The organism is uncultured Phycicoccus sp. (assembly GCF_947495705.1).
GTDB lineage: Bacteria > Actinomycetota > Actinomycetes > Actinomycetales > Dermatophilaceae > Phycicoccus.
The window spans coordinates 338,617-393,397 of record NZ_CANLZR010000003.1; the positions used below are offsets into that span (position 1 = coordinate 338,617).

The 54,781-nt window shown below is 73.2% G+C and carries 61 protein-coding genes and 1 tRNA gene (2 of these 62 running past the window's edge); 38 read left to right on the forward strand and 24 right to left on the reverse strand.

Annotated elements, in window-relative coordinates; genetic code table 11:
- On the forward strand, positions 1-1,847 hold the 3' portion of the coding sequence (locus Q0963_RS06735; RefSeq protein WP_299444495.1) for a fibronectin type III domain-containing protein. Its footprint begins 1,363 nt before the window's first position; only the last 1,847 of its 3,210 coding nucleotides appear in the window; its start codon lies off the left edge, out of view; it ends in the stop codon at positions 1,845-1,847.
- A 39-nt stretch (positions 1,848-1,886) separates the two neighbouring features.
- Here Q0963_RS06735 and Q0963_RS06740 read toward each other — a convergent pair whose 3' ends face one another.
- From Q0963_RS06740 to Q0963_RS06750, 3 genes are read right to left on the reverse strand one after another with little or no spacing between them, the layout of a single operon-like run.
- On the reverse strand, positions 1,887-2,714 hold the full coding sequence (locus Q0963_RS06740; protein ID WP_299444497.1) for a transglutaminase family protein: 828 nt from the start codon (positions 2,712-2,714) through the stop codon (positions 1,887-1,889).
- Entirely contained in the window at positions 2,711-4,207 is a 1,497-nt protein-coding gene (locus Q0963_RS06745; RefSeq protein WP_299444499.1) for a S10 family peptidase, read from the reverse strand. Before Q0963_RS06745 ends, Q0963_RS06740 begins: the two co-directional genes overlap by 4 nt.
- 9 nt (positions 4,208-4,216) lie before the next feature.
- A complete protein-coding gene (locus tag Q0963_RS06750; protein WP_299444501.1) occupies positions 4,217-4,804 on the reverse strand; it encodes a TMEM165/GDT1 family protein in 588 nt (195 codons plus the stop codon).
- Positions 4,805-5,012: 208 nt separating this feature from the next.
- Between Q0963_RS06750 and Q0963_RS06755 the strand changes: the two genes are divergently transcribed.
- From Q0963_RS06755 to Q0963_RS06795, 9 genes are all read left to right on the forward strand, one after another.
- Positions 5,013-6,038 (forward strand): NADP-dependent oxidoreductase, encoded by a 1,026-nt coding sequence (locus Q0963_RS06755; RefSeq protein ID WP_299444503.1) that lies wholly within the window; start codon positions 5,013-5,015, stop codon positions 6,036-6,038.
- 24 nt (positions 6,039-6,062) lie between these two features.
- The gene (locus Q0963_RS06760) at positions 6,063-6,869 is read left to right on the forward strand and encodes a hypothetical protein (RefSeq protein ID WP_299444505.1); all 807 of its coding nucleotides are present in this window, start codon (positions 6,063-6,065) and stop codon (positions 6,867-6,869) included.
- Between the two features lie 225 nt (positions 6,870-7,094).
- Positions 7,095-7,625 carry a hypothetical protein gene (locus tag Q0963_RS06765; RefSeq protein WP_299444507.1) on the forward strand — a complete coding sequence of 177 codons (531 nt, stop codon included), beginning with the start codon at positions 7,095-7,097 and terminating at the stop codon, positions 7,623-7,625.
- A gap of 57 nt (positions 7,626-7,682) precedes the next feature.
- Positions 7,683-8,882, forward strand: a complete 1,200-nt coding sequence (locus Q0963_RS06770) for a phosphotransferase family protein (RefSeq protein ID WP_299444509.1) — start codon at positions 7,683-7,685, stop codon at positions 8,880-8,882.
- 305 nt (positions 8,883-9,187) lie between these two features.
- A complete protein-coding gene (locus Q0963_RS06775) occupies positions 9,188-10,474 on the forward strand; it encodes a hypothetical protein (protein ID WP_299444511.1) in 1,287 nt (428 codons plus the stop codon).
- Positions 10,467-10,889 carry a hypothetical protein gene (locus tag Q0963_RS06780; RefSeq protein WP_299444513.1) on the forward strand — a complete coding sequence of 141 codons (423 nt, stop codon included), beginning with the start codon at positions 10,467-10,469 and terminating at the stop codon, positions 10,887-10,889. The genes Q0963_RS06775 and Q0963_RS06780 overlap by 8 nt, the downstream gene beginning before the upstream one ends.
- 6 nt (positions 10,890-10,895) lie before the next feature.
- The gene (locus Q0963_RS06785) at positions 10,896-11,549 is read left to right on the forward strand and encodes a hypothetical protein (protein WP_299444515.1); all 654 of its coding nucleotides are present in this window, start codon (positions 10,896-10,898) and stop codon (positions 11,547-11,549) included.
- The gene (locus tag Q0963_RS06790) at positions 11,546-12,229 is read left to right on the forward strand and encodes a hypothetical protein (RefSeq protein WP_299444517.1); all 684 of its coding nucleotides are present in this window, start codon (positions 11,546-11,548) and stop codon (positions 12,227-12,229) included. Before Q0963_RS06785 ends, Q0963_RS06790 begins: the two co-directional genes overlap by 4 nt.
- Before the next feature lie 49 nt (positions 12,230-12,278).
- Complete coding sequence (locus tag Q0963_RS06795; RefSeq protein WP_299444519.1) at positions 12,279-13,037, forward strand: hypothetical protein; 759 nt, start codon at positions 12,279-12,281, stop codon at positions 13,035-13,037.
- On the opposite strand, the gene Q0963_RS06800 is transcribed toward Q0963_RS06795, so the two are convergent.
- The 6 genes from Q0963_RS06800 to Q0963_RS06825 form a co-directional block, all read right to left on the reverse strand.
- Positions 12,988-14,169 carry an NAD-dependent epimerase/dehydratase family protein gene (locus Q0963_RS06800; protein WP_299444521.1) on the reverse strand — a complete coding sequence of 394 codons (1,182 nt, stop codon included), beginning with the start codon at positions 14,167-14,169 and terminating at the stop codon, positions 12,988-12,990. The genes Q0963_RS06795 and Q0963_RS06800 overlap by 50 nt on opposite strands.
- On the reverse strand, positions 14,166-16,157 hold the full coding sequence (locus Q0963_RS06805) for a hypothetical protein (RefSeq protein WP_299444523.1): 1,992 nt from the start codon (positions 16,155-16,157) through the stop codon (positions 14,166-14,168). Before Q0963_RS06805 ends, Q0963_RS06800 begins: the two co-directional genes overlap by 4 nt.
- A gap of 230 nt (positions 16,158-16,387) precedes the next feature.
- Positions 16,388-16,463 (reverse strand) — tRNA-Lys (locus tag Q0963_RS06810).
- 147 nt (positions 16,464-16,610) lie between these two features.
- Positions 16,611-16,904, reverse strand: coding sequence for a DUF4193 family protein (locus tag Q0963_RS06815; RefSeq protein WP_299444525.1), 294 nt, complete (start codon positions 16,902-16,904; stop codon positions 16,611-16,613).
- A 244-nt stretch (positions 16,905-17,148) separates the two neighbouring features.
- On the reverse strand, positions 17,149-18,273 hold the full coding sequence (locus tag Q0963_RS06820) for a serine/threonine-protein kinase (protein WP_299444527.1): 1,125 nt from the start codon (positions 18,271-18,273) through the stop codon (positions 17,149-17,151).
- Between the two features lie 58 nt (positions 18,274-18,331).
- Positions 18,332-19,513, reverse strand: a complete 1,182-nt coding sequence (locus Q0963_RS06825; protein ID WP_299444529.1) for a YihY/virulence factor BrkB family protein — start codon at positions 19,511-19,513, stop codon at positions 18,332-18,334.
- 121 nt (positions 19,514-19,634) lie between these two features.
- Between Q0963_RS06825 and Q0963_RS06830 the strand changes: the two genes are divergently transcribed.
- The 4 genes from Q0963_RS06830 to Q0963_RS06845 all read left to right on the forward strand — a co-directional run bounded on the left by Q0963_RS06830 (position 19,635) and on the right by Q0963_RS06845 (position 22,447).
- Positions 19,635-20,279, forward strand: coding sequence for a hypothetical protein (locus tag Q0963_RS06830; protein ID WP_299444531.1), 645 nt, complete (start codon positions 19,635-19,637; stop codon positions 20,277-20,279).
- A gap of 258 nt (positions 20,280-20,537) precedes the next feature.
- A complete protein-coding gene (locus Q0963_RS06835) occupies positions 20,538-20,717 on the forward strand; it encodes a hypothetical protein (RefSeq protein ID WP_299444533.1) in 180 nt (59 codons plus the stop codon).
- 107 nt (positions 20,718-20,824) lie between these two features.
- Positions 20,825-21,448 (forward strand): DUF47 domain-containing protein, encoded by a 624-nt coding sequence (locus Q0963_RS06840; protein WP_299444535.1) that lies wholly within the window; start codon positions 20,825-20,827, stop codon positions 21,446-21,448.
- A 6-nt stretch (positions 21,449-21,454) separates the two neighbouring features.
- Positions 21,455-22,447, forward strand: coding sequence for an inorganic phosphate transporter (locus Q0963_RS06845; protein ID WP_299444537.1), 993 nt, complete (start codon positions 21,455-21,457; stop codon positions 22,445-22,447).
- Between the two features lie 21 nt (positions 22,448-22,468).
- Here Q0963_RS06845 and pstB read toward each other — a convergent pair whose 3' ends face one another.
- The 8 genes from pstB to Q0963_RS06885 form a co-directional block, all read right to left on the reverse strand.
- Entirely contained in the window at positions 22,469-23,245 is a 777-nt protein-coding gene (gene pstB, locus Q0963_RS06850; protein ID WP_299444539.1) for a phosphate ABC transporter ATP-binding protein PstB, read from the reverse strand.
- A 51-nt stretch (positions 23,246-23,296) separates the two neighbouring features.
- Positions 23,297-24,223 carry a phosphate ABC transporter permease PstA gene (gene pstA / locus Q0963_RS06855; RefSeq protein ID WP_299444541.1) on the reverse strand — a complete coding sequence of 309 codons (927 nt, stop codon included), beginning with the start codon at positions 24,221-24,223 and terminating at the stop codon, positions 23,297-23,299.
- A complete protein-coding gene (pstC, locus tag Q0963_RS06860) occupies positions 24,220-25,209 on the reverse strand; it encodes a phosphate ABC transporter permease subunit PstC (RefSeq protein ID WP_299444637.1) in 990 nt (329 codons plus the stop codon). The genes pstA and pstC overlap by 4 nt, the downstream gene beginning before the upstream one ends.
- Before the next feature lie 140 nt (positions 25,210-25,349).
- Positions 25,350-26,459 carry a phosphate ABC transporter substrate-binding protein PstS gene (pstS, locus tag Q0963_RS06865; RefSeq protein ID WP_299444543.1) on the reverse strand — a complete coding sequence of 370 codons (1,110 nt, stop codon included), beginning with the start codon at positions 26,457-26,459 and terminating at the stop codon, positions 25,350-25,352.
- Between the two features lie 145 nt (positions 26,460-26,604).
- On the reverse strand, positions 26,605-27,549 hold the full coding sequence (locus Q0963_RS06870; RefSeq protein ID WP_299444545.1) for an NUDIX hydrolase: 945 nt from the start codon (positions 27,547-27,549) through the stop codon (positions 26,605-26,607).
- An 11-nt stretch (positions 27,550-27,560) separates the two neighbouring features.
- A complete protein-coding gene (locus Q0963_RS06875; RefSeq protein ID WP_299444547.1) occupies positions 27,561-29,882 on the reverse strand; it encodes an RNA degradosome polyphosphate kinase in 2,322 nt (773 codons plus the stop codon).
- Between the two features lie 49 nt (positions 29,883-29,931).
- On the reverse strand, positions 29,932-30,834 hold the full coding sequence (gene mshD, locus Q0963_RS06880; RefSeq protein WP_299444549.1) for a mycothiol synthase: 903 nt from the start codon (positions 30,832-30,834) through the stop codon (positions 29,932-29,934).
- A gap of 1 nt (position 30,835) precedes the next feature.
- Positions 30,836-31,534, reverse strand: a complete 699-nt coding sequence (locus Q0963_RS06885; RefSeq protein ID WP_299444551.1) for a response regulator transcription factor — start codon at positions 31,532-31,534, stop codon at positions 30,836-30,838.
- 21 nt (positions 31,535-31,555) lie between these two features.
- Between Q0963_RS06885 and Q0963_RS06890 the strand changes: the two genes are divergently transcribed.
- On the forward strand, positions 31,556-31,849 hold the full coding sequence (locus tag Q0963_RS06890) for a MoaD/ThiS family protein (protein ID WP_299444553.1): 294 nt from the start codon (positions 31,556-31,558) through the stop codon (positions 31,847-31,849).
- Between the two features lie 16 nt (positions 31,850-31,865).
- On the forward strand, positions 31,866-32,702 hold the full coding sequence (locus tag Q0963_RS06895; RefSeq protein WP_299444555.1) for a hypothetical protein: 837 nt from the start codon (positions 31,866-31,868) through the stop codon (positions 32,700-32,702).
- Between the two features lie 21 nt (positions 32,703-32,723).
- Here Q0963_RS06895 and Q0963_RS06900 read toward each other — a convergent pair whose 3' ends face one another.
- A complete protein-coding gene (locus Q0963_RS06900) occupies positions 32,724-33,095 on the reverse strand; it encodes a DsrE family protein (protein WP_299444557.1) in 372 nt (123 codons plus the stop codon).
- Positions 33,096-33,107: 12 nt separating this feature from the next.
- On the opposite strand from Q0963_RS06900, the gene Q0963_RS06905 reads away from it, so the two are divergent.
- Positions 33,108-33,617: an FABP family protein gene (locus Q0963_RS06905; protein WP_299444559.1), complete on the forward strand. Its 510-nt coding sequence runs from the start codon at positions 33,108-33,110 to the stop codon at positions 33,615-33,617.
- 18 nt (positions 33,618-33,635) lie between these two features.
- On the opposite strand, the gene Q0963_RS06910 is transcribed toward Q0963_RS06905, so the two are convergent.
- Positions 33,636-34,700, reverse strand: a complete 1,065-nt coding sequence (locus Q0963_RS06910) for an LCP family protein (protein ID WP_299444561.1) — start codon at positions 34,698-34,700, stop codon at positions 33,636-33,638.
- A gap of 58 nt (positions 34,701-34,758) precedes the next feature.
- Between Q0963_RS06910 and Q0963_RS06915 the strand changes: the two genes are divergently transcribed.
- The 9 genes from Q0963_RS06915 (at position 34,759) to Q0963_RS06955 (ending at position 41,088) form a co-directional block, all read left to right on the forward strand.
- Positions 34,759-35,178 (forward strand): Fur family transcriptional regulator, encoded by a 420-nt coding sequence (locus Q0963_RS06915; protein ID WP_299444562.1) that lies wholly within the window; start codon positions 34,759-34,761, stop codon positions 35,176-35,178.
- On the forward strand, positions 35,175-36,203 hold the full coding sequence (locus Q0963_RS06920) for a folate-binding protein YgfZ (protein ID WP_299444564.1): 1,029 nt from the start codon (positions 35,175-35,177) through the stop codon (positions 36,201-36,203). Before Q0963_RS06915 ends, Q0963_RS06920 begins: the two co-directional genes overlap by 4 nt.
- 52 nt (positions 36,204-36,255) lie before the next feature.
- Positions 36,256-37,113, forward strand: coding sequence for a 3-keto-5-aminohexanoate cleavage protein (locus tag Q0963_RS06925; RefSeq protein WP_299444566.1), 858 nt, complete (start codon positions 36,256-36,258; stop codon positions 37,111-37,113).
- Between the two features lie 354 nt (positions 37,114-37,467).
- Positions 37,468-37,962, forward strand: a complete 495-nt coding sequence (locus Q0963_RS06930; protein WP_299444568.1) for a DUF4395 domain-containing protein — start codon at positions 37,468-37,470, stop codon at positions 37,960-37,962.
- Between the two features lie 92 nt (positions 37,963-38,054).
- Positions 38,055-38,429 carry a helix-turn-helix domain-containing protein gene (locus tag Q0963_RS06935; protein ID WP_299444570.1) on the forward strand — a complete coding sequence of 125 codons (375 nt, stop codon included), beginning with the start codon at positions 38,055-38,057 and terminating at the stop codon, positions 38,427-38,429.
- Between the two features lie 67 nt (positions 38,430-38,496).
- Positions 38,497-39,201: a hypothetical protein gene (locus Q0963_RS06940; protein ID WP_299444572.1), complete on the forward strand. Its 705-nt coding sequence runs from the start codon at positions 38,497-38,499 to the stop codon at positions 39,199-39,201.
- 140 nt (positions 39,202-39,341) lie between these two features.
- Complete coding sequence (locus tag Q0963_RS06945) at positions 39,342-40,328, forward strand: asparaginase (RefSeq protein ID WP_299444574.1); 987 nt, start codon at positions 39,342-39,344, stop codon at positions 40,326-40,328.
- Complete coding sequence (dtd, locus tag Q0963_RS06950) at positions 40,325-40,750, forward strand: D-aminoacyl-tRNA deacylase (protein ID WP_299444576.1); 426 nt, start codon at positions 40,325-40,327, stop codon at positions 40,748-40,750. The genes Q0963_RS06945 and dtd overlap by 4 nt, the downstream gene beginning before the upstream one ends.
- Positions 40,751-40,767: 17 nt before the next feature.
- Positions 40,768-41,088, forward strand: a complete 321-nt coding sequence (locus tag Q0963_RS06955; protein WP_299444577.1) for a DUF2516 family protein — start codon at positions 40,768-40,770, stop codon at positions 41,086-41,088.
- Between the two features lie 15 nt (positions 41,089-41,103).
- Here Q0963_RS06955 and Q0963_RS06960 read toward each other — a convergent pair whose 3' ends face one another.
- The gene (locus Q0963_RS06960; protein WP_299444578.1) at positions 41,104-41,904 is read right to left on the reverse strand and encodes a class I SAM-dependent methyltransferase; all 801 of its coding nucleotides are present in this window, start codon (positions 41,902-41,904) and stop codon (positions 41,104-41,106) included.
- Positions 41,905-41,990: 86 nt separating this feature from the next.
- On the opposite strand from Q0963_RS06960, the gene Q0963_RS06965 reads away from it, so the two are divergent.
- The 4 genes from Q0963_RS06965 (at position 41,991) to Q0963_RS06980 (ending at position 45,483) form a co-directional block, all read left to right on the forward strand.
- On the forward strand, positions 41,991-42,785 hold the full coding sequence (locus tag Q0963_RS06965) for a hypothetical protein (protein ID WP_299444579.1): 795 nt from the start codon (positions 41,991-41,993) through the stop codon (positions 42,783-42,785).
- Between the two features lie 4 nt (positions 42,786-42,789).
- Positions 42,790-44,106: a D-inositol-3-phosphate glycosyltransferase gene (gene mshA / locus Q0963_RS06970; RefSeq protein ID WP_299444581.1), complete on the forward strand. Its 1,317-nt coding sequence runs from the start codon at positions 42,790-42,792 to the stop codon at positions 44,104-44,106.
- The gene (locus Q0963_RS06975) at positions 44,103-44,624 is read left to right on the forward strand and encodes a YbjN domain-containing protein (protein WP_299444583.1); all 522 of its coding nucleotides are present in this window, start codon (positions 44,103-44,105) and stop codon (positions 44,622-44,624) included. The genes mshA and Q0963_RS06975 overlap by 4 nt, the downstream gene beginning before the upstream one ends.
- A gap of 121 nt (positions 44,625-44,745) precedes the next feature.
- The gene (locus Q0963_RS06980) at positions 44,746-45,483 is read left to right on the forward strand and encodes a phosphoglyceromutase (RefSeq protein WP_299444585.1); all 738 of its coding nucleotides are present in this window, start codon (positions 44,746-44,748) and stop codon (positions 45,481-45,483) included.
- 19 nt (positions 45,484-45,502) lie between these two features.
- On the opposite strand, the gene ppk2 is transcribed toward Q0963_RS06980, so the two are convergent.
- Both ppk2 and phoU read right to left on the reverse strand, forming a co-directional pair.
- Complete coding sequence (gene ppk2, locus Q0963_RS06985; protein WP_299444587.1) at positions 45,503-46,420, reverse strand: polyphosphate kinase 2; 918 nt, start codon at positions 46,418-46,420, stop codon at positions 45,503-45,505.
- A gap of 71 nt (positions 46,421-46,491) precedes the next feature.
- Positions 46,492-47,187: a phosphate signaling complex protein PhoU gene (gene phoU, locus Q0963_RS06990; RefSeq protein ID WP_299444639.1), complete on the reverse strand. Its 696-nt coding sequence runs from the start codon at positions 47,185-47,187 to the stop codon at positions 46,492-46,494.
- Positions 47,188-47,376: 189 nt separating this feature from the next.
- Here phoU and Q0963_RS06995 point away from each other — a divergent pair, with 189 nt between their 5' ends.
- Positions 47,377-48,573: a cell wall metabolism sensor histidine kinase WalK gene (locus Q0963_RS06995; RefSeq protein ID WP_299444589.1), complete on the forward strand. Its 1,197-nt coding sequence runs from the start codon at positions 47,377-47,379 to the stop codon at positions 48,571-48,573.
- A complete protein-coding gene (locus Q0963_RS07000) occupies positions 48,570-49,250 on the forward strand; it encodes a response regulator transcription factor (protein WP_299444591.1) in 681 nt (226 codons plus the stop codon). Before Q0963_RS06995 ends, Q0963_RS07000 begins: the two co-directional genes overlap by 4 nt.
- A gap of 38 nt (positions 49,251-49,288) precedes the next feature.
- Here the strand turns inward: Q0963_RS07000 and Q0963_RS07005 are convergent, their stop codons facing one another.
- Entirely contained in the window at positions 49,289-49,798 is a 510-nt protein-coding gene (locus tag Q0963_RS07005) for a hypothetical protein (RefSeq protein ID WP_299444593.1), read from the reverse strand.
- 266 nt (positions 49,799-50,064) lie between these two features.
- On the opposite strand from Q0963_RS07005, the gene Q0963_RS07010 reads away from it, so the two are divergent.
- The 3 genes from Q0963_RS07010 to ispF are packed head-to-tail and all read left to right on the forward strand — an operon-like array spanning position 50,065 to position 51,785.
- A complete protein-coding gene (locus Q0963_RS07010; protein WP_299444595.1) occupies positions 50,065-50,547 on the forward strand; it encodes a CarD family transcriptional regulator in 483 nt (160 codons plus the stop codon).
- Positions 50,548-50,578: 31 nt separating this feature from the next.
- Positions 50,579-51,274 (forward strand): 2-C-methyl-D-erythritol 4-phosphate cytidylyltransferase, encoded by a 696-nt coding sequence (gene ispD, locus Q0963_RS07015; RefSeq protein ID WP_299444597.1) that lies wholly within the window; start codon positions 50,579-50,581, stop codon positions 51,272-51,274.
- Between the two features lie 10 nt (positions 51,275-51,284).
- On the forward strand, positions 51,285-51,785 hold the full coding sequence (gene ispF, locus Q0963_RS07020; RefSeq protein ID WP_299444599.1) for a 2-C-methyl-D-erythritol 2,4-cyclodiphosphate synthase: 501 nt from the start codon (positions 51,285-51,287) through the stop codon (positions 51,783-51,785).
- Positions 51,786-51,981: 196 nt separating this feature from the next.
- Here the strand turns inward: ispF and Q0963_RS07025 are convergent, their stop codons facing one another.
- Positions 51,982-52,305, reverse strand: a complete 324-nt coding sequence (locus tag Q0963_RS07025) for a transcriptional regulator (RefSeq protein ID WP_299444601.1) — start codon at positions 52,303-52,305, stop codon at positions 51,982-51,984.
- A gap of 155 nt (positions 52,306-52,460) precedes the next feature.
- Here Q0963_RS07025 and Q0963_RS07030 point away from each other — a divergent pair, with 155 nt between their 5' ends.
- The 3 genes from Q0963_RS07030 to cysS all read left to right on the forward strand — a co-directional run.
- A complete protein-coding gene (locus Q0963_RS07030) occupies positions 52,461-53,555 on the forward strand; it encodes an S-(hydroxymethyl)mycothiol dehydrogenase (RefSeq protein ID WP_299444603.1) in 1,095 nt (364 codons plus the stop codon).
- Positions 53,552-54,220: an MBL fold metallo-hydrolase gene (locus tag Q0963_RS07035; RefSeq protein ID WP_299444605.1), complete on the forward strand. Its 669-nt coding sequence runs from the start codon at positions 53,552-53,554 to the stop codon at positions 54,218-54,220. Before Q0963_RS07030 ends, Q0963_RS07035 begins: the two co-directional genes overlap by 4 nt.
- A gap of 330 nt (positions 54,221-54,550) precedes the next feature.
- Positions 54,551-54,781 carry the start of a cysteine--tRNA ligase gene (gene cysS / locus Q0963_RS07040; protein ID WP_299444607.1) on the forward strand. Its footprint extends 1,203 nt past the window's final position, so the window shows 231 of its 1,434 coding nt (coding positions 1-231); its start codon is at positions 54,551-54,553; its stop codon lies beyond the right edge, outside the window.

The window sequence follows — 54,781 nt, forward strand, 5'->3', positions numbered from 1 at the left end:
TCCGCGCGGTCGACACCTCGGGCAACAGGGGCCCCGCGAGCTCGGCGGTCACCGTCACCTCCGAGTCGGCACGGGCGCTGCTCATCGGGTCCTCGACCCCGGTCCGCTTCTGGTCCACCGGCAACCTGCCGTCCGGGGCCTGGACCACCGTCGGGTACAACGACGGCGGCTGGTCTGTCGGGGCCGGCGAACACGGGTACGGCGACGGCGACGAGGACACCTTCATCAGCCCCCTCGGCGTCGCGCACTACTTCCGGACGGCCTTCACCATTCCCGACCTGTCGGCGGTCTCGAACCCGCGGCTTCGGCTGCTCCTCGATGACGGCGCCGTTGCCTACCTCAACGGCAGCGAGCTGGCCCGCGAGAACATGCCCTCGGGGACGATCAGCAACTCCACGCTGGCGTCGAACGGCATCGGCGGGTCCGGCGAGATGGACTGGTCCACCTACACGATCCCGGCGGGCCGGCTCGTGCAGGGCGCCAACGTCCTCGCGGTCGAGGTACACAACTCCTCGTCGTCGTCGTCCGACATCAGCTACGCCGCCCGGATCGAGTACACCGCGCAGGCCGCGCCGGCCACGCCGACGGGGCTCGCGGCCACGGCACAGTCCTCGTCGTCGGTCGGGCTGTCGTGGAACCCGTCGGCAGGGGCCACCAGCTACCTCGTGCAGCGCGGAACCACGACGATCGCCACGGTGGCATCGACGTCCCACGTCGACACCGGGCTCAACGCGGACACGACGTACAGCTACCGCGTCATCGCCACGAACAGCAACGGCTCCAGCGCCCCGAGCTCGTCGGTGTCGGTCACGACGCCGGCCGCTCCGGCGCCACCGCCCGCACCCGGCGCGCCGCAGCTGTCGGCCGTCAGCTCCACGAGTGTCCAGCTGGGCTGGACCGCTGTCACCGGCGCCACCGAGTACGAGGTCCGCCGCGACGGCCAGGCCGTCACGACGACGTCGAGCACGTCCTACCTCGACACCGGCCTCACGCCCGAGACGTCGTACAGCTACCGCCTCGTCGCCAAGAACGGGTCCGGCTCCAGCCAGCCCGGACCCTCGGCCTCGGTCACGACCCCGGCGGCACCGGCCGCCCCGCCGCCGGTCCCCACGGGCCTGGCCTCCTCGGGCGTGACGTCCACGGCCGCCACGATCTCGTGGCAGGCCGCCGCCGGTGCCGACTCGTACACGGTGCGTCGTGACGGCACGGCCGTCGCGAACGTCGCGGGCACGACGTACACCGACACCGGGCTCTCTGCCGACGTGGCGTATGCCTACACGGTGGTCGCGACCAACGGCAACGGCTCGAGCGCGCCGAGCAGCGCGCTGTCGGTGCGGACCCGGACCCTGCTCCTCAGCGGGGACGAGTGGCGGATGAACGGCAGCGGCGCCGACCTCGGCACCGCGTGGCGAGCGCCGTCGTACAACGACTCGAGCTGGCAGCGCGGCCCGAGCCAGTGGGGCTTCGGCGACGGCGACGAGCGCACCGTCCTGACCTGGGCGAGCAACCCGCGGCCGATCACCGCGTACGGCCGCACAACCGTCGACGTCGGGCCCAGCACGGCCGGGATCACCGGGCTGCAGATGCGGATCCTCGTCGACGACTCGGCCGTCGTCTACGTCAACGGCACCGAGGTCTACCGGTTCAACCTGCCCGACGGGCCGATCGCGTACGACACCCGGGCGCTGCGGTACGTCGCCGGCGGCGAAGAGGACTACTGGCGCACCATCGACCTCCCCGCCGACGCCCTGGTCCCGGGCCAGAACGTCATCGCCGTGGAGGTCCACCAGGACAAGCCCAGCTCGAGCGACATCTCGCTCGACATGGAGCTGAGTCCGGTCCGTTGACCCGGCGGGCCCGGGCGTGGCGAGACCCCGGGCCCGTCGTCAACGCAGTGTCACGAGCGCGGAGGTGTCCTCGTCCGGCAGGTCGGGGTCAGCGGTCGCGGTGACGCTCAGCGTCGGTGCCCCGGTGACGGCGCCGAGCGTCGTCATCAGGGCCACATCGGTCGCGTCGCGGCCGGTGCCGCTGCGCACCATCGACAGCCGCGGCGCCAGATGGGTCGCGTCGACGACGTACCAGCGGTCCTCGAGCGCGACCTCGACGACGGCGTGGGCGTCCATCGGGGACAGTCCCGGGGCGTAGACCGAGACGTACCGGGCCGGGATCTCGAGGGCCCGGCACGCCGTGACGACGAGGTGGGCGTAGTCACGGCACACGCCCTGGCCGGTGAGCAGCGGGGCCAGCGCGTCGTCGGTCGGGCCGGTCGAGCCCGGTGTGTAGACGGTGCGTTCGGACACCCAGTCGACGACCCGCTGCACCCGGGTCGCGGCGTCGGTGATTGCCCCGAACTGGCCCGCGGCCCAGCCGCCGAGACGGTCGCTCGGGCAGTAGCGGCTCGGGAGGACATAGGTGAGCCGGTCGACGTCGGTCACCGGGGCGGCCTCGGACGGCCCGCTCGTCGGGACCGTGGCGGTGTAGCGGATCGTCAGGGTCCCGGTCGGCGCGTCGACGACATGCACCCGGGTGCCGTGCGGCAGGTGCAGCACCCGGGCATCCAGAGGGCCGTCCGGCCCGGTGGCCACGAGCCGGTCGTCCGCCCCGAGGTGGTCGGCGACCGCGAGACACAGGGCGAGGCCACCGGCGGTCTCGACGTCGGCGGACAGCGCGACGTCGACGACGACGCGGTCCGGGCCCTCGGCGTGCCCGGTCATGAGCCGCTCGCCCGTCGGACGAAGGCCGCGAGGTCCTCGCTCTGCTGGCGTCGGCTGTCGTCGTGGAGATACATCATGTGTCCCGCCGGGTAGTAGGTGTGCTCGATGTTGCGGGTGAGCTCGGGCGGGAGCCCGAGGCGCGAGAACGTCTCGCGGGCCGCGAAGTACGGGGTCGCGCCGTCGTGCCAGCCGTACGCGACGTGCACCTGGAGGTGCGGGTTGGCTCGCATCGCCCGGGTCAGGCGCCTGGTCACGTCGACGGGCTTGCCCTCGAACTCCTTGTACGACCACTCCTCGTGCGCGCTCGTCGACAGCTGCTCGTACGGCAGGTCGCTCTCGTACCCCAGCTCGGCGCGCACGTAGTGGTGCCAGGCAGCGACGTACGGCCCGGTGATCGCGTCCATGCTCGGGTCGGCCTCCATCGTCTCCGCGAGCGCGTTGCCGGCGGGCCCGGTGAAGCGGCCGTCGATGCGGCCGACGACCTTGCGCTCGCGGCGGAGCAGCTCGGCGAAGAAGTGCAGGTGCTCGATGCGCAGGTCGGCGAGGTCGACGTACTCCACGCTGAGCCCGGTGAGCCCGGCCAGGGTACGCACGGCCTGCTCGCGCTCGGGGCCGGTGAGGCGGTCGCCGCGGGAGAGCACCCACGGGTAGGTGTGCTCGGCGTACTCCTCGGCCTCCTCGAGCACCGAGGCGAGCGACCGCGTGCCGTGCTTGCCGTGGTAGTGCGCGATGGCCGCGTACGTCGGCAGGAACCCGACGTGGCCGCGGTCCTCCGGCTCGTGCAGCCCGATGGAGCCGAGGTCGAGGACGCTCGAGATGAGGGCGACGCCGTTGAGGTACATGCCGCGCCGGGTCTGCAGGTGCTCTGCGAGGGCGGCCGCGCGGACCGTGCCGTAGGACTCGCCCGCGAGGAACTTCGGTGAGAGCCAACGGTTGTTACGCGTCGTCCACAGCCGGATGACCTCGGCGACGCTCTCGATGTCGCCGGTGAAGCCGTGGTACGGCGCTGCCTTGCCGCCCTCGACCGCCCGCGAGTACCCGGTGGAGACCGGGTCGATGAAGACGAGGTCGGTGACCGGCAGCAGGCTCTCGAGGTTGTCGGTGAGGCCGTACGGCGGGGTCTCCAGCGACCCGACGTCCCCGGAGACGACCCGCCGCGGGCCGAGCAGGCCCAGGTGCAGCCAGATCGAGCTGGACCCCGGGCCGCCGTTGAAGGCGAAGAGGACCGGCCGGGGGCGGTCGCCGGTCGGCTCGGCGACGTAGGAGGTGAGGAAGACCTCGGCCTTGGGCTGGAGCCCGCTGAACGTGCCGTCCTCGGAGACCTCCTCGCGCAGGACGATCCGGCCGGTCGTGGCCGTGTACGCCAGCGCCTTGCGGCCCCGCCCGAAGGTGTGCTCGGTGGTGACGAGGTCGTCGGTCGGGGGAGCGGGCGCCGGCGTCGACGGCTGGGCCTTCTCGGGGGTCGCCGGGGCGTCCGGGGTCGTCTCGGCCATGGGCCGACCCTACTGGCCGCCGAACCAGCCGAGTCCCTCGGCGACGAGCAGGAGGCCGAAGACGGCGAAGAGCGCGGCCGCCCCGTACCGGACGGCCTTCTCCGGCAGCGTGCGGCCGAGCACCGCGCCGACCCCGATGGCGAGGGCGTCGGCCGCGACCATGCCGACGGTGCTGCCGACCCAGGTGCCGAACCAGTCCTCCCGGGTCGCGAGGGTGACGGTGGCGAGCATCGTCTTGTCGCCGAGCTCGGCGAGGAAGAAGGCCGTGCCGACCGCCAGGACCGCCGCGCCGGTGCTGCGCCGGGCTTTGGCGGCTTCGTCCTCGGTCAGCTCGTCGCCGCGCAGGGTCCACACGGCGAAGCCGAGGAACGCAAGGCCGGCGACGACGGCCACGGCTCCCTGGTACGGGGCGAGGGCCGTGCCGACGGCGGCGCCCAGGGCCACCGAGGCCAGGTGCACGATCGCGGTGGCGACGGTGATGCCGACGAGCACGTCGCGGACCCGGTAGCGGGTGGCGAACGTCATCGCCATGAGCTGGCTCTTGTCGCCGAGCTCGGCGACGAAGATGACTGCGGTGCTCAGCAGGAAGGCGTTCATGCGCGGGCGGTCTCCATCGGGCCCCACGCTAGTCGGCGGCGTCGGCGTGAGGCTCGGCGGGGACGAGCGACGAGAACATGCCGCCTGCCCCCCCGCGCTCACGGCATGTCCTCGTCGTTCGACGAGTGGTATGGCTCACGGCATACCCCGGGCGGACCCGTCGTTGGACCTGCTCGTGACCATCTCCCCGCTTGCCGAAGAGGTACCGATGACCGACAGCACCGCCGCCCGCCCCGACGCCCCCCGTGAGGTGCGGCTCGTCAGCCGGCCGGTCGGCTGGCCGACGCCGCTGGACTTCGAGCTCGTCGCGAGCGAGGTGCCCGACGTCGACGAGGGTCAGATCCGGGTCCGCAACGTCGTGATGTCGGTGGACCCGTACATGCGGGGCCGGATGAGTGCTGCGAAGTCGTACGCCGCGCCGTTCGAGCTGGGGGAGGCGATGAGCGGCGGCGCCGTCGGGGTCGTCGAGGAGTCCCGCGCCGAGGGGTTCGCCCCGGGCGACCACGTGCTGCACGGGTTCGGCTGGCGCGAGGTGGCCGTGCTCGACGCGTCCGGTGCTCGGGTCATCGACGGCGAGGCCGCCCCCGCGTCGGCGTACCTCGGGGTGCTCGGGATGACCGGGCTCACCGCGTACGCCGGGCTCACCCGCATCGCCGACATCCGGGAGGGTGACGTCGTGTTCGTCTCCGGTGCCGCGGGTGCCGTCGGCGGCGCCGTGGGGCAGATCGCCAAGGCGCTCGGCGCCTCGCGGGTCATCGGCAGTGCCGGTTCGCCCGAGAAGGTGCGCCACCTCGTCGAGGACCTCGGCTTCGACGCCGCGTTCGACTACAAGGCGGGTCGAGTGTCCGCGCAGCTGCGCGAGGCGGCTCCCGACGGCATCGACGTGTACTTCGACAACGTCGGTGGTGGCCACCTCGAGGCGGCCATCGGCTCGCTGCGGCTCAACGGCCGGGTCGCCGTCTGCGGGATGATCTCGGTCTACAACGACACCGAGCCCGCCCCGGGCCCGCGCAACCTCGCCCGCCTCATCCAGACCCGTGGCCGGATCCAGGGCTTCCTCGTCGGCGACCACTACGACCTCGCGGGCGAGTACTTCGGTCAGGCGGCGGGCTGGCTGGCCGACGGCACGCTCACCTCGCGGGAGACCTTCGTCGACGGCATCGAGAACGCCGTCGACGGGTTCCTCGGGGTGCTCAAGGGGGAGAACACCGGGAAGATGGTCGTCCGCCTCTGATCGGCGGGGACCCGGGGAGGCGCCGTGCTCGTCGAGCAGCTGGACCAGTGGTGGGACATGTCCGACCCGGCCGGGTCGCGTGAGCGCTTCGAGGCGGCGCTCGCCGGGTCCGAGGGTGACGCGGCCTTGGTGCTGCGCACCCAGGTGGCCCGGACGTTCGGCCTGAGCGGGGACTTCGACCGGGCCCGCGAGACGCTGTCGGCGATGCGTGACGAGGTCGATGCGGCCGACCCCGAGGTCCGGGCGCGGTTCTGGCTCGAGTGGGGGCGCTGCGCGGCCTCCGCCGCGCACGATCCGGCCGCGATCACCGATGCGGCTCGGGCCGAGGCCGATTGTTCGTACACCCGCGCCGCCGAGGCCGCGCACGAGGGCGGGCTCGACGGGCTCGAGGTCGACGCCCTGCACATGCTCGCGTTCATTCCCACCGAGGCGGGCGAGCGGATCCGGCGCGGCCGCGTGGCGCTCGCGCTCGCCCTGTCGTCGGACCAGCCGGAGGCGCGCCGCTGGGAGGCCGGGCTCCGCAACAACCTGGGGTACGAGCTCGCCACCGCCGGTGTGCACGACGCCGCGGCCGTCGAGCTCGGGCAGGCGCTTGCCCTGACCCGTGACGGTGGGGACGACGAGGCGGTGCGCATCGCCGAGTGGATGGTCGCCTGGAACGCCCGGCTGGCCGGGGACCTGGACACCGCTCTCGGCATCCAGCGACGGCTCGAGGCCGAGTGGGAGGCGGCCGGCTCGTCGGACCCGTACGTCTGGTCCGAGCTCGCCGCCATCCACGACGCGCGCGGTGACGCCGAGACGGCCGAGCGCTACCGCCGCCTCACCTCGTAGGTCCAGGCTGCGGGCTGCTACTGGAGAGCGTGCTGGACACTCCCTGGGCGATTCCTGAGACGTTGCTGAATGCCCGTCGCCTCGGCGACGGCATCATCTTCCGATTCCCCGTCGGGCTGGGCCCGGTGGGGCTACGCTCGCCGCTTATCACGACCGCACGTGAACCGCAGGGGCTGTGGTCTCACCGCGGCGGCCACCGGCCGCTTCGACTCGAGGAGAACCTGCATGAACTCCCTGCCCCGCAAAGCCTGGGTCGTCACCGGAGCGCTCGGCGCCATCGCCCTGACCGGGTCGGTCGCGGCCTCCGCGACCGCTGCCGAGACGGCGTCCCGGACCAGCGCGACGAGCAAGGTCGCCACGGCCTCGGCCGCCGTCGAGAGGGCCACCGCGGCCCAGGAGAAGGCCGCGGCCAAGGCTCGGGCCGCCAAGGCGAAGGCTGCCGAGACCCGCGCCGCGGCGGCGAAGGCCGCCGCCGCCAAGGCCGCCGCGAAGGCCAAGAAGGCCAAGGCCGCCGCCAAGAAGGCCAAGGCCGCCGAAGCCAAGGCACGGGCCGCCGCCGCGAAGGCAGCGGCAGCGGCGGAGTCGCAGGACGCGACCGTGTCCGCGGCCTCCCCGGCCTCGGCCGTCACGCCTGCCAGCCCGGCATCGGCGCAGAGCGCGGCTTCCCCGGCGAGCGCCCCGAGCGCCGCCAGTGGCGCCAGTGCCGCATCGCCGGCCAGCGCGTCCAGCCCCGCTTCCGCGCCCAGCGCCGACTGACCCGATCGCCCGTGCGCGCACGCCGGAGGCCCCTGAATGCGCCGAGGGGACCACGGCGTGCGCGTCGGTGAGGCGGACGTCCTCGCGCTGCTCACCGGCCCCGACGCCCGCGACGTGCTCGACCTCGCGCTGAACACCGCCGGTGTCGCGGTGACAGACCACCGCGTCCACGCCGTCCAGCACCGGCCCGGCGACGGTGTCACCGTGGGCTACCGCGTGTGGGTCAGCGCAGGAGACGCCGACGCCGATGACCGCGTGGCCGAGGAGTACATGCTGGTCAGCTCGACAGCCGGCCGCGACGTGCCCGACGACAGCCCGGGCGTCGTGCGCCTCGATGGGCCCGACGGTCGCCTCCTCGTCTGGCGGCACCCCCAGGACCCCGCCCTGCCGGCACTCGGGACGGCCTGCGTTCCCGCGACGGTCGAGCCGCTGGTTCCGGGGGAGGGCCCCGTCACCGATCTCGTCCTCGTCGGCTACCGCCCGCTGCGCCGCGCGGTGCTCCGCGTCGAGCGGGGCGACACGACGGCCTACGTCAAGGTGCTGCGACCTGCCGGACGCGGTGGCGCCCCGGACGTCCTGCACCGCCACTGCCTGCTGGCGGCGGCCGGCGCGCCGGTCCCGCGGGTGCTCGCCTCGAGCGCGGACGGGCTCGTGGTCCTGGAGCGCGCACCGGGCATCCCGTTGGTCGACGCGGTCGGTGCCGACGACGCCGAGGGGCTCGAGCTCGCCGACCTCCTCGCTGTCCTGGACGCCCTGCCTGACGCCGTCGTCGACCTGCCACCCCGGCCGGCGTGGTCGCAGCGCGCGAAGGACTATGCGTCCGCCGTCGCGGCTTCCGGTCGATGGGGTGACCGGGCGACCGCCTTGGGGGCGGCCGTGCGCGAGCGGTCCGCTGTCGTCGACCTCGGGCCGGTCGTGGCGACCCACGGCGACTTCCACGAGGGCCAGCTCACCGTGCGTCGGGTCGCGGGGCGGTGGCGGGTCGCCGGTCTGCTCGACGTCGACACCGTCGGTCCGGGGCACCGGGTCGACGACCTGGCCTGCCTCGTGGCGCACGCGCTCGCCCTCGGTCCGGCCGGTGCCGTGGTGGCCGAGCGATGGGAGAACCAGGCCCGCGAGGTCGTCGATCCCGCCGCGCTGGGGGTGCGGACGGCCGGCGTGCTGCTCTCGCTCGTGGCAGGCGCGGTACATGCGACCGGCAGTGCGGTGTCGGTGGAGGGCCTGCTCGACGCGGCCGAGGCGCGGCTCGACCCCTGACGCCTGCGGCTCGCGAACCGGGGTGCAGGCGCCCGCGCGTAGCCACAGCGGTGCGACGAATGGGGGTGGGGACGCCGGTTTCCCGCGCCGCTGAGTGCAGCCCTGCGGAGGGCCCCGCCACGTCGACGATGCGGGACGGGCGGCGACGACCCGCTGGCGAGGGAGCTCGCGGCGCGCTTCCCGGCACCGGCGTCCCGGGCGGCAGGCGCGCTTCCTCGACCTGTCGTGACCCGGGCCCAGCCGATAGCCTGTGTGGATGGTCCCCCGGGACCAGGACGCACGTCATTTCGGACGTCGGGACGCCTATGCGCGAATATCCGTACTCCTTCCACGTGGCCCTCGACGGGAACGGGCTCAACGGCCTCGAGGGACGGGCCGGCGTGTGCCTCTTCCGGTACGACCCGGCCAGCGGCGACCACGCCTACAAGGCGAGGTACTTCGGCGGCGCCTCCGGGGGCCACGCCCCGAGTGTCGACCCGAGTCGGCGCGTGGGCTTCCTCGGCAACACCGGCCAGCACCTGCTGTTCTACGACCTCGCCACCCTCGACGAGGCCGACCGCATCTCCACGCTGCGCTTCGAGGTACCGGACACGACGGCCAAGAGCAGCACCCACCTGGTGTGGCTCGACGAGACCGAGTTCGTCACCAGCATCGGCGAGCACCTGTGGAAGTTCGACGTCAACCGACTGGCCAAGGCGGACCTCATCGCGCCTCACCAGGTCAAGGTGCCGCACGCGATGAAGCGCACGGCATCCGGCCGCTACATCGTCTACGGGGGGATGGACCACCCCGAGCGAGGTGAGGCCCGCGAGGTCGGGATCCTCGACACCCACAGCGGGGAGGTCCGGCACGTCACGCTGCCCACGACCTGCTGGCACCTCGTCTGCCACCCCGTGCTCGACGTCTTCTATGCCATCAGCTTCCGCGTGCACCCTGCCGATCGCAGCGACTACGGCCACTGGGGGACGGCGTGGCTGCGCCAGTACGCCTTCGAGGTCGACGCGGAGCACGGCCAGGTGCTGCGCCACTGGGCGGCAGACCGGGATGTGCCGGCGCACATCAACTCCGACGTGACGATCTCGGACTCCGAGCTGATCTTCTGCACGGGGGGCAGCCAGACGGTCGTCCTCGTGGACCTCGCGACGATGACGCAGCACCGGCTCATCGACGAGAACCCCGGGCCGCTCGGCTCGTGGGAGTTCCCGCGGCAGTCGCTCAACACGGTCGGCGAGAGCTTCGTCCGCGGCAACTTCTTCACCAACTCCCACCTCTACGGCGAGGCCCTGCGAGTCAGCCGCGGCTCGCTCATCGACGGCATCTATGCCTGCCAGCTCTCCGCGGACCAGACCCTGCTCTTCACCGCCAACCGTGGGCAGAACCACATCACCGTCTACGACTACCCGTCCCTGCGCTTGCGCGACCGGATCGTCATGCCTGACCTGCACGAGCTGGACGACGGCCTGGCCGAATGGGCGGACCCCCGGCTGGGGTTCCACCACTCCTACCTCGTCAGCCCCGAGCCGGCCGTCCGCGCCGAGCCCGCTGCCCGCCCCGACCCCGACCCCTCACGCCCAGGAGGCCGCCATGGCTGACTTCTCCGTCGACACCTCGGTCATCGGCCCCGTCGTCAGCGACGTCACCGCCGACGTCACGAGCACCCTGGCCGGCCTCGACGACATGAGCCTCACCCTGGCTGGAGGTACGACGACGACACTGGCCGGTGGGACGACGACGACGCTCGCCGGCGAGAACACCGTGCACTCGGACGCGACGATCACCCTTACGCCGGTGACGACGACCTCGAGCGTGGACCTCAAGCCGGTGGCGCTCGACTCGTGCGTCCGGCTCGAGCTCGCGCCGGCACCGCCCACCGAGGTGCACTCGCCCTACGAGCAGCGCTGGGCCTGGTCGGTCATGGGGTTCGAGCTCTTCGCCCTCACCGTCCAGGGCTCGATGTCGACGCACGTCCGCCCGGAGCCGCACGGCGCCACGGTGATCGAGCTCTGACCGGCCATGGCCACCGCGCGACGCTCGAAGCGATCAGCCCCACCGACCGACGCCATCGTCCTCAGTGGCCCACCGACGAGCCTGCACGCGACGGTCACCGTCGAGAACACCTCCGAGGGACGTCTCGCGGTCCGCGGCGCCACGCTCCACCTCGACGACGGGACGCCGGTACCCGGGGTCGCGGGGGCGGTCATCAGCGCCGGCTCCACCGCGAGCCTTCCGGTCCGGGTATCGCTCGACCCGACGACGGCACCGGGCACGTATGCCGCGGAACTCGAGGTCAGCGGGGCACGCCGGTCCGCCGTCATCCGGGTCCAGACCCGGCTGGCCCTGTCGGTGAGCCCCGACGAGGTGCTGGCTGTCGCCGGGCGGCATCCGATCGATCTCGACGTCGCCAACGACGGCAACGTCGCCATCCCCCTCGCCCGCCGGGTGGTCGCCCCCACCGACGACGGGCGAGGGGAGCCCGGCCCCGAGGTCACCCTCGAGGTCGACAACCCGACGACGCTCGAGCCCGGCGACCAGGTGACCCTCTCGGGCCGGCTGGACGTCCCCCACGGCCTCGACCCGGCCCGCCGGCACGCCGCCCGGGTTCCGGTCGGCGTCGCCGACCTCGTCGTCCTCGTGCTCCCTCACACAGAAACGGAGACCCCGTCATGACCACCAGTGCCCCCGATCTCATCACGACCTTGACCACCGGCTGGGCCGACGCGGTCCAGCAGTGGTCCGACCAGTCCCAGGCCATGTGGGAGCAATGGGGAGTGGCCCCGTGGGCGCCCCCGGCCGGCCCCCGGCCCTCCGGCCGTCGAGCAGGAGGGTCGCGTCCGCGGCACCGGCCCGGCCATGAGCACCACCCGGGGCACGAGCGGCACGACCACGGCTGCGAGTGCGAGACCGACGTGTGTGCGTGCTGCGTCCCCGACGCCGACATCGTCCTGCACGCCCGGGCGGGGGAGCGGCGCGTCATCCCGTTCGTCCTGCACAACCGGTGGCGCCGGGACCGAGAGGTCGGCGTCGAGGTCGGGCCCTGGCACCGCTGCAGTGGTGCGGAGCTGAACATCCAGGCCGAGGTCGACGGCGAGGGGTTCACCCTGGGGCCGTGCGAGGACCGGGTCGTGCGGCTCCTCCTGACCGTTGCCAGTGCGGACGAGGCGGACGAGGCGGCCGAGGCGGAGGAGAAGGGCGAGCCGCCGGTCCGGTTCGCCGACGTCGGTCAGTGCTCGAGCGCGTACGCCGATGTGCGGTTCGAGGGGTGCGCGCGCCCCCAGCGGGTCGCCGTCGTCGTCGAGCCCGCCGCGTGCAACGCGGTCGAGGTGGGGTGCGACTGCGGGTGCTGCTGACGAGGACGGTGGAGATGCTTCCTGCACGGACGAGCGGAGAGGACCAGCGATGAATTCACGCACGACGGATCCCGAGGAGAGCCTCGCCCGGCTGGGCGAACTGGCGCGTCGAGCGCTCCAGGCGCAGGCCGACGCCGCCAAGCAGTCCATCGAGCTCGGCCGGGCGGTCCTCTCGCCCGGCGCGGACCCGGGTGCCACCGGCCGCGCCTGGGCGGAAGCGGTGGGTCGGGAGGGAGCGCGCTACTGGCGTGAGGTCGGGACCCTGGGAATGGACGTGGCCGGGCAGGTCGTCACCATCGGCAGCCGCAGCGTCGCCCGCGTGCTCGGCGAGACCCAGGCAGCGGTCGACCGCACCCGCCGGCAGCGCTCGTCGGGTGGCTCGGCCGGCTCCGCGGGCGCGGCCGCTCACGACGACGCTGCCGAGCCGGCCACTGGCCGCCCGGTCGCCGAGCGCCGGTCAGCGGCCGCGAACGCGGCCGCGAGCCCGGCGCCGCACGTCGCCGTCGGCCTCCGTGCGGCACCCGGAGGGACCGCCACGGGGACGGTCGTGCTGGCCAACCAGCACGCCCGGGCGCGACGGGTCGTCCTGACGCCGGGCGAGGTCCTGCGGGAGCCGGCCCGCGACGTCGCGCTCCCGGTGCGGGTCGACCCGGCCGGGGTGACGATCCCCGCGCACGGCGAGCAGACCGTGACCGTCGAGGTCGCCGTTCCCGAGGACGTGGTCCGCTCCGGTGAGCGGTACGTCGGGGAGATCCAGGTCACCGGGGGCGTCGAGGCGGTCGTCGACGTGGTGATCGACCTGGACTGAGTGCGGACCCCGGGGCGCGGGCGGGTACTCCACCGGTTCCGGCAGCCTGCTCGTCCACGCAGTCGACCGGCCTCGGGATGAGCGGCCGGGCGGACCGCACCTCCGGCGACATCCGCAGTCCCTCGCGGACCCAGCGGGGCAGTGACTCGTCCAGCGCGAGCCACGCCAGGGACGCCGCCACGGCGGTCCGCGCCGGTCGAGGCGCGTAGCCCAGGGCCTCGGCACGCGCCGAGGTGTACCAGTAGTAGCGACCCACGGTTCGCGCCTCGTCGGTCGTCGACAAGGGGGCGGTACCGGTCACGCGGCCCCAGGCCTCGGCCGCGGCCGAGGCGAGCCACGCGGAGGACGAGGGCGCCTCCAGGAAGGGGCCCGGGAGGCCGGCGAGGTCGGCGACGAGGGAGTGCAGCTCTCGCCAGGTGAGGTCCTCGCCGCCGAGGAGGTACCGCTGCCCCGGCTCGCCGCGCTCGAGGAGAGCAAGATGTCCGGCGCCGACGTCCCGCGCATCGACGACGTTGCAGCCGCCCGGGTAGGTGCTGCGCGTCGGGTCGAGGAGGTAGCGCAGGACGATGGCGTTGCTCGGGCCGAGACGCGAGAACGGCCCCCCGAGGACGATGGTCGGCAGGGCCAGGACGAGGTGGAGGCCTTGGCGGTCGGCCTCGGCCAGCGCGACCTGCTCCTGTCGGACCTTGCTCGCGTAGTAGGCCGGCGCCGGTTCGTCGCCCAGCCGGTCCGCCTCCGTCCGGGTCGCGGGCTCGGCGCTGGACCCTCGGGTGACGGCTGAGCTGGTGACGACGACCCGTCCCAGGCCCGCGGCCGCTGCGGCCTCGACGACGGTGCGGGTGCCGTCGACGTTGACCCGGACCACCTCGTCGGCCTTGTCCTTCCCGTAGCTGTAGACAGCGGCGCAGTGGACCAGCGCGTCGGCGCCGTCGAGGGCGCGGGCGAGCCCGTGCGGGTCGCCCAGGTCGGTTCCGCACGTGGAGAGGGGGCCGGTCGAACCGAGCGCACGGATTCGCTCGGGCAGGGCGCGACCGGGCCGGCACACGGCGACGACGTCGTGCCCGGCGTCGAGGGCCTCGCGCGCGACGTGGTAGCCCACCAGGCCGGTCACCCCGGTGACAGCGACCCTCATCGCCGGTCCCGCCCGCCCCGCACGTGCCGGAAGCCGTGGACGTCGACCTCGTCGGCCTCGGGGGTCCTGCTGCTGCGCTCCCCGGTGCTTCCCACCGGGTCGGGGTCGAGGCCCGACCGCTCGCTCACCCAGTCCTGGGCGGCGGTGAGCAGGAGCTCGACGGACCGGGTGAGCAGGGGCTCGTCGGGGTCCGGAGGCGGGCGCCCGATCCGGAACCCGCGGCCCTCGAAGCGCGCCTCGAGGTTGTCGAAGGTCGTCGTGAAGAACCGCCGGTAGGCCTCCTCGAGGAGGGGGTTGCGCACCTCCGGCACGAGGGTCAGGTCGAGCCCCTGCCACGATGGTGGGAGGGTGAACAGCTGCCGTCCCCGGACGGTGGCCAGGGTGCCGGTCCCGGTGCGGGTGAACGTCAGCGACCCGTCGTCGTGAGCCGCCGAGCTGTTGGGGCTGCGGACGGTCCGCCAGAGCAGCCGGTGCTCGTCCGGGCGGCGCTCGACGAGCTCGATCTTGCACACGTCGATCGGCTCGCCGCCCCACGCCGCGAGGTAGTTCGGTTGCGGCAGGTACAGGTTGCGCTCGGCCTGCCGGACGCGGGTGGTCCACTCTCCGGCCGGGGCGGGCCCGAGCTCGACCCGTCGTCCGCCGAGGTAGTCGGCCATCAGGGCGATGCCCTCAGCCACGTCGACCCGGGCGACGAACTCGTCGAAGTCGGCGGCGATCTCGCGTCCGACCTCGAAGACCGTGGCGCCGTCGACGAGCGTCCACCGCATTTCGCCGTCCGCAGGCGCGGGGAGCCCGGCGAGGGCGTCGTCGATGACGGCGAGGAACGTCGGCAGGTCGTCGTAGTCCTCGTTCGGGTGGGCCGCGGGCTCGAAGCCCAGCGGGACGACGCGGTGGGGGACGCGGTCCTTGTCGAGGTTGACCGACCAGGCGCGGTCGGCCACCGAGGCGGTGGCCACCCCGGCGAGGAGCCCGACGAGCGCGCCCTGCCCGACAGGGTCCGCGGCCGCGGCGACGGCCGGGGTCAGCACCGCCCGGACCGCCGCCATGACCGGGTCGTCAGCCGTCGCCCCGTCGTCCGGGCCGCCGATGCTCGCCGCGAGCACTCGCTCCAGGCGCCGGTCGACGGTGGCCAGCCGGGCGGCCTCGACGGCGAGCGGGTGGGGGCGGGTTACGTCGGCGAACCGGGTGACGTCACCCCGGATCCGCCCACGTGGCGGCCCGATCTCGGAGAGGGCGCGTTCGACGAGCCGGGAGGCCCCCCAGTCCACGCCGAGCAGCGACGCCAAGGCCGTGTCGGCGAGCAGCGCGTCGCTCGTGACCACCACGGTGGCCGTGTCACTCGGATGGGCCAGCCGCGCCCCGTCGGCGCCGCCGCTCGTGGCAGTGGCGTCGAGGACGCACAGCGACGGGGCGAGGTGGCGAACGACATCGACCACGACGTCCGCGGGCTCGGCGCCGCCCACCTCGGGTGCCACGCCGGTCAGCGCGTCGAGGCATCCGGCATAGGTCTCGAGCAGGTCGGTGACGGCACGACCGACGACGACCCGGGTGCTAGCGCCGGCCCACCGCCGCGAGACGGGTCGTCCGTCGAGGACGCTCGACGGCGGTCCCGGGGCGGGGATCGTGTCGTCACCGAGGTCGGCGACCTCGTAGGCGCGCCCGGAGGCGGTGCGCCCCGTCAGGCCGGCCAGGTGGGCGAGGCCGCTCACCGAGCGATGGCCGCGGTCTCGGTCCTGGGCCGACAGCGAGGACCCGAGGGTCACGTCGGTGCAGCCCGCGTCGATGAGCGCATCGACCACGTGCTCGAGAACCTCGCGCGAAACGGGCGTCGGTTGGTGCAGCCGGGCACAGACGACGGCGCGGCCGGTGCGCGCGCCGAGCAGGTCATTGAGAGCTGGACGCAGGGTCGTGTCGAGTGACCCGCCATCCAGGCCGCGCAGCACGACGCCGCGGCCGGTCCGGTCGAGTCGCTCGTCCGTGCGCCTCATCGGACCATGAAACCACTCTGCCCGCTCCGGGGTGCGCCCTGCGCTGTCGCCGGGGCGGGCTCCCAACGCCCTGCAGAGGTCACGGGCCACCCCCTGCTGGCGGTGGTCGGGCCGCTCGGGACGACGCGATCGGTGCTGCGAGATGACGGACCCCGTGGGTACCCATCGACGTCCTCCACTCGATGAGCGGCGACCGTGACGGGCCGAAAAGGCCTGCCGTACAGCGGAGATGGTGGGCCCCGTGGGGCTCGAACCCACAACCTACGGATTAAAAGTCCGCAGCTCTACCGATTGAGCTAGAGGCCCGCGCGGCCCCGTGGTGAGGCGGGTCCGCGACGGCCGTCAGTATGTCGCACCGGCGCCAGCGTGGGCGCCACGGGGATGTGGGTGAAAACCGTCGGATAGGCGATGGTCTTCACCCACATCTCGATGCGAGCAGGTGTGGTTGCGGGGTCAGGCGGCGCAGTCGCGGCAGAGGTTGGTGCCGGGCTTGGACTCCTGCGACCGGTGGACGAGCAGGAAGCAGCCCATGCACGAGAACTCGTCGGCCTGGCGCGGCACGACGTGCACCTCGAGGGAGAGGTCGGACAGGTCGGCGCCGGGCAGCGTGTGCCCGTCGGTGGCCTCGCTGTCCTCCTCGAGGAGGTCGATCGGCGTGCGTGAGCGGGCGGCGTCGAGCTCGACGAGGGAGTCGCTCTTGTCCTCTTCGCCCTCACGGACCCGGGGAGCGTCGTAGTCAGTTGCCATGGTCGGCACCTTCCGTCGTGGTGTGCGGGTCGTTGCCGACCCCGGGGCCCCTGAGTATGTCGCGGTCGAGGGGATTCGTCAAAGGTTTGTCTAACTTGCGGCCCAGGAGCGACCGGTGCTGCGTGATGCGTGCTTCTGGGCGTACCGGTCCGCGACGCTCATGCCCGGTCAACGCCGGGAGGTGCGGGGTTGTGCCCGGTCGAGGCTGGGAGAACCCTGTGAGGCCGCCGGGGCGGCTCGCGGGTCAGCGGAGCAGGGTGACGGCGACGGCCACGGCGACGATCGCGAGAATCCCCGAGGCCGGGATCCACGCCCAGTGCACCCGGCGCGGGTTGGGCCCGCGCAGGGTCAGCGACACCGGGGTGGGGTTCGGGTCGTCCGTCGCCTCGTCGACCTCGAGGTCACGATCCGCGACCAGGACGGGCCCCTGGTCGGCGGCCTCCGGCGCGGCCGCGGCCCCGGACTCGGACTCGGCGGCGCTGCCCCGCACCGTCCGTGCCGCCCGGCCCTCCGTGTCGTGGATGGCGGCCGGGTCGCGCGGAACCCCGAGCAGCTCCGCCAGCTCGCGCGCACTGCGCGGCCGGTCGTCCGGCGACTTCGCGAGACACCGCTCGATGAGGCCGCGCAGCTCCGCGGGCACCTCGTCGGGCAGCGGCGGCGGCGGGTCGTTGACCTGCGCCAGCGCGGTCGCGACCGGCGTCACCTTGTCGAACGGCCGCCGGCCGGTGAGCAGCTCGTGGGCGACGATGCCGAGGGCGTAGAGGTCGGACGCCCCGGTGGCGGCCTCCCCGAGCGCCTGCTCGGGCGAGAGGTAGTGCGGGGTGCCGACGATCTCGCCGGTGAGGGTCTGACCGGAGCCGTCGAGAGCGCGGGCGATACCGAAGTCGGTGAGCTTCACCGTGCCCTCGGGCGTGATGAGGATGTTCGCGGGCTTGACGTCGCGGTGGACGACGCCGGCGTCGTGCGCCGCGTCGAGCGCCAGCGCGGCCTGGGCCATGATCGAGCGGACCCGTGCCGGCTCGAGGGCCCCCTCGCGCTGGACGAGGTGCGACAGCGGCTCGCCGGGGACGAGCTCCATGACGAGGAACGCGAGGTCGTGGTCCTCGCCGTAGTCGTAGACCGTCGCGATGTTCGGGTGGCTGAGGTTGGCCGTGTAGAGAGCCTCGTCGCGGAAGCGCCGGGCGAACACGGGGTCACCGGCGGTGGTCGGCCGGAGGACCTTGACGGCGACGGTGCGCTCGAGGACGTCGTCGGTGGCCTCCCACACGTCCCCCATGCCTCCGGAGGCGACTCGTCGGACCAGCGAGTAACGCTCTCCGATGCGTACATCGGGCTGGAGCCCGGTCATCGGGCGCGTCTCGGTGGTCACGAGGGAAAACCCTAACCGCTGGGGCCGCCGATCCGACCCGGGCTGACCTGCGGGTTTGTCAACCCCCGGAGGGCCGGTCGCCCCGCCGCCGCGCGACCTCGGACGGCAGCGCCTCCAGGGTCACGGATTGCCCTGTGCCGGTGCGCTGCCCGCGCTTGGAGTCCGCAGCGCGCCCACCCGCGGGTGCGTCCACGGCCGCGTCCCGACGGATCGCTCGCCCCTGCGCGATCCGCTCGTCGAGCTTCTCGCGGGCCTTCTCGGACTGCGTGGTGTCCCGCGGCGGCAGCTGGATGGACCGCTCGGCCGCGATGCCCGCCTCGAGCTGGCGGGCCCGCTCGAGCTCGGCGTCCAGCTCGGCCCCGAGCAGCAGCGCGATGTTGGTGAGCCACAGCCACAGGAGGAAGACGATGACGCCACCGAGCGAGCCGTACGTGGCGTTGTAGTTGCCGAAGTTGCTGACGTAGAAGCCGAACGCGATCGACGCGACGACCCACACGAGGATCGCGAGCACCGCGCCGGGGGAGATCCACCGGAACTTGGGCTGTCGGACGTTCGGGGTGAAGTAGTAGAGCATCGCCACCATCCCCATGACGACGACGAGGATGACCGGCCACTTCGCGAGGTCCCACACGTCGACCGCCTGCTGCCCCACCCCGATGAGCCCGCCGACGGCGCGGGTGACCGGGCCGGTGACGACCAAGCCGACGAGCACGAGGGCGCCGAGGACGACGAGCGCCACAGTCACCGCGAAGTTGGCCGGCCGCAGCTTCCACACCGGCCGGCCCTCGTCGACCCCGTAGACCCGGTTCATCGCGCGGCCGAACGCGCCGACGTACCCGGAGGCGGAGAACAGGGCGGCGAGGATACCGATGACGAACGTGAACCCCGCGGCCTGCGAGGCGACCATCTCCTCGAGCGGCCCGCGCAGCTGCTCGACGACCTGCCCCTGCCCGAGCCGCACGAGCAGGCTCAGCAGCTGGTCGACCGTCTGCGCGCCGTTGCCGAACAGGCCGAGGAGCGAGACGAGCGCCAACAGCGCGGGGGCGACCGAGAGCACCGAGTAGTAGGTGAGGGCGGCGGCCAGGTCGGTGGACTGGTCCCGCTGGAACTCCGCGACGGCGCTCTTGAACGTGTACTTCCACCCGCGCCCGGACAGCTCCGTCGGGGAGTCGGGCTTCGCGTCGGTGTCGGGCGGGGGCGCGGTGGCGGCCTTGGCCGCGGCGGATCCCTCGGTGGGCATGTCGTCTCCTCGGAGCGTGCAGGCACAGGTCGGGGTCGGACCCAACCTAGCCGGAAGCCGGGTGACCGGGCAGGTCGCGGGTCCGCAGGACGCACGTCGAGCCACCTGACACACTGGCGCGGTGACGACTGACGGAGGCCGACCCGTCCCGCGCCGGCCCATCCGCTTCGGGCCGGCGGACCTCGAGGCGCACGGCGGCACGCGCCCGGGGCCGGCCGAGACCACCGAGGTGGCCCACCAGACCGCGGCCATCCTCGTCGGTACCGGCCGGGCCGCCCACGACCCCGAGGTCACCTCCCGGCTCGTCGGCCTCGTCGACGACCTCGGGCTGCCGACGATCGCCGACCTGTGGTCCTCCCGCCCCGCCCGCTCGCTCCCCGGGGCCCTGTGGCGGCTCTACGCGCTGCGTGAGTGGGTGCGCCGCAACCCGGAGGGGGCCAGCCGCGAGTACGCCGCCGGCATGCGGTTCACCGATGTCGCGCACGTCGTCGCGGGCATCGCCGAGCCGCCCCGCCCCGAGGAGCTGCAGCGCGTCGCCGACCAGATCCTCGCGGGCATCTTCGACGGGGACCTCGCGGTCGCGCTCGAGCGGGCATCGGCGTTCTGCGCGGTCATCGCGGCCGGGCGCGCCGAGCTCGCCCACGACTCGGACGGCGTCGACCCCGACGCCGCCACCGGCCTGACCCGCAGCGGCGCGGCCCTGCTCGCGACCGGCGAGGACCTGCGCGCCTGCGCCAACCTGTGGCGCTCGCGGGACCTGGACTGAGCCTCCCGGCACGCGGACTTCCGCGGGAGGGAACACACTGGCGACCCCGACGCGTTAGGGTCTATCGGTAGGTGCCGGACCGCGGCAGCCCCGGGTCCCAACATCAGCCGCTACGAGCGGCCACGCGCCGTGAGGCGCTCCCGGTCCGGCACCCACCACCTCCCGTCCCGCCGGCGCGCCGACACCGCCGCCGACGGCCCCGGCACTTTCCCTGTGGATGACCTACCGCCCCCTGCTCGGGCGCCGTACCGTTGACCCATGGCCGACGATCCCTCGCTCACCGACGACGATCTCCAGGGTGAGATCGACCTCGTCGGGACCCTGGTGCTCGCGGCCGCCGAGACCGACGGGCCGCTGAGCGAGGAGGCCATCGACCAGCTGCTCGGCATCGGCGGTGCGGGCTCCGCCGACGCGGCCCCGGCCCCCACCGAGCGCTGACGCCGTGCGGCTACCGCCGGGAGCCCCCGGCCGCGGCCTCCCGCCCGATCGCCACCCCCTACGCTGAGCCCACGATCGCTGCACCACCGGACCCGGAGACCGCCACCGTGGGCTTTCGCCTCACCCCCCAGGACACCTCGTTCCCCGAGCTGTACGCCGCCTCGGCGCAGCAGCTGGTCGAGGGTGCCCGCGAGCTGACGGCGCTGCTCGGCGCGGACCACGACGAGCGCCAGGAGATCCTCCGCCGGGCCCACGACATCGAGGCCGCTGCCGCCGACGCCACCCGCGACATCGTCCGCAAGGTGCACGGGTCCTTCGTCACCCCGTTCGACCGCTCCGACATGCACGGCCTCGCCGTGGCCCTCGACGAGTGCGTCGACCTCGTCGTCGCCGCGGTCGACCTCATCGTGCTGTACCGCGTCGACGACCTCCCGCCCCGCGCCGCCAAGCAGGTCGAGATCATCGCGCGGATGGCCGAGGTCACTGCCGACGCGATGCCGCGGCTGCGGTCGATGAAGGAGCTCAACGGCTACTGGGTCGAGATCACCCGGCTCGAGAACCGGGCGAACAAGCAGTACCGGCGCATGCTGGGCGACCTGTTCGCGGCGAAGAAGCCCGACCCCGTCGCCCTGATGAAGCACAAGGACGTCATCGACGCCCTCGAGGCCGCGGCGAACGGGTTCGAGCAGGTGGCGCTGAAGGTCGAGGCGATCACCGTCCGGGAGTCCTGACCGGCCGTGGACTGGTGGCCCGTCGCCCTCGTCGTCGTCCTCGCGATGGGGTTCACGTACACGAACGGCTTCCACGACGCCGCGAACGCCATCGCCACCTCGGTCTCGACCCGGGCGCTGACCCCCCGGATCGCGCTGCTGCTGGCCGCAGTGATGAACCTCGTGGGGGCCTTCGCCGGGATGCGGGTGGCCCAGACGATCAACGACATCGTCGTCGTCCCCGACGGCGCCACCGGGCTCGCCCTGTGCGCCGGCGCCTTCGTCGGCGCGACCGTCTGGAACCTGCTGACGTGGTGGCGGGGGCTGCCGTCCTCGTCGTCGCACGCCCTGATCGGGGGGCTCGGCGGGGCCGCGCTCGCCGCCGGCGCCACCGTGCGCTGGGGCGCGGTGCGCGACAACGTCGCCATCCCGATGATCGTGTCCCCGCTCCTCGGGCTCGCCGGCGGCTTCCTCGTCATGACCGCCATCCTGTGGCTGTTCCGGCGCTCCGCTCCCGGGCCGACCGCGCGCGGGTTCCGCTACGCCCAGACGGTGTCGGCGGCCGCGATGGCGTTCGGGCACGGGATGCAGGACGCGTCGAAGACGGCCGGGGTGGTCGTGCTCGCCCTCGTCGCCTCCGGGCACCAGGACCCCGCGGACCTGGCGGTGCCGCTCTGGGTGCTCGCCCTGGCCGCGGTCATGCTGAGCCTCGGCACGTACGCGGGCGGCTGGCGGATCATCCGCACGCTCGGGCGCGGCATCATCCACATCGACCCGCCGCAGGGGTTCGCCGCCGAGGCGACGGCCGCGACCGTGCTCTACGCCGCGACGGCCACCGGAGCCCCGATCTCGACGACGCACGCCATCACCTCGGCCATCGCCGGGGTCGGGGCGACCCGCTCGGCCAAGGCGGTGCGCTGGGACGTCGCGCGGTCCATCGCGTTCGCGTGGGTGCTGACGTTCCCGGGCGCCGGCCTCGCGGCCGCGCTCGTGTACGGCGCCGTCGCGCTCGTCGTCTAGGGCCCAGCGGGCCCGGGCCGGTCAGCCGAAGCGGCCCGAGATGTAGTCCTCGGTGGCCTTCTCGGTGGGGTTGCTGAAGATGCGCTGGGTCTCGCCGATCTCGACGAGCCGGCCGGGCTCGCCGGTCGCTTTGAGGTTGAAGAACGCCGTCTGGTCCGAGACGCGGGCCGCCTGCTGCATGTTGTGCGTGACGATGACGATCGTGTACTCGGACTTCAGGTCGTTGATGAGGTCCTCGATGGCCAGCGTCGAGATCGGGTCGAGGGCCGAACAGGGCTCGTCCATGAGCAGCACCTGCGGGTTGACCGCGATGGCGCGGGCGATGCACAGCCGCTGCTGCTGGCCGCCCGACAGGCCGGCCCCGGGCTTGTCGAGCCGGTCCTTGACCTCGGTCCACAGGTTGGCGCCGCGCAGCGACTGCTCGACGACCTCGTCGAGGACGGACTTCTTCTTGACCCCGTTGAGGCGCAGCCCGGCCGCCACGTTGTCGCGGATCGACATCGTCGGGAACGGGTTGGGCCGCTGGAAGACCATGCCGACGGTGCGGCGCACGGCCACCGGGTCCATCGACGACGCGTAGAGGTCCTGGTCGTCGAGCATGACCGAGCCCTCGACCCGCCCGCCCGGGATGACCTCGTGCATCCGGTTCAGGGTGCGGAGCACCGTCGACTTGCCGCAGCCGGACGGGCCGATGAACGCCGTGACGGAGCGGGGCTCCACGGTCATCGTCACGCCCTCGACGGCCTTGAAGTCGCCGTAGTAGATGTCGAGGTCCTTGACGTCGATGCGCTTGGCCATGGGTTCAGTGTCTCTTTTCGTCCCGGGGTGGTCGGGGTGGTCGGGAGTGGGTCAGCCCTTGACCTTGCTGAAGCGGCCGACGAAGCGGCCCAGCAGGTTGAGCATGAACACGAGGAGGATCAGGGTGAGCGAGGCGCCCCAGACCCGGTCGAGGGCCGGCTGCAGGGCCTCGGTGCGGTCCTGGTTGATCATCGTGGGCAGCGTCGCCATGAGCCCGTCGAACAGGTCGGTGGCGATGACCTTCGTGTACGGCCCGAGGATGATCAGCGGTGCCGTCTCACCCATGACGCGGGCGAGGCCGAGCAGGACGCCGGTGACGATGCCCGAGAACGCGGTGGGCACGACGATCTTCATGATCGTCTTCCACTTCGGCACCCCGAGCGCGTACGACGCCTCGCGCAGCTCGTTCGGCACGAGCTTGAGCATCTCCTCCGTGGACCGCACGATCGTCGGGATCATGAGCATCGCGAGGGCCAGGGTCACGGCGAACGCGACGCGCTGGAAGCCGAGCGTCGTCACCCACAGGGCGTAGATGAACAGGCCCGCGACGATCGACGGGATGCCGGTGAGGATGTCGACCATGAAGGACACGGTCCGCGCCAGCCGGCCGCGGCCGTACTCGACGAGGTAGACGGCGGTGAGGACGCCGACCGGCACCGACATCGCCGCCGTGACCGCGGCCTGGATGAGCGTGCCCTGGATGGCGTGCACCGCGCCCCCGCCGACCCGCCGCGAGGTGATGCCGGACTGGCTGTTGGTCCACCACACCGAGTCGACGAGCATGTGGCCGCCCTTGACCAGGGTGGAGCCGAGGATCCAGACGAGCGGCACGACGGCGATCCCGAAGGCGAGCCACATGACGACGCGGGCGGTGACGTCCTTGACGGCGCGCCCCCCGGACTTCTCGCCGAACGCACTGGGGGTCGGGACGCCGGCCGCGGGCGGTGCTGCGGCGTGGTCGACCTGGGCGCTGCTCATTCGGTGAAGGCCTTCCTGCGATCGATGACGATGCGGGCGGTCGCGTTGACGACGAAGGTCACGACGAACAGGACGAGGCCGGCCGCGATGTAGGCGCCGGTCTTCTGCGGGGTGTCGAACTCGCCGGCGCCCTGGGCGATCCGCGAGGCGAAGGTCGAGCCGCCGTTGAAGATCGAGAAGCTCCAGTCCGCGTTCGCGCTCAGCGTCGACAGGAGGATGAGGACCGCGAGGGTCTCGCCGAGCGCACGGCCGAGGCCGAGCATCGCGGCGCTGATGACCCCGGGCTTGCCGTAGGGCAGGACCGCGACCCGGATCATCTCCCACCGCGTCGCCCCGAGCGCGAGCGCGCCCTCCTTGTGCGTCGTCGGCACCTGCGCGAAGACCTCGCGGGAGATGGCCGTGACGATCGGCAGGATCATGATCGCGAGGATCATGCCGGCGAAGGCGAGAGTGCTCTTGGCGCTGGTGCCCTGGTCCTCGAAGACCGGCAGCCACCCGAGCGCGCCGTCGATCCCGGAGAGCACCGGCTGGAAGTACTGGCCCGCGATGTTCAGACCCCAGAACCCGTAGACGATCGAGGGGACCGCAGCGAGGAGGTCGATGGTCGAGGCCGCGGGCTTGGAGAGCCACGGCGGCGCGTACTGGGTGATGAAGAGGGCGACCGCGACCCCGAGCGGGACCGCGATGATCATCGCGATGACCGAGGTGATGAGGGTGCCCCAGGCGAGCTCGAGGATGCCGAAGCGGGGGTTGGCTCCGCTGGGGCTCCACTCCCGCGACAGGAGGAAGTTCGCCTCGTTCTTCAGCAGCGACGGCACGGCCTGCCACAGGAGGAACACCCCGACGAGGGTGACGAGGACGACGATGAGGATGCCCGAGGTGGTGGCGAGGCCGCCGAAGATCCGGTCGCCGAGGCGGCCGGTGGAGGCCCGGTCGCCGCCGAGGGGGTGCCTCGGGTCCTCGTCGACCGTCGAGCGGCCGGTCATGGAGGTGCTCACGTCGTCCTCGGGGGTGTCGGGGATCTTGGTCGTACCGACGGGGCGGGCCGGTTCGCGGCCCGCCCCGATGCGGTGTCCGTGGGCGCCGGAGCGCCGGGACGGTGGGCGCCCGTGCGGGCGCCGAGCGGTCAGGAGATCGCGTCGATGGCCGTCGTGACCTTCTCCTCGACCGAGCTCGGGAGCGGTGCGTACCCGATCTCCTCGAGGCCCTGCTGGACCTCCGGGGAGGCCATGTGCGTGAGGAAGGCCTTGACCTTCGTCGCGGTCTCGGCGTCAGCGTACTGGGAGCACACGATCTCGTAGGTGACGAGGAGGATCGGGTAGGCGCCGGCCTCCTGGGTCGCGTAGTCGAGGGTGAGGCGCAGGTCGTTGCCCTCGCCGTCGCTGGCGGCGGCCTCGACGGCCTTGCCGACGGTCTCGCCGGTCAGCTCGACCGCGCCGCCGCCGTTGTCGATCTTGGCGATGCCGAGGTCGTTGTCCTTGGCGTAGCTCCACTCGACGTAGGTGACGCCACCCTCGGTGGACTTCACGCCCTCGGACACCCCGGAGGACTTCTCCTTGCCCTCACCGGAGGCGGGCCAGGCCTTCGCCGGGTCGTAGCTCCACGCGTCGCCACCGGCAGCCTTGAGGTACTTCGTGAAGTTCTCGGTCGTCCCCGACTCGTCGGAGCGGAAGAAGACCTTGATGTCGGTGGCGGGGAGCTCGACGCCGGCGTTCACCGCCGCGATCTTCGGGTCGTTCCACGTCGTGATCTTGCCGTCGAAGATCTCCGCGGCCACGTCCGGGGTGAGCGTCAGGTCGTCGACCCCCGGCAGGTTGTAGGAGATGGCGATCGGCCCGGTGACCATCGGGATGTTCCAGGCGGGAGAGCCGCAGGTCTCGGCGGCCGCGTCGGTCTCGACGATGCCGTCCTTCTCCTCGGTCTTCAGGGCCGAGTCGGACCCGGCGAAGTCGACCTGCCCGGCGATGAACTGCTTGATGCCCGTGCCGGAGCCCGTCGGGTTGTAGTTGACGGTGGCGCCGGGGCACATCTCGTTGTACGTGGCGGCGGCCTCCTCGAACGCGTTCTTCTGGGCCGAGGAGCCCTCGGCGTTCAGGGTGCCCTCGAAGCAGGCGACGTCGCCGGCGCCGCCGGTGGCGCCGCCGCTGCCCGAGTTGTCGTCCGAGCCGCAGCCGGCGAGGGCGAGGGAACCGACCAGGGCGAGGCCAGCGAACTGGCCGAAACGGAGGTTCTTCACAGGTGTACCTCTCGAAAAAGGAACGAAGCGATGGCGTCGGGCACCGGTGGCCGACGCCTAGGACGGTATGGAGGCCGGGTGACGCCGTGACCCGTGCCGGGTGAACGCCGCGTGAACGGCGTCCGAGCATTGCCCCACCGGACGGTCAGGGGCAGTGGCGCTCGACGGCGACGACGCGGGCCCCGGCGCCCGTGCCGGCCACGTGGCAGACCAGCGCCTCGCCCTTGTCGAACGTGCCGGCGGCGGCCGCGGCCAGGACGCTGCGGTCGGCGGCCCCGGCCTCCCCCGCGACCCCGGCGAGGACGTCGACGAGCGCCGGCAGCACCGGCCCGTGCGAGCAGACGGCGGTGGGGCGCCCCTTCTCGAGGACGCGCTGCAGGTGGTGGACCGCCCGCCCCGGGTCGTCGGCGAAGCCCTCCTCGGACAGGCCGGGCCGGGTCCGGAGCCGGACCCCGGCCTCGTCGACGAACGGCTGGACGGTGGCGGTGCAGCGCTTCGAGGGGGAGGAGACGACCCGGTCCACGCCGTAGGCCGCCAGGACCGGCCCCAGCGCCACCGCCCGGGCCCGGCCGGCCGCGTCGAGGGGGCGTTCGGTGTCGTCCGACCCCTTCCACGAGCCTCGGCCCACGGCGCGGGCGTGCCGGACGAGCACGAGCGGCCACGTCGCGAGCAGCCCCGCCTGGTGCCAGCGCACGAGGGCCAGCAGCTGGTCCTGGTCGCGGGCGTAGTCGAGGCGGTCGTGGGCGGTGCGCGGGTCGAGCCACTCGACGTCGTCGATCTCGTTGACGAGGCGGCCGTCGCCCCCGGTGACCTGGGCGGCCCAGTACCGCACGACCTTGTCGCCGGGGACGCCGTCCTTCTCGAGGACGGTGTACCGCGCCTGCGGCAGGGGGACCCCCAGCCGGACGACGAGCCCGGTCTCCTCGAACGTCTCGCGGACGGCGGCGACGGGCCACTCCTCCGCCGGGTCGAGCTTGCCCTTGGCCCAGGACCAGTCGTCGTAGCGCGGCCGGTGCACGAGCGCAACCTGCAGCACGTGACCGTGGACCCGCCACGGCACCGTCCCGGCAGCGGGGATCGTCGTCGGCATGGGAGCGGTCGTCAGCGGCGCCGGGCCTTGCGGCGGCGCTTGGAGTGCATCTCGATGAACGCGGTCTGCAGGTCCTCCAGGGGCTCACCGTCGGCGCTGAGGTGGCGGCGGATCCAGCGTCCGTCGCCGCCGAGGCCCCAGTGCGCGTACCGGTCGGAGCCGCCCCGGTCGAGGAGGGAGCGCAGGTCGTCGACGTGCCGCGGGTCGGTGAGCCGGATGAGGGCCTCGACCCGGCGGTCGAGGTTGCGGTGCATCATGTCGGCGCTGCCGATGTACGCGACGGGCTCGCCGGCGCCGCCGAAGTAGAAGACCCGCGAGTGCTCGAGGAAGCGCCCGAGCACCGAGCGGACCTCGACCGTCTCGGACAGCCCCTCGACCCCGGGCCGGATCGCGCAGATGCCGCGGACCCAGAGGAAAACCCGCACTCCGGCCCGCGACGCGCGGTACAGGGCGTCGATGACCTGCTCGTCGACGATCGAGTTGACCTTCCACAGGATCAGGCCGGAGCCCGGCTCGGCCTGCTCGTGCTCGATCTCCTGCTCGATGTGCGCGATGAGCCCGGCCCGGACCGAGCGGGGTGCGACGAGGAGCCGCTTGAACTTGCTGCGCGGTGCGATACCGGACAGCTGGTTGAACAGCCGGCTGAGGTCCTCACCGACCTGCTGGTCGTCGGTGAGCAGGCCGAGGTCCTCGTACAGCCGGGCGGTCTTCGGGTTGTAGTTGCCGGTGCCGACGTGGCAGTACCGCCGCATCCCCTCGGCCTCCTGGCGGATGACGAGGCACAGCTTGGCGTGGGTCTTGAGGCCGACGATGCCGTAGACGACGTGCACGCCCGCGTGCTCGAGCTTGCGGGCCCACGAGATGTTGTTCTCCTCGTCGAAGCGCGCCTTGATCTCGACGACCGCGAGCACCTGCTTGCCGGCCTCGGCGGCGTCGATGAGAGCGTCGATGATCGGGCTGTCGCCGCTGGTGCGGTAGAGCGTCTGCTTGATGGCGAGGACGTGCGGGTCGGCCGCGGCCTGCTCGAGGAACGCCTGCACCGAGGTCGAGAACGAGTCGTAGGGGTGGTGCAGCAGGACGTCCTGCTTGCGGATCGAGGCGAAGATGTCGCGGGCCTTCGCGGACTCGGTGGGGGCGAGGTCGGCGTTGGTGCGGGCCACGAACGGCTCGTAGTGCAGCTCGGAACGCTCCAGGTCGGCGATGACGTTGAGCGCGCGCAGGTCGAGGGGAGCCGGGAGCCGGTACACCTCGGACCCGGCGACGCCGAGCTCGCGGACGATGAGGTCGAGGACGTGGTCGTCCATCGCCTGCTCCACCTCGAGGCGCACCGGCGGGCCGAAGCGGCGCCGGGTCAGCTCGCGCTCGAGGGCGGTGAGCAGGTTCTCGGCGTCGTCCTCCTCGACCTCGAGGTCCTCGTTGCGGGTGACCCGGAAGGTGAAGTGCTCGCGGACGTCCATCCCCGGGAACAGCTGGTCGAGGTGCGCCGCGATGACGTCCTCGAGCGGGACGAACCGGGTGTCGTACATGTCGGCGAGCGGCGACTCGGCGGGGCCGGGCTCGACCCGGATGAGGCGCGGCAGCATCGGCGGCACCTTGACCCGCGCGAAGTGCTCCTTCTGCGACTTGGGGTTGACGAGGATGACGGCGAGGTTGAGCGAGAGCCCCGAGATGTACGGGAACGGGTGGGCCGGGTCGACGGCGAGCGGGGTGAGGACGGGGAACAGCCCGTCGGTGAAGACCGTGCCGAGCCGGTCGCGCTCCTCGTCGGACAGCTCGTCCCAGCGCACGATCGTGACGCCGTCCTCCTCGAGGAGCGGGCGCACCTGCTCGGCGTAGACCCGGGCGTGCAGGGTCATCAGCTCGTGCGCGACGCTCGAGATCTGCTCGAGCACCTCGCGCGGCTCGAGCCCCGACGCGGAGCGCACGGCGATGCCCGTGGCGATGCGCCGCTTGAGGCCGGCGACGCGGACCATGAAGAACTCGTCGAGGTTCTGGGCGAAGATCGCGAGGAAGCGGGCCCGCTCGAGCAGCGGCACGTGCTCGTCGGCGGCCAGCTGGAGGACCCGCTCGTTGAACTGGAGCCAGGAGATCTCGCGGTCGAGGAAGCGGTCGGCCGGCAGGCCGTCGTCCGCGGGCTCGTGGCCGGGCTGGCCGGGGCGCACGAACCGGCCGTTGGTGGCCCGGGGCTGCTGCTGGTGGCGGGCCTCGGCGGCGGAGGCGCTGGCGATCGAGACCTCGCTGACGATCGCGCCGTCGGCGGAGGCGTCGGCCGCGGTGTCGCGCGCCGTCGGGTCGGTGGCCTGGTCGACCCGCACCTCCGACTCTGCCGTCATGCGTCCATCCTGTCAGGTCCGGCCGCCTGCGGGCCTCCGGTCCGGGACGTCACGCGTGGGGCACCGAGTACTGGGCGTCGACGGCGAGGTCGGCGAAGCCGAGACGCTCGTAGGTGCGCCGGGCCGCGGTGTTGTCCCCGTCGACGTAGAGGTGGACCTCGGTGAGGCCGCGGCGGGCCAGATGGGCCAGGCCCAGGGCGGTCAGCGGACCGCCGAGGCCGCGACCCTGCTCGTCGGGGTCGACCCCGACGACGTACACCTCACCGGTGCCGTTGCCGTGCCGCGCCTCGCCCTTCTCGACCTTGGTCCAGTGGAAGGCGACGACGCGCCCGTCCCGCTCGACGAGGAGGAAGCCGGCCGGGTCGAACCACGGCTGGTCCATCCGCTCGCGCAGGTCGGCGACGGTGAGGCGGCCCTGCTCCGGGTGCGAGGCGAAAGCCGCGGCGTTGAGGCGCACCCAGTCCTCGTCGTCCCGGCCGGGCTCGAACGCGCGCACCGAGTAGCCGGCCGGCAGCGCCGGGTCGCGGGCGTCGTCGGCGCCGAGGGGGCGCGTCATGAGGTGCAGGCTGCGGGTGCGTTCGAGCCCGGCAGCCGTGGCGAAGGCCCGGGCCGGGGGGAGGTCGCCGTGCGCCCAGACGCTGCGGGCCCCCTCCTCGACGACCGCGTCGAGCAGGGCCCGGCCGTGACCCTGGCGCCTCGCGGCCGGGTCGACGACGAGCTCGGCCACCGCGTCGGGGGTTCCCACCGAGGCGACCTGCGCGTAGCCGACGAGCTGGCCCGCGTCGTCGCGCCGCAGCACGTGGACGACGCCCTCGCGGTGCCGGCCGACGGCGAGGGCGAACGCCTCGGAGACCGCCGCCACCTCGTCGGCCGCGTGGGCGCGGTCCCACAGCTCGCGGGCCTCACCGGCAGTCCGGTCGTCGACGGCGCCCAGCCGCTCGGTCACCGGCATGTCAGCCCTCGGCCCCTTCGAGGTCGGCCGCGGCCTCGGGCACGAAGCGGTAGCCGACGTTGCGGACCGTCCCGATGAGCAGCTCGTGCTCGATGCCGAGCTTGGCGCGGAGCCTCCGGACGTGGACGTCGACGGTGCGGGTGCCGCCGAAGTAGTCGTAGCCCCACACCTCCTGCAGCAGCTGGGACCGGGTGAACACCCGGCCGGGGTGCTGGGCGAGGTACTTGAGCAGCTCGAACTCCTTGTAGGTGAGGTCGAGCAGGCGACCCCGGAGGCGGACGGAGTACGTGGCCTCGTCGATGACGAGCGAGCCGGCAGTGATGGGGCCGTCCTCGACGGCGCCGGAGTCGCCTCGCCGGCCGACGGCGAGGCGGAGGCGGGCCTCCACCTCGGCGGGCCCGGCGGTGTCGAGGAGGACGTCGTCGACGCCCCACTCGCTGGTGAGCCCGGCGAGGCCGCCCTCGGTGACGACGACGACGAGCGGCGCGGACACCCCGGTCGAGGTGAGCACCCGGCACAGCGACTTCGCCATGGCGAGCTCGCGGCGGGCGTCGACGATGACCGCGTCGGCGTCCGGTGCGTCGACCAGCGCCGACGCCTCGGCGGGCAGGATGCGAACATGGTGGCTGAGCAGCCCGAGCGCCGGAAGGACCTCGGCGCTGGGAGCCAAGGTGTTCGTCAACAGCAGCAGATGGGCCATCGCCCATCAGAATAGGCGGTCATGGAACCACGGCATCAGGTTGCGAGCCCTGATGGGACGCGGCCGGACGCGGCGTCGCCCGTCGCCGTGCGCTACTGGGCGGGGGCCCGCGCCGCGGCGGGGGTCGACGGCGACACCTTCGACGCGCCCGGCACGGTCGGTGCCCTCGTCGCGGCGATGGCCGCGGCGCACCCGGCTCTCGGCGCCGTGCTGCCGGTGTGCTCGATCCTCGTCGACGGGCTCGCCGCCACCCCTGACGACCCGGTGCCGCCGGGCGCCGTCGTCGAGGTGCTCCCGCCCTTCGCCGGTGGGTGATGCGAGGATGCCCGACGTGGACGAGCAGGTGAGCGAGACCCGGGCGGCCCGCCGGGCGCGCCGGGACGCGATGCTCCGCCAGGCGCCGCGCCTGCCCGAGATGGCGACCGTGCCCCGGCCCGTCGTCGTGGTCGCCACCCTCGTGTGGTGCGCGCTGCTCGTCGTCGCGGTGCGCATCGACCCCGTCGTCGTCGCCGCCGTGCTCGCCTGGGCCGGCCTCGTCCTCGCGTGGGGGTGGCCGCGGCTGCTCGGCAGCTCGAGCCGGTTCGGGTCCTCATTGGCCATCGGCGTGGCGGGGGTCCTCGCGCCCGTGGCGTCGGTGCTGCCCGACGGGGAGCCCGACCTCGCGCTGGTCCCCGCCGCCCTCGCGATCGGTCTCGGGCTGATGTTCGGCCACCAGATCGTCCGCCGCGACGGGCGTCCCCGGCTCACCGAGTCCATCGGCGTCACCTCGTTCGGTCTCGCCCTCGCCGCGCTCGGCGCGACCTGGCTGCCGGTCACCCTCGGGACGAGGCCTGCCGCGCTCGCGGTGGCCGCGTTCGTCGGGCTCGGGGTGTCGGCGCTGGCCGACCTCGCCGTCGGCATCCAGCGGCTGCGCGCGTGGCTGCTGCCGCTCGCGATGGTCCTCGGCGCGTCCGGGGCCCTCGTCGCCGCGGCCGTCGTCGGGGAGCCGGGGCCCGCAGCCGCCGCCCTCACCGGGCTCCTCGTCGCCGCCGTCTCGCACGCCCTACGGCGGATGCTGTCGGTGCTCCCGCCGGTCACCGCGGTGCGCGGTCAGCTCGCCTCGGCCGCGGCCGGCATCCTCGTGCCCGGCGTCGTGGCGTACGGCGTCGCGCTGGCCCTCGTCGGCTGACCCGGGTCCGGTCCCCTGCCGTCAGTAGACGAGCGCGCGGGCTCCGGGCGCCACGACCTCCTCGACGAAGGCTGCCGCGCCCCGGATGACGACCCCCGGCAGCACGTCCGCCTCGCCCAGGTCCCGCCGGGCGGCGCACTGGCCGCACACCGTGAGCCTCCCGCCCTCGAGCACGGCGTCCCGCAGCTCGGCGAGCGGGGCGGCGTGCGGCAGGTCGACCTCCTCCGCCCGCCCGGGTACGGCCATCCACGAGGCCTCGCCGGTGAGCCACAGGCTGACCTCGAGCCCGGAGGCGAGGGCGGTGGCCGCGACGGTGAACCCCTGGTTCAGCCGTTCGAGCGCCTCCGGACCGCAGGTGACCTTGACGATGAGGGCGCTCGCCGGGGAGTCCATAGACTGCAGCGTATGGTCTTCCAGCTCGACGCCTCCCTCCACGAGGACCTCGCTCCTCTCGCCTGGCTCGTCGGCACCTGGGCGGGTGCCGGTGTCGTGGGCTACCCGACGATGGAGTCCCAGCGCTTCGGCCAGGAGGTCGTCTGCAGCCACGACGGCCGCCGGTTCCTGCGCTGGGAGTCACGGGCCTGGCTCCTCGACGACGACGGCAACCAGGTGCGCCCGCTCGCGACCGAGACCGGCTTCTGGCGCCCCGTCACCCCGGCCGAGGACGGCACGAACGTCGAGCTGCTGCTCAGCCACCCCACGGGCTTCGTCGAGATGTACGCCGGGCGGGCCGAGCCGGCCAAGGTCGAGCTCCGCACCGACGGCGTGATGCGCAGCCCCGAGGCCAAGGAGTACACGGCCGCGAAGCGCCTCTACGGCTACGTCGAGAGCAACCTCATGTGGGTCATGGACATGGCGGCCGTCGGGCAGCCGCTGCAGTCGCACGTGTCGGCGGAGCTCAAGCGGGTCTCCTGACCCCGGCCGGGCGCCCGGTCAGGGCGTCTGGAAGACGTCGAGGTAGGAGTCCATCTCGTCGTTGCGCAGCGCCTCGCCGAGTAGGGCCATCCCCTTCTCGTCGACGATGTCGATGCTGCCGGCCACGGGGTCCGTCCCGAACCCGGTGAAGGGCGCGGTCGCGAAGACGACGTCGTCCGCCCGGATGTCCCGCAGCTGCAGGGCGTAGTCCCGCATGTCGCCGACGGTGAGGTTCTGGTCGACGACGAGGTTGGTCGTCGCCGCGTCGGTGAACTTCGCGATCTTCAGGGGGTTGGCGATGGTCTCGGGGCTCGTGGCCTTGAGCAGCAGCGCCTTCATGAACGCCAGCTGGCGGCGGCCGCGGGAGATGTCGCCCTGGCTCAGCTCGTAGCGCTCGCGGACGAAGTGCAGGGCGCCGGTGCCGTCGAGGTCGTTCCAGCCCTGCCGGATGACCGTCGGGCCGCCGTTGCCGGCGCCGGTGCTGGCCTCCTCGGCGTAGACACGGACGCCGCCGACCGCGTCGGTCATCCCCTTGAAGCCGTCGAAGTCGGTGCGGGCGACGTGGTCGATCCGGATCCCCAGGAGGTTCTGGAGGGTCCGGACGAGCAGCGGCTCGCCACCGAAGGCGTACGCGGCGTTGATCTTGTTCTTCCCGTGCCCGGGGATCGAGACGAACAGGTCCCGGGGGAAGTGGATCATGTGGATCGACGTGGGGTCGGCCGGGACGTGCACGATGATGATGACGTCGGAGCGGCCGCGGTCGGTGCCGCTGCGGCCGTCGGTGCCGACGAGCAGGAAGTTCGTGCCGACGCCGGCGCTGGGGATCTCCTTGCCGTCCGGGGCCGTGACGGGCACCTCCTCGGGCGGCGGCAGCAGCTCCTCCTGCTGGACGTTGTTCTTCACGGTGACGCCGAGGTACCCGGCGAAGCCCACGATGCTCGCGACGACGAGGGCCAGCACGACGAGGAGGACGAGCAGGACCCGGCGCAGCCCCCGCCGCTCGCGCCTGCGGTGGGGCTCGTCGGGCTGGTCCGCGCCGAGGCCCAGGGCGTCGAGGCCGTCAGCGGTCCGTTGGTCCGTCACCTCCCCAGTGTAGGAACCGGATGAGGCTGCCCACGGACGTCCGGCATACATTGGAGGGGTGAGTGATCTCGGAGCCCGGCTGCGCGCCCGGGGCAAGCGGCTCACGACGCAGCGCGAGCGGGTGCTCGCGGCCGTGGGCCGGCTCGGGCACGCCACCCCGGACGAGATCGTCGAGGCGGTCGAGGCCGACGGCACGGGGGCGCTGTCCGTCTCGACGGTGTACCGCTCGCTCGACGCGCTCCAGGAGCTGGGGCTCGTCGGGCACACCCACGTCGACCACCGCACGCCCAGCTACCACCTCGCCGAGCACGCCACCCACGTGCACGTCGTCTGCCGGCGCTGTGGCGCCGTCGGTGAGGCACCGCTCGAGGTCGCCGACGAGCTCGTCGCCCGCCTCGACGACCAGCTCGGCTTCGCCGCCGACGTCAGCCACGCGGCCGTCCACGGACTGTGCCGCTCCTGCAGGGAGGTCCCATGACCACGTCCGTCGTCACTCCGTCGCCGCTCCTCCAACGGCACGGCGCCGTCGAGGCCGACGGCCTCGACGCCGGGGTCGCCGCGCACTACGGCGACCCGATGCGCGAGCAGCGGCTCCTGGCCGAGGGCCTCGCCGTCGTCGACCTGTCGCACCGCGGCGTCGTCACGGTCACCGGCGCCGACCGCCTCTCGTGGCTGCACTCGATGACGACCCAGCAGCTCACCGGGCTGGGGCCCCGCGAGTCGCGCGAGACGCTCGTCCTGTCGCCGAAGGGCCACGTCGAGCACGCCGTGCACCTCGTCGACGACGGGGCGACGACCTGGCTCACCGTCGAGCCGGGGTCGGCGCCGGCGCTCATCGCCTGGCTGGAGTCGATGCGCTTCATGCTCCGGGTCGAGGTCGCCGACGTCACCGCCGACTGGGCGGTGCTCGGCGAGCCGATGGGCGCGGAGTCGGTCGAGGGCGAGCCCTTGGCATGGGTCGACCCCTGGCCCGGGCTCGTCGGCGACACGGCCGCGTACGGCCCGGTCGAGGGGCACCCGGCGCAGGGGCGGGCCTGGCGTGAGCTGCTCGTGCCCCGGGGCGAGGTCGAGGCTGCCGTGGGGGACCGCCCGCTCGCGGGGACCTGGGCGGCCGAGGCGCTGCGGGTGGCAGCGTGGCGGCCACGCGTCGGCAACGAGACCGACCACCGCACCATCCCGCACGAGGTCGACTGGCTCCGCACGGCGGTGCACCTGCACAAGGGCTGCTACCGGGGGCAGGAGACCATCGCCCGCGTCCACAACCTCGGCCGGCCGCCGCGACGGCTCGTCTTCGTCCACCTCGACGGGTCCGGGCACCTGGTGCCGGATGCCGGCGCAGCGGTCGTCCACGACGGCCGGCAGGTCGGTCGGCTCACGACGGTCGCGCGGCACCACGAGGACGGCCCGATCGCGCTCGCGGTCATCAAGCGCTCGATCCCCGACGACGTCGATCTTCTCGTCGGTGACGTCGCTGCCGCACAGACCGTCGTCGTCAGCCGCTGACACCGCAGATCCTCCTGCCGTAGGCGGTGTCGGTGCCTGACATGATGGCGCCATGACGACGTCGTCCGCCGGGGCCACCGGCACGCTGATCACCGTGGCGCCGACCGGCGCCGAGCACGCGAAGGCCGACCTGCCGCAGCTGCCGACGACCCTCGACGAGCTCGTCGACACCGCCCGGCGGTGCGAGGCGGCCGGCGCGGCGCTCATCCACCTCCACATCCGGGACGCCGACGACGCGCCGACCCTCGACGGGGGCTACCTGCGGGCCGCGGTCGAGGCGGTGCGCGAGGCGACGGACCTCGTCGTGCAGCTCTCCACCGGGGGGTCCGTGCACGACCCGCTCGACGCGCGGCTCACCGTGCTCGACGCCGAGCCCGACTCCTGCTCGCTCACGTGCGGGACGACGAACTTCGGCGACGACGTCTTCCTCAACCCGTGGCCCTTCATGAGCCGGCTGTACGTGCAGGCCCAGGAGCGCGAGGTGGTCCCCGAGTTCGAGCTCTTCGACCTCGGCCACGTGCACGCGCTCCGGCGGCTGCTCGACACCCACGGCCTGCCGTTCGGCGGGCGGGTGCACGTCGACTTCGTCACCGGGGTGCCGGGCGGGATGCCCGCGACGACGGCCGCGCTCATGGCGGGGGTGGCGATGCTGCCGGCCGAGGTGACGTCGTGGTCGGCGACGGGGATCGGGCGCGGTCACCTGCCGGTCATGGCGGCGGCGCTGTCCGCCGGGGGGCACCTGCGGGTCGGCATGGAGGACAACGTCGTGTTCCGTCGGGGTCAGGTCGTGGGGCACAACGACGAGCTCGTGGCCCGTGCGGCGGAGCTGGCGACCCTCATGCAGCGGCCCCCGATGTCGACGGCCGACGCGCGGGCGCTGCTCGCCGTCAAGGACCGCCGCTCCCGCTGACCCCCAACCCGACCCCCGACCCCGTCCCCACATCGACCAATAGGTCACGCCAGGTACGGGGTCGGTGCGTACCCCGATCGACCGATAGGTCACGCCAGGTACGGGTGCCGGCGTACCCCGATCGACCGATAGGTCACGACAGGGACGGGCAGGGCGTACCCAGCGTGACCTATTGGTCGTGGGGAGTACGGGAGGGGCGGGAAGGGGGAGGGGCAGGGAGGGGAGGATGGGAAGGGGCGGGGTTGCATGGGACGGGCCGCGCGCGGTCCGGGCGGTGCCGGGCCGGACGTCCGAGGGTTGGACCTGGCTGGGCTCGCCGGGAATGCCGGACCATAATGTGGAGTTATGGCGAGCATGACTTCCCTTATCGGTTTCCCGGCCGTCGTCAACGAGAAGGCGGCGCGGGTCGTCGCTGCCGGCGTCGTCGTCATCACGGCGGCCACCCTCGCCACTGGCGCACTCTGGGTCAGTGCCGTCCTCGCCATCGGGTTCGCGCTGCGCGTCGCCGCCGGTCCCCGGTTCAGCCCGCTGGGCCGCCTCGCCGCCTCGGTCGTGGCACCCCGGCTCGGGTCGCCCCGCCTCGTCTCCGGCGCCCCGAAGCGGTTCGCTCAGAGTGTCGGCCTTGCGTTCACCGCCGCCGCCACCGTCGCGTTGGCCCTCGGCGCCCCACTCGTGACGACCGTCCTGCTCGCCGTCCTGCTCGTCTTCGCCGCGCTCGAGGCCTTCGTCGGCTTCTGCGCGGGCTGCTTCGTCTTCGCCCAGCTGATCCGCGTCGGCGTCGTCTCCGATGACACCTGCGTCGAGTGCGCCGACATCACGCTCCGCCGCCGGGAGCCCGCAGCCGCCTGACGGCTGGGTTTGGCGCCCCCTGGACGCCGTGTGGTCACCATCACGCTTGCTCCAGTTTGCATTTTGCTAACTGGAGCAAGCACAATGGACTCGTGAGCAAGAACCCGCTGAACGACCTGGGCGAGAGCCTCGGCGACTACCTGCGCGACCAGCGCACGTCCGCCAAGCTCTCCCTCCGTCAGCTGTCCGAGCTCGCCGGGGTCTCGAACCCCTACCTGTCCCAGATCGAGCGAGGGCTCAAGCGCCCGAGCGCCGAGATCCTCCAGCAGCTCGCGAAGGGGCTGGAGGTGTCGGCCGAGTCGCTGTACGTCCGTGCCGGCATCCTCGACGCCGAGCACTCGACCCCCGCCTCGGACGCCCCCGACGTCCGCCGGGCCATCGCGCAGGACCCCGTCCTGACGGCCCGGCAGAAGAAGACGCTCCTCGACATCTACGAGTCCTACCTCGAGGACGTCCCCCGGCAGTGACGCCGACCCGCCCCGGCAGCGTCGCCGTTGGGTACCGACCGCACCACCCACCCAGAAGGAGCCCGCCATGGCCGTCATCGACGACCTCCGCAAGTCCATCGACACCACCCCGCTGTACGCCCTCGCCGGCGTCACCGACCTCGCCGTCGAGAAGGCCCGCGACGCGCAGAAGATCGCCGAGGCGCGCCGCGCCGAGCTCGCCAAGCGCGCCGAGTCCGCCCGCACGGACCTCGCCCCGGCCGCCGTCCAGGCCCGCGCCACCCACGTCGCCGAGCAGGTCCTCGACCTCCCGGCCGTCGCCCTCAACCAGGGCCTCGTCGTCGGCGGCAAGGTCTCCGAGGGCTACGAGGCCTTCGCGACCCGCGGCAAGGACGTCGTCAACCGCATCCGCGGCCAGAAGGCCACCAAGGACCTCGTGGCGCAGGCCGAGACGACCGTCGCCCAGGCTAAGGGTGCCGTGACCACGGCCCGCAACGCCGCCTCCGAGATCGAGCGCTCCGCGAAGGCCACGATCACGACCGGCCGCAAGGAGGCCGTCAAGGTCGCCACCGTCCTCACCGACTCCGTCGCGGACGAGGCCAAGACGGCCCAGACCGAGGTCGCAGCCTCCGCCAAGCGCACCCGCACCGCGGCCAAGCGCACCTCGACGACGACCAAGAAGGCGACCAAGCGCACGTCCTCGGCGACCAAGGCCGCCGGCACGAGCGCCCGCAAGACCGCCGCGGCGACCGAGAAGGCCACCGAGAAGGCTGCCGAGAAGGTCGGCGACTGACCCACCCCGGCGGCGGCCGCTGCGCCGCCACCACACCCGAAACGTGTGTGGACACGCCCCCGACCCCGGGCGTGTCCACACACGTTTCGTCGTGTGCCCCGGCCTCCGGCGCGGCGCGCCGACGGCACTAGGGTCGGGCCGTGCCCCAGCCGACCCCCGCCGCCCTCGCCGACGCGCCCGTCGTCGCCCACGTCGTCCGCAACGGTGTCGTCGAGTCCGCCCACCGCGCGAGCATCGCCGTCACCGCGCCCGACGGGTCCGTCCTGGAGTCCTGGGGCGACCCCCTGGACCCGGTGTTCCCGCGCTCCTCGAACAAGCCGATGCAGGCCGTCGCCATGCTCCGCGCCGGCCTCGACCTCCCGGCGCCGCACCTCGCGCTGGCCTGCGCGAGCCACAGCGCCGAGCCGTTCCACCTCGACGGGGTCCGCGCCATGCTCGCCGGCGCAGGCCTGAGCGAGGACGACCTGCGCAACACCCCGGACCTGCCGTACGAGGAGACCGAACGGGACATCTGGGTCGCGGCCGGACGTGCGGCGCGCCCGCTCGCCCAGAACTGTTCCGGCAAGCACGCCGCGATGCTCATCACGTGCCAGGTCAACGGCTGGGACCTCGAGACCTACCTCGAGCCCGACCACCCGCTCCAGCGGCGCATCGCCGCGACCGTGGAGGACCTGGCCGGGGAGCCGGTCGCGGCGACCGCCGTCGACGGCTGCGGCGCACCCGTCATGGCGATCTCGCTGGCCGGGCTCGCCCGGGCCTTCGGGCGGCTGGCCACCGCGGACCCCGGCACCCACGAGGCGCGGGTCGCCGCGGCCATCCGCAGCCACCCCGAGCTGCTCGGCGGCACCCGGCGGGACGTGACCGCGCTCATCCGCGGCACCGACGGAGCCATCGCCAAGGACGGCGCCGAAGCCGTCTACGCGGTCGGGCTGCCCGACGGGCGCGGGGTCGCGCTCAAGGTCGCCGACGGGGCTGCCCGCGCCCGCGCCGTGGCCCTCGCCGCCGTGCTGCGGCGGCTCGGCGTCGCGTCGCAGGCCTACCCCCGCCTCGAGGACGCCCCGGTGCTCGGCCACGGCGAGCCCGTGGGCGCGGTCGTCGCCGTCGGCATCGCGGACCGGCCGGCGTGAGGACCGTCCTGCAGCGTGCCAGCAGCGCGTCGGTGACCGTCGACGGGCAGGTCGTCGGCGGGTTCGACCGGCCAGGCCTCGTCGCGCTCGTCGGTGTCACCCACGACGACGGCCCCGAGCAGGCCGCGACCACCGCCCGCAAGATCGCCGAGCTGCGCATCCTCGACGGCGAACGGGGCGCAGCCGACGTCGGCGCCCCGGTCCTCGTCATCAGCCAGTTCACCCTGTACGCCGACACCCGCAAGGGCCGGCGCCCGTCGTGGAACGCCGCCGCCCCCGGGCCGGTGGCCGAGCCCCTCGTCGACGCGGTCGTCCGCGCGCTGCGCGAGCGTGGGCTCGAGGTCGCGACAGGGGTGTTCGGGGCGCACATGGACGTGGCGCTCGTGAACTCCGGGCCCGTGACGATCGTCCTCGACGTCTGACGCCTAGCATTGAGCCCATGAGCTACTTCGGGACCGTCCAGGGCTACATCATCCTCGCCCTGTCGATCGCGGCCCTCGCCGTCGAGGTGTACGCCGTCGTCGACTGCCTCCGCCGCCGTCCCGACGCGTTCACGGCCGCCGGGAAGCGGACGAAGTCGTTCTGGATGCTCGTCACCGGCGTCGCCCTCCTCCTCGGCATCGTCGCGGTCGGCGGCCTGGGCATCCTCGGGATCGTCGCGATCATCGCGGCCGGGGTCTACCTCGCCGACGTCAAGCCCGCGCTCGACCAGGTGATGGGCCGTGGCAGCGGCCGTGCGGGGCCCTACGGCCCCTGGTGACCCGCCGCCCCGGGCTCACTCGGCGCGCGGCGCCACCCGGTCCCACGCGACCGTGAGCTCGCCGAGCCGCCACCGCGCCGGGCCGCCCAGCACCGGCCACCCCGCCTCACGCAGCGCCCCCACCGTCGCGACGAAGCGCTGCCGCACCCCGTAGGACGCGAGCGGCGCCTGCCGGTGCCACAGGTCGTCCAGTGCGGTGAGCAGTGCGTGCACCCCCTCGCCCGGGACGTTGCGGTGGATGAGGGACTTCGGCAGCCGTTCGGCCACCACCCCCGGCTGCTCGAGACCGCGGAGGCGCCACGACAGGGTCAGCGACTCGGGCCCGTTCGCCGTCACCGCGACCCACGCCGCGAGCCGTCCCAGCTCGTCGCAGGTGCCGTCGACGAGCAGCCCATCCGGGGCGAGCCGGTCGAGCACCGTGGCCCACGCCGCCTCGGCCTCGGCCTCGTCGTACTGCCTCAGCACGTTGAACGCGCGGACGACGACGGGGCGCCGGCCGCCGGGCAGCGGCACCTCGAAGCCGCCGCGCGCGAACCGCAGGCCCGGCCGGGTGAGGTGCTGCGCGGCGGCCACCCGGGCGGGGTCGATCTCGATGCCGACGACCTCGACGTCCGGGCGCACCCGGCGGAGCCGGTCGTGCAGCTCGACGGCGGTCACGGGGGAGGCGCCGTAGCCGAGGTCGACGACGACCGGGGCGGCGGCGGGCCGCCGGAGCCGCCACGCCTGGGGGCCGGCGAGCCAGCGGTCACAGCGGCGCAGCCGGTTGGGGTTGGTCGTCCCGCGCGTGATGACACCCACGGGTCGGTCGGCAGCCATCCGGCCAGCGTAGACACGGCCGGGCCGCGGCCCGGCGCGTCCGCCCCCGCGCGCCGGTTCCCAGTACTCGGCCATACCCTGAGCGGGTGCTGGACCGGTTGCGCGCGCAGAGCCGCGAGGGCGAGGTGAGCCTGTCGATGGTCGCCCTCGTCGTCTCGCTGGCGGCCGCCCTCGTCCTCGGGCTCACGTCCTGGGTGCCCCGGATCCTCGCCCGCGACATCGGCATCACCGACGTCGAGCCCGGGCTGCTCCAGGTCGCGCAGAACGCCTTCGGGGTGCAGTCGCTCGGCGCCGGGCTCACCGTCACCCTGTACGACCGGGGGTTCCGGCTGTCGCGGGGGAGCACGGTGCTCGCCGACACGGTGACCAAGGGGGCGCCTGTCGTCGCCGTCCGCGGCTCGGTCGACACCACCGGGGAGCACCCCCGCGAGCAGGTGTCGTCGGCGCTCACGGCGGTGAGCATCGCGGCCGTGGCCCGGGACGACGACGACACCGTCACGTACAGCGGCGTCGTCTACAACGAGTCCGAGAGCCTCCCCCTGCGCATCACGTTCGAGCCCACCGACGGCCGGATCCGGATGGACGTCGCCGTCCAGGGCGCCTCGGCCGTCGCCGTCAACCTCGACTGGCGCCCCGCGACGACGGGCATCGAGCCCGCGCTGCCCGCGCGCAACCTCAAGGAGAAGGCCTACTGGGTCGACCCGACCGTCGTCGAGCAGCCGGCCTTCACCTGGGTCCTCGGCACCGACGTGTCGATCGCCCCGGTGCAGGTGCCCCGCGCGGTCGACCTTCGCCAGGACGGGCGCATCGCGATCCACGTGTGGTCCCCGCGAGCGGTCGTCACCGTCACCGACACCCCCCGTGACGCCGTGGAAGACTGAGCGGATGACCTCCGAGGCCGCACCGGTCCGCCCCCGCCGGGTGGCGATGGTCAGCGTCCACACCTCACCGCTGGCCCAGCCGGGCACCGGGGACGCCGGTGGGATGAACGTCTACGTCCTCGAGGTGTCCCGGCAGCTGGCGCGGCTGGGGGTGGAGGTCGACCTCTTCACCCGGACGACGAGCGCGGCCCAGCCGGACGTCGTCGAGGTCGAGCCCGGTGTGGTCGTCCGGCACATCGCGGCGGGCCCGTACGAGGGGCTGTCGAAGGAGGACCTGCCCGGCCAGCTGTGCGCCTTCGCGGCCGGGATGATGCGGGTCGCGGCCCACGCCCCGCCGGGGTACTACGACCTCGTCCACTCCCACTACTGGCTGTCGGGGCAGGTCGGCTGGCTCGCCGCCGACCGGTGGGGCGTCCCGCTCGTCCACACGATGCACACGATGGCGCGCGTCAAGAACCTCCACCTCGCCGACGGCGACGACCCCGAGCCCCGGGGCCGCGAGATCGGTGAGGCGCAGGTGGTGGAGGCCGCCGACCGGCTCGTCGCGAACACCGAGCGGGAGGCCCGCGAGCTCGTCGAGCTGTACGACGCCGACCCCGCACGGGTGGCCGTCGCCGAGCCGGGCGTCGACCTCGTGACGTTCGCCCCGGGCTCGCAGACGGAGGCACGGGCCGCCCTCGGGCTGCCCCCCGACGCCGTGCTCCTCCTCTTCGTCGGGCGCATCCAGCCGCTCAAGGGCCCCGACGTCCTGCTCCGGGCCGCGGCCGAGCTGGTCCGCCGCCGCCCCGACCTGCGGGAGCGGATGGTCGTCGGCATCCTCGGGGGCGCGAGCGGGTCGGGGGTGCGCAGCCCGATGGGCCTGGACGCGCTCGCCGAGCGGCTGGGCATCGCCGACCTGGTGCGTTTCGTCCCGCCGGTCGACCGCCCCACGCTCGCCGCCTGGTACCGCGCCGCGGACACCGTCGCGGTGCCGTCGCACAGCGAGTCCTTCGGGCTCGTCGCCGTCGAGGCGCAGGCGTGCGGCACCCCGGTCGTCGCGGCTAACGTCGGCGGCCTGCCCATCGCGGTCGGCGACGCCGGCCTGCTCGTCGACGGGCACGACACCGCCGACTGGGCCACCGCCCTCGGCCGGGTCGTGCTCGACCCCGAGGCGCGGGCGGCGCTGTCGCGCCGGGCCGTCGAGCACGCGCAGGGGTTCGGGTGGGCCGCGACGGCCGAGAAGCTGCTCGAGGTCTACACCCAGGCGCTGTCCCGCCCGAAGGACGTCTCGATCAACGACGCCGAGCGGCTGACGGGCATCCCGCGGGCGGTCATCCCGTGAGCGCTGCCGACCTCGCCGCCACGGTGCGGGCCTACCTCGACGACGCCGGGCACGAGTGGGAGACCGGAGCCCGCGCCGAGGAGCTCGTCGTGTCGCTGCCGGGCGAGAAGAAGCTCAAGACGGTCGTGTCCCTCGTCTGCAGCGACGTGGCGCTGTCGGTGTCGGCGTTCGTCATCCGCAACCCGGACGAGAACCACCTCGAGGTCTACCGCTACCTGCTGCGGCGCAACCTGCGCCTGCCGGGGCTCGCGTACTCGGTCGACAAGGCCGGCGACGTGTTCGTCACGGGCCGGGTCCCCGCCGCCGGGGTCGACGCCGAGCAGCTCGACCAGCTGCTCGGGGTGGTCCTCGTCGCGGCCGACGAGCCGTTCAACGAGCTGCTCGTCCTCGGGTTCCTCGGCTCGATGCGCAAGGAGTGGGACTGGCGGGTGTCGCGGGGCGAGAGCCTGCGCAACCTCGAGGCCTTCCGGCACATCCTCGAGCGCCCCGGCGACCCGGCCCGCCCCCCGGCCCCCTGACCCTCCCGCGCCTTCCCCGACTTTTCATGCCGGCGTCCGCGGGACACGCCGCCGGAGCGGCACGTCCCGCGGACCTGGGCATGAAAAGTCGGGGGCGCGGGGGGTGGCTAGGCTGGCTCGCATGACCGAGCACACCCTGATCCTCCTGCGGCACGGCGAGTCCGTCTGGAACGAGAAGAACCTCTTCACCGGCTGGGTCGACGTCGACCTGACCGAGAAGGGCCGGGCCGAGGCGGTACGCGGCGGGCAGCAGCTGGCCGAGGCCGGGCTGCTCCCGGACGTGGTCCACACCTCCGTGCTCCGCCGCGCCATCACGACGGCCAACCTGGCCCTGGACGCCTGCGACCGGCACTGGATCCCGGTGCGGCGCAGCTGGCGGCTCAACGAGCGGCACTACGGCGCGCTCCAGGGGCTCGACAAGGCCGCCACCCGCGAGCAGTACGGCGAGGAGCAGTTCATGCTCTGGCGCCGCAGCTTCGACACCCCGCCGCCGCCCATCGAGCCCGGCAGCGAGTACGACCAGACCGGCGACCCGCGCTACACGGGCGTCGAGGTCCCCACCACCGAGTGTCTGGCGGACGTCATCCCGCGGATGATGCCGTACTGGCAGAACGACCTCCAGGACGACCTCACCGCCGGGCACACGGTGCTCGTCACCGCCCACGGCAACAGCCTGCGCGCGCTCGTCAAGCACCTCGACGGCATCAGCGACGAGGACATCGCCGGCCTCAACATCCCCACCGGGATGCCGCTGGTCTACCGGCTCGGGGACGACTTCATGCCCACCGGGCCGGGGGAGTACCTCGACCCCGACGCGGCTGCGGCCGCCGCCGCCGCGGTGGCCAACCAGGGCCGCTGAGCGACGCGACGGCGCCCGCTCAGAGCCGGGGCAGCACGCGGTCGGTGTGCTCGCCTCGCTCGAAGATCCGTGACGCCGGCCCCACGATGAGCGGGTCGGGCGTGCCGACGACCTCGGCGTCCTTGCTGCGGTAGTCGAGGCCGCTGAGCAGCACCCGCATCGCCTCGATCCGGGCCCGCTTCTTGTCGTTGCTCTTCACGACCGTCCACGGGGCGTCCCCGGTGTCGGTGTAGAAGAACATCGCCTCCTTCGCCTCGGTGTACGCGTCCCACTTGTCGAAGCTCGCGAGGTCGGTGGGCGAGAGCTTCCACTGCCGGACCGGGTCGTTCTGGCGCGAGGCGAACCGGGCCGCCTGCTCCTCCCGGCTCACCGAGAACCACAGCTTGACGAGGTGGATGCCGGACCGGACGAGCATCCGCTCGAAGTCCGGGCACTCGCGCATGAACTCGAGGTACTCGCTGGGCGTGCAGTAGCCCATGACCCGCTCGACGCCGGCGCGGTTGTACCAGGACCGGTCCATGAACACGAGCTCGCCGCCGCTCGGCAGGTGCTCGATGTAGCGCTGGAAGTACCACTGGGTGCGCTCGATCTCGGTCGGCTTCTCGAGCGCGACCACCCGGGCGCCGCGGGGGTTGAGGTGCTCCATGAAGCGCTTGATCGCGCCGCCCTTGCCGGCGGCGTCACGGCCCTCGCAGATGACGAGGACCTTGCCTCCGGTCTCCTTCACGTGCAGCTGGAGCTTGAGCAGCTCGATCTGGAGCAGCCGCTTGGTGTGCTCGTAGTCACGGCGGGGGAGCTTCTTGGAGTACGGGTAGCCCAGGTGCCACGCCTTGCCGACCTTGACGTCGATCCGGGCGCCCTCGGCCTCCTCGAGGTCGTGCAGCTCCTCGAGCTCCTCGGCGTAGTCCTCGGTGACGGACCTGCGCTGCTCGTCCACACCTCGACCCTACTCCCGCCCCGAGCGGCCCGGTCGGCGTCCGGAAGGGGTGGCGTCGGGGGGTGGGGCGGTCAGCCCTTGGGCGAGGCGGCGTCCTCGGCGTCCTCGTGGCTGCCGTTGGCCTCGTTGCCCCACTCGCCGGTGACGATCCAGACGACCCGCTCGGCCACCGAGACGGCGTGGTCGGCGAACCGCTCGTAGTAGCGGCCGAGAAGGGTGATGTCGACCGCGGTCTCGGTGTCGTGCGGCCAGTCCTTGCTCGTGACCTGCTCGAACAGGTCGCGGTGCAAGGCGTCCATCGCGTCGTCGTCGCGCTCGATCTCGCGGGCGCCCTCGATGGAGCGGCGGGCGATGACGGACCCGCACTTCTCGACGATGAGCTCGGCGACCTGGCCCATCTCGCGGAACGTCCCCCGCAGCTCGGGCGGGACGGCCGACGCGGGATAGCGCAGCCGGGCGACCTTCGCGACGTGCCGGGCGAGGTCGCCCATCCGCTCGATGTCGCTGCTCATCCGCATGCTCGTCACGACGACGCGCAGGTCGGTGGCGACGGGCTGCTGGAGCGCGAGGAGGTCGAAGGACAGCAGGTCGATCTCCTCGCGTTTGGCGTCGATCTCGGCGTCCGCGGTGATGACGGAGTCGGCGAGGTGGACGTCGGCGTCGAGGAGGGCCGTCGTGGCGCGGGTCATCGCCGACGCTGCGAGGTGGGTCATCTCGACGAGGCTCTCGGCGATCCGGTCGAGTTCCTCGTGGTAGGCCTTGCGCATCACGGGTGAGTCGTCCTCCGGTGGGTGTGGTGGGGCGTGCCGGGTCGTCGTGCGGCCACCCCGTCGCTGCGCCAACTGTGGCAGGCGGCGGTGAACCGCGGGCGCCGACGAGGTGAACTTCGTGCGTCCCGTCACCGTATCGGCCCCCGGTGGCGTCGAGGGGGCCGAGTCGGCCTCTACCCTGAAGGCGTGGATGCGACGATCGCGGCGACGCTGGGCGGCGCAGCCGGCCTCGTCATCGGGGCGGTCGCCGTCATGGCGGGGCGCTGGTCCGAACGGTCCTACGACGGCGAGCCCACGCTCGTCGACCCACCTCTGCCGCGGGGCGTCGGGGACGTCCTGTCGGTGCTGCGGTCGATCGCGGTCGTGCTCGACGCCTCGGACGCCGTCGTCAACACCTCGGCCTCCGCCGTCTCCTACGGGCTCGTGCGGCACGGCGAGCTCGTGCACCACGAGCTGCGCCATCTCGCCCGGCAGGTCCGGCGGGACGGCATCATCCGCGAGGCCGAGCTCGACCTGGCGCGCGGGCCCAACTCGGACTCCAACGCCGTGATGCGCGTGCGGGTCGCCCCCCTCTCGGTCAACCACGTGCTGCTCCTCGCCGAGGACCACACCCACGCCCGGCGCGTCGAGGAGGTGCGCCGCGACTTCGTCGCGAACGTCAGCCACGAGCTGAAGACGCCCGTCGGCGGCATCTCGCTCCTCGCCGAGGCGGTCATCGACGGCCGGGACGACCCCGAGGCGGTGGCCCGGTTCGCGGAGCGCATCCGGGTCGAGGCGATGCGGCTCGGCCGGCTCGTCCAGGAGATCGTCGACCTCTCGCGCCTCCAGGTCGCCGACACCCTCCACGAGCCGGACCTCGTGGGCGTCGACGAGGTGCTCGACGAGGCGCTGGACCGGGTCCGGGTCGCCGCCGAGGCCCAGGGCATCGACGTGCAGCTGGGCACCCAGCCGGGGCTGCGGGTGTTCGGCGACCTCGAGCTGCTCGTCACGGCGGTGACGAACCTCCTGACGAACGCCGTCAACTACAGCGACCCCGGGACCCGCGTGGGAGTGGGGGCCCGGCAGGTCGGCGACACCGTCGAGATCACCGTCACGGACCAGGGCCAGGGGATCCCGGCCGCCGAGCAGGAGCGCATCTTCGAGCGCTTCTACCGCGTCGACGCCGCGCGCTCGCGCGCCACCGGCGGCACCGGGCTGGGCCTGGCCATCGTCAAGCACATCTGCGCGAACCACGGCGGCGAGGTCGTCGTGTGGAGCGAGGAGGGGCGAGGCTCGACGTTCACCATGAAGCTTCCCGTCGCGGTCGAACCGACCGAGGACGACCCCGCGGCCGACCCGGCACCCGGGATGGCCGCCGCAGCCCGAGAAGAGAGCAGCGCATGACCCGCATCCTGATCGTCGAGGACGAGGAGTCGTTCTCGGACCCGTTGTCCTACCTGCTGAGCAGGGAGGGCTACGAGGTGTCGGTGGCCGACAACGGCCACGACGCGCTGACCCAGTTCGACGCGGCGGGTGCCGACCTCGTGCTCCTGGACCTCATGCTTCCGGGTCTCTCGGGGGTCGACGTCTGCCGGGGGCTGCGGTCGCGCTCGAACGTGCCGGTCATCATGCTCACGGCCAAGGACAGCGAGATCGACAAGGTCGTCGGGCTCGAGCTGGGGGCCGACGACTACGTGACGAAGCCGTACTCCTCGCGTGAGCTGCTGGCCCGGATCAAGGCGGTGCTGCGCCGTGGCGCCGAGCCCGAGGACCTGCTGCCGGCCACCGTCGAGGCCGGGCCGGTGCGGATGGACGTCGAACGCCATGTCGTCTCGGTGCGCGGCGAGCAGGTCTCCCTGCCGCTCAAGGAGTTCGAGCTGCTCGAGATGCTGCTGCGCAACACCGGGCGGGTCCTGACCCGGATGCAGCTGATCGACCGGGTGTGGGGAAGCGACTACGTGGGCGACACCAAGACCCTCGACGTGCACATCAAGCGGCTGCGGGCCAAGGTCGAGGTCGACCCGGGGAACCCGGTGCACATCCTCACGGTGCGCGGACTCGGCTACAAGTTCGAGTCCTGAGCAGCGCCGACCGCGGGCAGACCCGCAGGTCGGCGGCGTCAGCCCTCGGTGGGGGTGGCGCTCGGTACCGGGGTGGCGAGGTCGGAGTAGTAGGAGTCGCGCGGCAGGACCGGGACGAGGACGACGTTCTGGCCGGCCTCCTCGGTGGTGACGATGAGCTGGGTCATCTCGCCGGGTGCCGCGGCGACCGAGCCCAGGCCGACGGCGGTCGTCGCGTCCGAGAGCGCTGCGCCGGAGTAGGCCGGCACCGCCGTGCGTCCGCCAGCGGACTCCAGCGAGCCGTCGGCGCCCGGAACGCCGAAGAGGACCTCGACGGCCTCGGCCCCGGGGTTGACCGCCTGCCCGATGAGGACGCCCTCGCTGCCGGCGCCGTCGGAGATGACCGCGAGGTTGCGCAGGTCGAGCCCCGGGACCGACAGGCTCACGCCGTCGGCCGGGATGTAGGGGTAGTCGGTCTGGATGGGCGAGAAGACACCGCACCCGGCGGCCAGCAGGGTGGCGACGGCGAGGCCGGTGAGGCGCAGGACGGAGGCGGCGCGGTTCGTCACGCCGCAAGGATAGCGGGGTGCCCCGGGCGCCGGCGCCGGTGGCGTCCCGGACGGCGGCCGGATGGCGCCGGATGCCGTCGATCCCTGCTCCGGGCGCCCGCGCTCGCGCGCCGCGCGAAGCATGTGAACGGCCGTTCTGTCAACCCCCGATTTTCTCTTGTGGGTCCCCCGGTTGGGCCTCTGACCTGCGCAAACGTCGACGCGGTCCATTCGGTACGACCGGCGTGTCGTGATAGACTTCTCCTCGCGAAAGGGGTCAACAACACATGGTTTTCAAGGTCGGCGAAACGGTCGTGTACCCCCACCATGGGGCTGCTCGTATCGAAGAGATCAACACCCGCACGATCCGCGGAGAGGAGAAGCTCTACCTCAAGCTGAAGGTCGCGCAGGGCGACCTCGTCATCGAGGTCCCGGCCGAGAACTGCGACCTCGTCGGAGTCCGCGACGTGGTCGACAAGGAAGGCCTCGACAAGGTCTTCGAGGTCCTCCGCACCCCGTACGCCGAGGAGCCCACCAACTGGTCCCGCCGCTTCAAGGCGAACCTCGAGAAGCTCGCCTCCGGTGATGTCATCAAGGTGGCCGAGGTCGTACGCGACCTGTGGCGCCGCGACAAGGACCGTGGCCTGTCCGCCGGCGAGAAGCGCATGCTGGCCAAGGCCCGTCAGATCCTCGTCTCCGAGCTCGCGCTCGCCGAGAAGACCGACGAGGAGAAGGCCGAGAGCCGCCTCGACGAGGTCCTCGCGTCCTGACCCCGGCCGTCGCCCCGGCGACACCATTGACGTGACCGACGACGCCCACACCGCCCCTCGCGGTGTGGGCGTCGTCGTCGTCGCGGCCGGCTCCGGGGCCCGGCTCGGGGCGCAGGTACCCAAGGCGGCGGTCCGTCTGGCGGGTCGCACCCTGCTGGCGCGTGCCGTTGAGCGCGTCCTCGCCGTCGACGGGCTGAGCTGTCTGGTGCTCGTCGTCCCCGCCGCACTGGCTGGGCCCGAGCACTGGGACCTCGGCGAGCTGCCCGCCCACGCGGCCTTCGTCGCGGGCGGCGCCGAGCGCACCGAGTCGGTCGCCGCCGGGCTGGCCGCGGTCGGCGAGGACTGCGACGTCGTCCTCGTCCACGACGCCGCCCGCTGCCTCGCCCCGACCGAGGTCTTCGACCGGGTCGTCGCCGCTGTCCGCGCCGGCGCCGACGGGGTCGTTCCGGGCCTGCCGGTCGTCGACACGGTCAAGACCGTCGACGCCGACGGGTTCGTCACCGGGACGCCCGAGCGCACGACGCTGCGGGCGGTGCAGACGCCCCAGGGCTTCCGCCGCGAGGTGCTCATCGCCGCGCATGCGGGCGGCAAGGTCGCCACTGACGACGCCGCGCTCGTCGAGCGCACCGGCCGACGGGTGCTCGTCGTCGACGGCGACCCGATGGCGTTCAAGGTGACGACGCGCGATGATCTCGAGCGGGCCGAGCGCCTCGTCGCCGGGGCCTAGCATCGGTGCCGTGACCATTCTTCCCCGTGTCGGCGTCGGCGTCGACGTGCACGCGCTCGCCCCCGAGGGGTCCGACCGCGAGCTGTGGGTGGCCGGGCTGCACTGGCCGGGGGAGCGGGGGCTCGACGGCCACTCGGACGCCGACGTCGCCGCGCACGCCGCCTGCGACGCGCTGTTCTCCGCGGCCGGCATCGGCGATCTCGGTGCGCACTTCGGCACCGACCGCCCGGAGCTCGCCGGGGCGTCGGGTGCCACGCTGCTCGCCGAGGCCGCCCGGCTCGTGCGCGCATCCGGCTTCGAGATCGGCAACATCGCCGTGCAGGTCGTCGGCAACCGCCCGAAGATCGGCAGCCGTCGCGCCGAGGCGGAGGCCGTGCTCTCGGTGGCCACCGGGGCGCCGGTCTCGGTCAGCGGCACGACGACCGACGGGCTGGGCCTCACCGGCCGGGGCGACGGGCTGGCGGCGATCGCGACCGCCCTGGTCGCACCCATTCCCGACATCGACCAATAGGTCACGCCAGGTGCGGGCTTCAGGTCCGCGCGTCCCGATATCGACCAATAGGTCACGCCAGGTACGGGCTTCAGGTCCGCGCGTCCCGACATCGACCAATAGGTCACGCCAGGTACGGGTGTCGGGTCCAGGCGTACCTGACGTGACCTATTGGTCGACTGAGGTACGGGTCGGTGGGGTCAGTGGCTGGGGCGCGTCAGCGGGTGCGCTGCATGGGGCGACGACCGGCGCTGACGATGCGCGCCATCCGCTGCAGCTCTGCCACATGGCCGCAGAGCGCCTCCCGACCGGTGGGGGTCAAGGCCACCGTCGTCACCTGCCGCCCGTCACGCACGCCGCGCTCGAGCCGGGCGTAGCCCTTGCCGGCGAGCGCCTTGAGGTGCTTGGACAGCGCCGAGTCCGACAGGCCCATCGCGTCGCGAACGTCGCCGAAGTCCCGGCCGGGGGCAGGGACGAGATAGGCGCAGATCTGGAGCCGATGCGGCTCGTGGATCACGTCGTCGAAGTTCGGGAAGGGCATGCCTCCAGATTACGGCCGCTTTCCGTCCCGGAAAGGGCGTTTCGCCACAATCGCTGCGGTGCACCGGCGCCCACGTCGAGGACGGATGGCCTGCGCACCGGCGGGGCGGTCTAGCGTGAGGGCACCAGCAGCGACGCTCGACCGAGGAGAGCCCCGTGCCCCAGACCGTCCAGGGAGTCATCGCCCGCTCGAAGGGGGCGCCCGTCGAGCTCGTCGACGTTCTCGTCCCCGACCCCGGCCCGGGGGAGGCGGTCGTCGCGGTCGAGGCGTGCGGCGTCTGCCACACCGACCTGCACTACCGCGACGGCGGCATCAACGACGACTACCCCTTCCTGCTCGGCCACGAGGCCGCGGGCCGGGTCGAGGCCGTCGGCGAGGGCGTCACCGAGGTGCAGCCGGGCGACTTCGTCATCCTCAACTGGCGCGCCGTCTGCGGGCAGTGCCGAGCCTGCCGCAAGGGCAAGCCCTGGTACTGCTTCGCCACCCACAACGCCACCCAGAAGATGACCCTGATTGACGGCACCGAGCTGAGCCCGGCGCTGGGCATCGGCGCCTTCATCGAGAAGACCCTTGTCGCGGCCGGCCAGTGCACCAAGGTCGACCCGGCGGACGCGGCGGCGGTCGGGCTGCTCGGCTGCGGGGTCATGGCCGGCTTCGGTGCGGCCGTCAACACCGGCGGCGTCGGGCGCGGCGACTCCATCGCGGTCATCGGCTGCGGCGGGGTCGGCAACGCGGCCATCGCCGGAGCCCAGGTGGCCGGTGCCACGACGATCATCGCCGTCGACGTCGACGCCCGGAAGCTCGAGGCTGCCACCCGCTTCGGCGCCACGCACACCGTCGACTCCTCCACCGAGGACCCGGTCGAGGCGATCCGGGCGCTCACCGGCGGGCACGGGGCCGACGTCGTCGTCGAGGCCGTCGGCCGCCCCGAGACCTACGAGCAGGCGTTCTACGCGCGCGACCTCGCGGGCACCGTCGTGCTCGTCGGGGTCCCGACCCCCGAGAAGCAGGTGACGCTGCCGATGATCGAGATCTTCGGCCGCGGCGGCGCGCTGAAGTCCAGCTGGTACGGCGACTGCCTGCCGTCCCGCGACTTCCCGATGCTCGTCGATCTCTACCGGCAGGGCCGGTTCGACCTCGACGCCTTCGTCACCGAGCGGATCGGCATCGCGGACGTGGAAGCGGCCTTCGAGAGGATGCACGCCGGCGACGTCCTGCGCTCGGTCGTCGTGATGGAGGGGACGGCATGAGCACGACCCCGATCGGCGCGGACGTCGCCACCTCACCCGGCGGTGTGCGCGTCGAGCGCGTCGTCACCTCCGGGGTCTTCGAGCTCGACGGCGGGTCCTGGGAGGTCGACAACAACGTCTGGCTGCTCGGCGACGACCGTGAGGTGCTCGTCGTCGATGCCGCGCACGACGCGCCGGCCATCCTCGCGGCCGTGGGTGGCCGCCGGGTCGTCGCCGTCGTGTGCACGCACGGCCACAACGACCACGTCAACGCCGTCGCCGACGTCGTCGCGGCCACCGGTGCCACGGCATGGCTGCACCCCGACGACCGGGTCCTCTGGGACATGAGCCAGGACGCCCCGCCCGGGGGGGACCTCGCCGACGGGCAGACGTTCACCGTCGGCGACGTCGAGGCCACGGTGCTGCACACGCCGGGGCATGCGCCCGGGGCGTGTTGCCTGTCGGTGCCGGCGCTCGGCGTCGTCTTCAGCGGCGACACGATGTTCAACGGCGGGCCGGGCGCCACCGGCCGCTCCTACAGCGACTTCGCGACGATCATCGACTCGATCCGGACCCGGCTGCTGTCACTCCCGGACGAGACGGTCGTCCTCACCGGCCACGGCGACCCCACGGTCATCGGGGACGAGGCCCCGCACCTGCAGGAGTGGCTAGACCGCGGTCACTGACGCGACGCGCGGTCGGTCCCGTGGCAGCGCCGGCGGTCCGGGCAGGTGCGCTGCCCGGTACTGTCGTTCGCCCCAGATGCGGGGGCACCCGACAGCCATGTGCCCCCTGGCGTGGGGCGAATGCATGTCGGTCGCCCCAGGCGGCGGGGCAAACGGATGTCGGGTGCCCCAGGGCGTGGGGCGACTGGCTGTCGGTCGCCCCGGGATTCGGGGCAGACGAGAGGGGCGCGGACAGTGACCTGTGCCCGACAGGCCGCAGAGGGCGACCCGGCGGCCCCGCCGGCCGTCTCCGGTTCGGGCGTGCCGCGCGGCGCCGGTACCCTGTCGCGAGTGACTCTCAGGCTTTTCGACTCCCTCACGCATGAGCTGCGTGACTTCGTCCCCGTCGTGCCCGGCAAGGCAGGGATCTACATCTGTGGGCTCACGACCCAGGCGCCCCCGCACATCGGCCACGTCCGCTTCGCCGTCGCGTTCGACGTCCTGCGCCGCTGGCTCGAGCGGGGCCACGGCTACGACGTCACCCTGATCCGCAACGTCACCGACATCGACGACAAGATCCTC

Excerpts from the sequence above, each read along its gene's own strand:
- Q0963_RS06740 (WP_299444497.1), bottom strand. The coding sequence starts at position 2,714 with ATGACCGGGCACGCCGAGGGCCCGGACCGCGTCGTCGTCGACGTCGCG.
- Q0963_RS06745 (WP_299444499.1), bottom strand. The coding sequence starts at position 4,207 with ATGGCCGAGACGACCCCGGACGCCCCGGCGACCCCCGAGAAGGCCCAG.
- Q0963_RS06750 (WP_299444501.1), bottom strand. The coding sequence starts at position 4,804 with ATGAACGCCTTCCTGCTGAGCACCGCAGTCATCTTCGTCGCCGAGCTC.
- Q0963_RS06755 (WP_299444503.1), top strand. The coding sequence starts at position 5,013 with ATGACCGACAGCACCGCCGCCCGCCCCGACGCCCCCCGTGAGGTGCGG.
- Q0963_RS06765 (WP_299444507.1), top strand. The coding sequence starts at position 7,095 with ATGAACTCCCTGCCCCGCAAAGCCTGGGTCGTCACCGGAGCGCTCGGC.
- Q0963_RS06775 (WP_299444511.1), top strand. The coding sequence starts at position 9,188 with ATGCGCGAATATCCGTACTCCTTCCACGTGGCCCTCGACGGGAACGGG.
- Q0963_RS06780 (WP_299444513.1), top strand. The coding sequence starts at position 10,467 with ATGGCTGACTTCTCCGTCGACACCTCGGTCATCGGCCCCGTCGTCAGC.
- Q0963_RS06785 (WP_299444515.1), top strand. The coding sequence starts at position 10,896 with ATGGCCACCGCGCGACGCTCGAAGCGATCAGCCCCACCGACCGACGCC.
- Q0963_RS06790 (WP_299444517.1), top strand. The coding sequence starts at position 11,546 with ATGACCACCAGTGCCCCCGATCTCATCACGACCTTGACCACCGGCTGG.
- Q0963_RS06795 (WP_299444519.1), top strand. The coding sequence starts at position 12,279 with ATGAATTCACGCACGACGGATCCCGAGGAGAGCCTCGCCCGGCTGGGC.
- Q0963_RS06800 (WP_299444521.1), bottom strand. The coding sequence starts at position 14,169 with ATGAGGGTCGCTGTCACCGGGGTGACCGGCCTGGTGGGCTACCACGTC.
- Q0963_RS06805 (WP_299444523.1), bottom strand. The coding sequence starts at position 16,157 with ATGAGGCGCACGGACGAGCGACTCGACCGGACCGGCCGCGGCGTCGTG.
- Q0963_RS06815 (WP_299444525.1), bottom strand. The coding sequence starts at position 16,904 with ATGGCAACTGACTACGACGCTCCCCGGGTCCGTGAGGGCGAAGAGGAC.
- Q0963_RS06825 (WP_299444529.1), bottom strand. The coding sequence starts at position 19,513 with ATGCCCACCGAGGGATCCGCCGCGGCCAAGGCCGCCACCGCGCCCCCG.
- Q0963_RS06835 (WP_299444533.1), top strand. The coding sequence starts at position 20,538 with ATGGCCGACGATCCCTCGCTCACCGACGACGATCTCCAGGGTGAGATC.
- pstB (WP_299444539.1), bottom strand. The coding sequence starts at position 23,245 with ATGGCCAAGCGCATCGACGTCAAGGACCTCGACATCTACTACGGCGAC.
- pstA (WP_299444541.1), bottom strand. The coding sequence starts at position 24,223 with ATGAGCAGCGCCCAGGTCGACCACGCCGCAGCACCGCCCGCGGCCGGC.
- pstC (WP_299444637.1), bottom strand. The coding sequence starts at position 25,209 with ATGACCGGCCGCTCGACGGTCGACGAGGACCCGAGGCACCCCCTCGGC.
- Q0963_RS06870 (WP_299444545.1), bottom strand. The coding sequence starts at position 27,549 with ATGCCGACGACGATCCCCGCTGCCGGGACGGTGCCGTGGCGGGTCCAC.
- Q0963_RS06875 (WP_299444547.1), bottom strand. The coding sequence starts at position 29,882 with ATGACGGCAGAGTCGGAGGTGCGGGTCGACCAGGCCACCGACCCGACG.
- mshD (WP_299444549.1), bottom strand. The coding sequence starts at position 30,834 with ATGCCGGTGACCGAGCGGCTGGGCGCCGTCGACGACCGGACTGCCGGT.
- Q0963_RS06885 (WP_299444551.1), bottom strand. The coding sequence starts at position 31,534 with ATGGCCCATCTGCTGCTGTTGACGAACACCTTGGCTCCCAGCGCCGAG.
- Q0963_RS06890 (WP_299444553.1), top strand. The coding sequence starts at position 31,556 with ATGGAACCACGGCATCAGGTTGCGAGCCCTGATGGGACGCGGCCGGAC.
- Q0963_RS06900 (WP_299444557.1), bottom strand. The coding sequence starts at position 33,095 with ATGGACTCCCCGGCGAGCGCCCTCATCGTCAAGGTCACCTGCGGTCCG.
- Q0963_RS06905 (WP_299444559.1), top strand. The coding sequence starts at position 33,108 with ATGGTCTTCCAGCTCGACGCCTCCCTCCACGAGGACCTCGCTCCTCTC.
- Q0963_RS06920 (WP_299444564.1), top strand. The coding sequence starts at position 35,175 with ATGACCACGTCCGTCGTCACTCCGTCGCCGCTCCTCCAACGGCACGGC.
- Q0963_RS06925 (WP_299444566.1), top strand. The coding sequence starts at position 36,256 with ATGACGACGTCGTCCGCCGGGGCCACCGGCACGCTGATCACCGTGGCG.
- Q0963_RS06930 (WP_299444568.1), top strand. The coding sequence starts at position 37,468 with ATGACTTCCCTTATCGGTTTCCCGGCCGTCGTCAACGAGAAGGCGGCG.
- Q0963_RS06940 (WP_299444572.1), top strand. The coding sequence starts at position 38,497 with ATGGCCGTCATCGACGACCTCCGCAAGTCCATCGACACCACCCCGCTG.
- Q0963_RS06955 (WP_299444577.1), top strand. The coding sequence starts at position 40,768 with ATGAGCTACTTCGGGACCGTCCAGGGCTACATCATCCTCGCCCTGTCG.
- Q0963_RS06960 (WP_299444578.1), bottom strand. The coding sequence starts at position 41,904 with ATGGCTGCCGACCGACCCGTGGGTGTCATCACGCGCGGGACGACCAAC.
- mshA (WP_299444581.1), top strand. The coding sequence starts at position 42,790 with ATGACCTCCGAGGCCGCACCGGTCCGCCCCCGCCGGGTGGCGATGGTC.
- Q0963_RS06980 (WP_299444585.1), top strand. The coding sequence starts at position 44,746 with ATGACCGAGCACACCCTGATCCTCCTGCGGCACGGCGAGTCCGTCTGG.
- phoU (WP_299444639.1), bottom strand. The coding sequence starts at position 47,187 with ATGCGCAAGGCCTACCACGAGGAACTCGACCGGATCGCCGAGAGCCTC.
- Q0963_RS07000 (WP_299444591.1), top strand. The coding sequence starts at position 48,570 with ATGACCCGCATCCTGATCGTCGAGGACGAGGAGTCGTTCTCGGACCCG.
- Q0963_RS07010 (WP_299444595.1), top strand. The coding sequence starts at position 50,065 with ATGGTTTTCAAGGTCGGCGAAACGGTCGTGTACCCCCACCATGGGGCT.
- Q0963_RS07025 (WP_299444601.1), bottom strand. The coding sequence starts at position 52,305 with ATGCCCTTCCCGAACTTCGACGACGTGATCCACGAGCCGCATCGGCTC.
- Q0963_RS07035 (WP_299444605.1), top strand. The coding sequence starts at position 53,552 with ATGAGCACGACCCCGATCGGCGCGGACGTCGCCACCTCACCCGGCGGT.